Annotated in this window: 60 protein-coding genes and 2 tRNA genes (1 of these 62 cut by a window edge); 19 read left to right on the forward strand and 43 right to left on the reverse strand. The window is 65.8% G+C overall.

Annotation, left to right across the window (positions count from 1 at the left end; translation table 11 throughout):
- A partial coding sequence (locus QMO14_RS09875; RefSeq protein WP_301506804.1) for a helix-turn-helix domain-containing protein occupies window positions 1-117 on the reverse strand: 117 nt, incomplete at its 3' end.
- Window positions 118-508: 391 nt separating this feature from the next.
- Here QMO14_RS09875 and QMO14_RS09880 point away from each other — a divergent pair.
- Window positions 509-892, forward strand: coding sequence for a helix-turn-helix domain-containing protein (locus tag QMO14_RS09880; protein WP_301506557.1), 384 nt, complete (start codon window positions 509-511; stop codon window positions 890-892).
- Between the two features lie 145 nt (window positions 893-1037).
- Window positions 1038-1319, forward strand: a complete 282-nt coding sequence (locus QMO14_RS09885) for a hypothetical protein (protein WP_301506559.1) — start codon at window positions 1038-1040, stop codon at window positions 1317-1319.
- A gap of 25 nt (window positions 1320-1344) precedes the next feature.
- Here the strand turns inward: QMO14_RS09885 and QMO14_RS09890 are convergent, their stop codons facing one another.
- Window positions 1345-2121, reverse strand: a complete 777-nt coding sequence (locus QMO14_RS09890) for a GNAT family N-acetyltransferase (protein ID WP_301506561.1) — start codon at window positions 2119-2121, stop codon at window positions 1345-1347.
- 196 nt (window positions 2122-2317) lie between these two features.
- Between QMO14_RS09890 and QMO14_RS09895 the strand changes: the two genes are divergently transcribed.
- On the forward strand, window positions 2318-2833 hold the full coding sequence (locus QMO14_RS09895; RefSeq protein ID WP_301506562.1) for a hypothetical protein: 516 nt from the start codon (window positions 2318-2320) through the stop codon (window positions 2831-2833).
- A 64-nt stretch (window positions 2834-2897) separates the two neighbouring features.
- Complete coding sequence (locus QMO14_RS09900; protein WP_301506565.1) at window positions 2898-3458, forward strand: hypothetical protein; 561 nt, start codon at window positions 2898-2900, stop codon at window positions 3456-3458.
- A gap of 134 nt (window positions 3459-3592) precedes the next feature.
- Here the strand turns inward: QMO14_RS09900 and QMO14_RS09905 are convergent, their stop codons facing one another.
- Window positions 3593-4039, reverse strand: coding sequence for a hypothetical protein (locus QMO14_RS09905; protein ID WP_301506567.1), 447 nt, complete (start codon window positions 4037-4039; stop codon window positions 3593-3595).
- A gap of 117 nt (window positions 4040-4156) precedes the next feature.
- Between QMO14_RS09905 and QMO14_RS09910 the strand changes: the two genes are divergently transcribed.
- Window positions 4157-5008, forward strand: coding sequence for a hypothetical protein (locus QMO14_RS09910; RefSeq protein ID WP_301506568.1), 852 nt, complete (start codon window positions 4157-4159; stop codon window positions 5006-5008).
- Window positions 5009-5462: 454 nt separating this feature from the next.
- On the opposite strand, the gene QMO14_RS09915 is transcribed toward QMO14_RS09910, so the two are convergent.
- A complete protein-coding gene (locus QMO14_RS09915) occupies window positions 5463-6275 on the reverse strand; it encodes an Arc family DNA-binding protein (protein ID WP_301506570.1) in 813 nt (270 codons plus the stop codon).
- 340 nt (window positions 6276-6615) lie between these two features.
- Here QMO14_RS09915 and QMO14_RS09920 point away from each other — a divergent pair, with 340 nt between their 5' ends.
- The 8 genes from QMO14_RS09920 to QMO14_RS09955 all read left to right on the forward strand — a co-directional run bounded on the left by QMO14_RS09920 (window position 6616) and on the right by QMO14_RS09955 (window position 10869).
- Window positions 6616-7305, forward strand: a complete 690-nt coding sequence (locus tag QMO14_RS09920) for an antA/AntB antirepressor family protein (protein ID WP_301506572.1) — start codon at window positions 6616-6618, stop codon at window positions 7303-7305.
- A 133-nt stretch (window positions 7306-7438) separates the two neighbouring features.
- Entirely contained in the window at window positions 7439-7783 is a 345-nt protein-coding gene (locus QMO14_RS09925; RefSeq protein ID WP_301506574.1) for a hypothetical protein, read from the forward strand.
- Window positions 7780-8679 carry a hypothetical protein gene (locus QMO14_RS09930; protein WP_301506576.1) on the forward strand — a complete coding sequence of 300 codons (900 nt, stop codon included), beginning with the start codon at window positions 7780-7782 and terminating at the stop codon, window positions 8677-8679. Before QMO14_RS09925 ends, QMO14_RS09930 begins: the two co-directional genes overlap by 4 nt.
- A complete protein-coding gene (locus tag QMO14_RS09935; RefSeq protein WP_301506578.1) occupies window positions 8672-9067 on the forward strand; it encodes a hypothetical protein in 396 nt (131 codons plus the stop codon). Before QMO14_RS09930 ends, QMO14_RS09935 begins: the two co-directional genes overlap by 8 nt.
- Window positions 9064-9279 (forward strand): hypothetical protein, encoded by a 216-nt coding sequence (locus QMO14_RS09940; RefSeq protein ID WP_301506580.1) that lies wholly within the window; start codon window positions 9064-9066, stop codon window positions 9277-9279. The genes QMO14_RS09935 and QMO14_RS09940 overlap by 4 nt, the downstream gene beginning before the upstream one ends.
- A complete protein-coding gene (locus QMO14_RS09945; protein WP_301506582.1) occupies window positions 9276-9524 on the forward strand; it encodes a hypothetical protein in 249 nt (82 codons plus the stop codon). Before QMO14_RS09940 ends, QMO14_RS09945 begins: the two co-directional genes overlap by 4 nt.
- Window positions 9521-9736, forward strand: a complete 216-nt coding sequence (locus QMO14_RS09950) for a DUF4224 domain-containing protein (RefSeq protein ID WP_301506584.1) — start codon at window positions 9521-9523, stop codon at window positions 9734-9736. Before QMO14_RS09945 ends, QMO14_RS09950 begins: the two co-directional genes overlap by 4 nt.
- A gap of 2 nt (window positions 9737-9738) precedes the next feature.
- Window positions 9739-10869 carry a tyrosine-type recombinase/integrase gene (locus QMO14_RS09955; RefSeq protein WP_301506586.1) on the forward strand — a complete coding sequence of 377 codons (1131 nt, stop codon included), beginning with the start codon at window positions 9739-9741 and terminating at the stop codon, window positions 10867-10869.
- 269 nt (window positions 10870-11138) lie between these two features.
- Here QMO14_RS09955 and QMO14_RS09960 read toward each other — a convergent pair whose 3' ends face one another.
- A complete protein-coding gene (locus QMO14_RS09960) occupies window positions 11139-11576 on the reverse strand; it encodes a hypothetical protein (RefSeq protein ID WP_301506588.1) in 438 nt (145 codons plus the stop codon).
- 262 nt (window positions 11577-11838) lie between these two features.
- On the opposite strand from QMO14_RS09960, the gene QMO14_RS09965 reads away from it, so the two are divergent.
- Complete coding sequence (locus QMO14_RS09965; RefSeq protein ID WP_301506590.1) at window positions 11839-12015, forward strand: hypothetical protein; 177 nt, start codon at window positions 11839-11841, stop codon at window positions 12013-12015.
- Between the two features lie 91 nt (window positions 12016-12106).
- Here the strand turns inward: QMO14_RS09965 and QMO14_RS09970 are convergent, their stop codons facing one another.
- From QMO14_RS09970 to QMO14_RS09990, 5 genes are all read right to left on the reverse strand, one after another.
- A complete protein-coding gene (locus QMO14_RS09970; protein WP_301506592.1) occupies window positions 12107-12670 on the reverse strand; it encodes an HNH endonuclease in 564 nt (187 codons plus the stop codon).
- Between the two features lie 57 nt (window positions 12671-12727).
- A tRNA-His gene (locus QMO14_RS09975) sits at window positions 12728-12801 on the reverse strand.
- 33 nt (window positions 12802-12834) lie between these two features.
- Window positions 12835-13035, reverse strand: coding sequence for a short-chain dehydrogenase (locus QMO14_RS09980; RefSeq protein WP_301506594.1), 201 nt, complete (start codon window positions 13033-13035; stop codon window positions 12835-12837).
- A gap of 38 nt (window positions 13036-13073) precedes the next feature.
- Window positions 13074-13150, reverse strand: a tRNA-Arg gene (locus QMO14_RS09985).
- 375 nt (window positions 13151-13525) lie between these two features.
- A complete protein-coding gene (locus QMO14_RS09990; RefSeq protein ID WP_301506596.1) occupies window positions 13526-13732 on the reverse strand; it encodes a hypothetical protein in 207 nt (68 codons plus the stop codon).
- Between the two features lie 154 nt (window positions 13733-13886).
- On the opposite strand from QMO14_RS09990, the gene QMO14_RS09995 reads away from it, so the two are divergent.
- A complete protein-coding gene (locus tag QMO14_RS09995; RefSeq protein WP_301506598.1) occupies window positions 13887-14282 on the forward strand; it encodes a hypothetical protein in 396 nt (131 codons plus the stop codon).
- 6 nt (window positions 14283-14288) lie between these two features.
- On the opposite strand, the gene QMO14_RS10000 is transcribed toward QMO14_RS09995, so the two are convergent.
- The 23 genes from QMO14_RS10000 to QMO14_RS10110 form a co-directional block, all read right to left on the reverse strand.
- Window positions 14289-14723, reverse strand: a complete 435-nt coding sequence (locus QMO14_RS10000) for a thioesterase family protein (protein ID WP_301506600.1) — start codon at window positions 14721-14723, stop codon at window positions 14289-14291.
- Window positions 14724-14725: 2 nt separating this feature from the next.
- Window positions 14726-15256, reverse strand: coding sequence for a MarR family winged helix-turn-helix transcriptional regulator (locus QMO14_RS10005; RefSeq protein ID WP_301506602.1), 531 nt, complete (start codon window positions 15254-15256; stop codon window positions 14726-14728).
- Complete coding sequence (locus QMO14_RS10010) at window positions 15253-16029, reverse strand: SDR family NAD(P)-dependent oxidoreductase (RefSeq protein ID WP_301506603.1); 777 nt, start codon at window positions 16027-16029, stop codon at window positions 15253-15255. The genes QMO14_RS10005 and QMO14_RS10010 overlap by 4 nt, the downstream gene beginning before the upstream one ends.
- A 53-nt stretch (window positions 16030-16082) precedes the next feature.
- Window positions 16083-16835 (reverse strand): SDR family NAD(P)-dependent oxidoreductase, encoded by a 753-nt coding sequence (locus QMO14_RS10015; RefSeq protein WP_301506606.1) that lies wholly within the window; start codon window positions 16833-16835, stop codon window positions 16083-16085.
- Between the two features lie 5 nt (window positions 16836-16840).
- On the reverse strand, window positions 16841-18430 hold the full coding sequence (locus tag QMO14_RS10020) for an ATP-dependent acyl-CoA ligase (protein WP_301506608.1): 1590 nt from the start codon (window positions 18428-18430) through the stop codon (window positions 16841-16843).
- Window positions 18420-19151, reverse strand: coding sequence for an ABC transporter ATP-binding protein (locus QMO14_RS10025; protein WP_301506610.1), 732 nt, complete (start codon window positions 19149-19151; stop codon window positions 18420-18422). Before QMO14_RS10025 ends, QMO14_RS10020 begins: the two co-directional genes overlap by 11 nt.
- 82 nt (window positions 19152-19233) lie before the next feature.
- Window positions 19234-21024, reverse strand: a complete 1791-nt coding sequence (locus QMO14_RS10030; RefSeq protein ID WP_301506612.1) for a branched-chain amino acid ABC transporter ATP-binding protein/permease — start codon at window positions 21022-21024, stop codon at window positions 19234-19236.
- The gene (locus tag QMO14_RS10035; protein WP_301506614.1) at window positions 21021-22076 is read right to left on the reverse strand and encodes a branched-chain amino acid ABC transporter permease; all 1056 of its coding nucleotides are present in this window, start codon (window positions 22074-22076) and stop codon (window positions 21021-21023) included. Before QMO14_RS10035 ends, QMO14_RS10030 begins: the two co-directional genes overlap by 4 nt.
- A gap of 34 nt (window positions 22077-22110) precedes the next feature.
- On the reverse strand, window positions 22111-23274 hold the full coding sequence (locus QMO14_RS10040) for an ABC transporter substrate-binding protein (protein WP_301506616.1): 1164 nt from the start codon (window positions 23272-23274) through the stop codon (window positions 22111-22113).
- A gap of 52 nt (window positions 23275-23326) precedes the next feature.
- Window positions 23327-23791, reverse strand: coding sequence for an aromatic-ring-hydroxylating dioxygenase subunit beta (locus QMO14_RS10045; RefSeq protein WP_301506618.1), 465 nt, complete (start codon window positions 23789-23791; stop codon window positions 23327-23329).
- Window positions 23788-25113, reverse strand: a complete 1326-nt coding sequence (locus tag QMO14_RS10050) for an aromatic ring-hydroxylating dioxygenase subunit alpha (protein ID WP_301506620.1) — start codon at window positions 25111-25113, stop codon at window positions 23788-23790. Before QMO14_RS10050 ends, QMO14_RS10045 begins: the two co-directional genes overlap by 4 nt.
- Window positions 25114-25141: 28 nt before the next feature.
- Window positions 25142-26284 carry an ABC transporter substrate-binding protein gene (locus QMO14_RS10055; RefSeq protein WP_301506621.1) on the reverse strand — a complete coding sequence of 381 codons (1143 nt, stop codon included), beginning with the start codon at window positions 26282-26284 and terminating at the stop codon, window positions 25142-25144.
- 43 nt (window positions 26285-26327) lie between these two features.
- A complete protein-coding gene (locus QMO14_RS10060; protein ID WP_301506623.1) occupies window positions 26328-27497 on the reverse strand; it encodes an ABC transporter substrate-binding protein in 1170 nt (389 codons plus the stop codon).
- Between the two features lie 58 nt (window positions 27498-27555).
- On the reverse strand, window positions 27556-28290 hold the full coding sequence (locus tag QMO14_RS10065) for an SDR family NAD(P)-dependent oxidoreductase (RefSeq protein WP_301506625.1): 735 nt from the start codon (window positions 28288-28290) through the stop codon (window positions 27556-27558).
- Entirely contained in the window at window positions 28287-29099 is an 813-nt protein-coding gene (locus tag QMO14_RS10070; protein ID WP_301506627.1) for a cyclase family protein, read from the reverse strand. The genes QMO14_RS10065 and QMO14_RS10070 overlap by 4 nt, the downstream gene beginning before the upstream one ends.
- Before the next feature lie 16 nt (window positions 29100-29115).
- Complete coding sequence (locus tag QMO14_RS10075; RefSeq protein ID WP_301506629.1) at window positions 29116-30369, reverse strand: SDR family NAD(P)-dependent oxidoreductase; 1254 nt, start codon at window positions 30367-30369, stop codon at window positions 29116-29118.
- Window positions 30370-30451: 82 nt separating this feature from the next.
- On the reverse strand, window positions 30452-31627 hold the full coding sequence (locus QMO14_RS10080) for a thiolase family protein (protein ID WP_301506631.1): 1176 nt from the start codon (window positions 31625-31627) through the stop codon (window positions 30452-30454).
- On the reverse strand, window positions 31624-33249 hold the full coding sequence (locus QMO14_RS10085; RefSeq protein WP_301506632.1) for an AMP-binding protein: 1626 nt from the start codon (window positions 33247-33249) through the stop codon (window positions 31624-31626). The genes QMO14_RS10080 and QMO14_RS10085 overlap by 4 nt, the downstream gene beginning before the upstream one ends.
- Before the next feature lie 10 nt (window positions 33250-33259).
- Entirely contained in the window at window positions 33260-33751 is a 492-nt protein-coding gene (locus tag QMO14_RS10090) for an aromatic-ring-hydroxylating dioxygenase subunit beta (protein ID WP_301506634.1), read from the reverse strand.
- Entirely contained in the window at window positions 33751-35064 is a 1314-nt protein-coding gene (locus QMO14_RS10095) for an aromatic ring-hydroxylating dioxygenase subunit alpha (protein WP_301506636.1), read from the reverse strand. Before QMO14_RS10095 ends, QMO14_RS10090 begins: the two co-directional genes overlap by 1 nt.
- Before the next feature lie 20 nt (window positions 35065-35084).
- On the reverse strand, window positions 35085-36077 hold the full coding sequence (locus tag QMO14_RS10100; RefSeq protein ID WP_301506638.1) for a PDR/VanB family oxidoreductase: 993 nt from the start codon (window positions 36075-36077) through the stop codon (window positions 35085-35087).
- Window positions 36078-36093: 16 nt separating this feature from the next.
- On the reverse strand, window positions 36094-37587 hold the full coding sequence (locus tag QMO14_RS10105) for an indolepyruvate oxidoreductase subunit beta family protein (protein ID WP_301506640.1): 1494 nt from the start codon (window positions 37585-37587) through the stop codon (window positions 36094-36096).
- 137 nt (window positions 37588-37724) lie between these two features.
- Entirely contained in the window at window positions 37725-39896 is a 2172-nt protein-coding gene (locus tag QMO14_RS10110) for an indolepyruvate ferredoxin oxidoreductase subunit alpha (protein ID WP_301506642.1), read from the reverse strand.
- A 144-nt stretch (window positions 39897-40040) separates the two neighbouring features.
- On the opposite strand from QMO14_RS10110, the gene QMO14_RS10115 reads away from it, so the two are divergent.
- Entirely contained in the window at window positions 40041-40517 is a 477-nt protein-coding gene (locus tag QMO14_RS10115) for a MarR family winged helix-turn-helix transcriptional regulator (RefSeq protein WP_301506644.1), read from the forward strand.
- Between the two features lie 21 nt (window positions 40518-40538).
- On the opposite strand, the gene QMO14_RS10120 is transcribed toward QMO14_RS10115, so the two are convergent.
- The 6 genes from QMO14_RS10120 to orn form a co-directional block, all read right to left on the reverse strand.
- Window positions 40539-41414 carry a zinc-binding alcohol dehydrogenase family protein gene (locus tag QMO14_RS10120; RefSeq protein WP_301506805.1) on the reverse strand — a complete coding sequence of 292 codons (876 nt, stop codon included), beginning with the start codon at window positions 41412-41414 and terminating at the stop codon, window positions 40539-40541.
- A gap of 5 nt (window positions 41415-41419) precedes the next feature.
- Entirely contained in the window at window positions 41420-42220 is an 801-nt protein-coding gene (locus QMO14_RS10125; protein ID WP_301506646.1) for an alpha/beta fold hydrolase, read from the reverse strand.
- Window positions 42217-43224 carry a 3-hydroxybutyryl-CoA dehydrogenase gene (locus tag QMO14_RS10130; RefSeq protein ID WP_301506648.1) on the reverse strand — a complete coding sequence of 336 codons (1008 nt, stop codon included), beginning with the start codon at window positions 43222-43224 and terminating at the stop codon, window positions 42217-42219. The genes QMO14_RS10125 and QMO14_RS10130 overlap by 4 nt, the downstream gene beginning before the upstream one ends.
- Window positions 43214-44287, reverse strand: a complete 1074-nt coding sequence (locus tag QMO14_RS10135) for an NAD/NADP-dependent octopine/nopaline dehydrogenase family protein (RefSeq protein ID WP_301506649.1) — start codon at window positions 44285-44287, stop codon at window positions 43214-43216. The genes QMO14_RS10130 and QMO14_RS10135 overlap by 11 nt, the downstream gene beginning before the upstream one ends.
- Window positions 44288-44516: 229 nt before the next feature.
- Window positions 44517-46367 (reverse strand): DEAD/DEAH box helicase, encoded by a 1851-nt coding sequence (locus QMO14_RS10140; protein WP_301506651.1) that lies wholly within the window; start codon window positions 46365-46367, stop codon window positions 44517-44519.
- A gap of 255 nt (window positions 46368-46622) precedes the next feature.
- Entirely contained in the window at window positions 46623-47219 is a 597-nt protein-coding gene (orn, locus tag QMO14_RS10145) for an oligoribonuclease (protein WP_301506653.1), read from the reverse strand.
- Window positions 47220-47278: 59 nt separating this feature from the next.
- Between orn and QMO14_RS10150 the strand changes: the two genes are divergently transcribed.
- Genes QMO14_RS10150 through rsgA form a run of 3 tightly spaced genes read left to right on the forward strand, consistent with a single transcriptional unit; the run spans window position 47279 to window position 49896 of the window.
- Window positions 47279-48541, forward strand: coding sequence for a M48 family metallopeptidase (locus QMO14_RS10150; protein WP_301506655.1), 1263 nt, complete (start codon window positions 47279-47281; stop codon window positions 48539-48541).
- 35 nt (window positions 48542-48576) lie between these two features.
- Window positions 48577-48930, forward strand: a complete 354-nt coding sequence (locus QMO14_RS10155) for a 4a-hydroxytetrahydrobiopterin dehydratase (protein WP_301506657.1) — start codon at window positions 48577-48579, stop codon at window positions 48928-48930.
- Between the two features lie 12 nt (window positions 48931-48942).
- A complete protein-coding gene (rsgA, locus tag QMO14_RS10160) occupies window positions 48943-49896 on the forward strand; it encodes a ribosome small subunit-dependent GTPase A (RefSeq protein WP_301506659.1) in 954 nt (317 codons plus the stop codon).
- A 14-nt stretch (window positions 49897-49910) separates the two neighbouring features.
- Here the strand turns inward: rsgA and QMO14_RS10165 are convergent, their stop codons facing one another.
- The 4 genes in view from QMO14_RS10165 to QMO14_RS10180 are tightly spaced (at most 30 nt apart) and all read right to left on the reverse strand, a layout consistent with a single transcriptional unit that may run on beyond the window.
- Complete coding sequence (locus QMO14_RS10165) at window positions 49911-50936, reverse strand: hypothetical protein (RefSeq protein ID WP_301506661.1); 1026 nt, start codon at window positions 50934-50936, stop codon at window positions 49911-49913.
- Window positions 50937-50950: 14 nt separating this feature from the next.
- A complete protein-coding gene (gene hisC / locus QMO14_RS10170; RefSeq protein WP_301506663.1) occupies window positions 50951-52051 on the reverse strand; it encodes a histidinol-phosphate transaminase in 1101 nt (366 codons plus the stop codon).
- Between the two features lie 17 nt (window positions 52052-52068).
- The gene (locus tag QMO14_RS10175) at window positions 52069-53070 is read right to left on the reverse strand and encodes a CobD/CbiB family protein (protein WP_301506665.1); all 1002 of its coding nucleotides are present in this window, start codon (window positions 53068-53070) and stop codon (window positions 52069-52071) included.
- Window positions 53071-53100: 30 nt separating this feature from the next.
- Window positions 53101-53413 carry the 3' end of a CoA pyrophosphatase gene (locus QMO14_RS10180; RefSeq protein ID WP_301506806.1) on the reverse strand. The gene runs 431 nt beyond the window's last position, so 313 of the gene's 744 nt are visible here — the last part of the coding sequence; its start codon lies off the right edge, out of view; it ends in the stop codon at window positions 53101-53103.

The raw sequence follows: 53413 nt of genomic DNA on the forward strand, positions 1-53413 counted from the left end.
CGGCGCGCGCAGCCACTTGGAAACCGTGTTGCGCGACAGTCCCGTCCTGCGCGCTATCTCGCGCTCCGACAGCTTGTCCCTCGCGTGCAGCCGTCGGATCTTGCCAATCATGTCCATGGTGATCACTCCTCGAACCCCGCTGCTTAAATAAACAGCAGGGTAGGTTGAACACCTGGCTCACTTTTACTTCGGCACTACCTGCAAAACTGGCTCAGTTTCCGGTCGGCGCCAACAGATAACGTTTACGTTATACGATTCCATGACGAAAATGGCATGCAGCATCGGATTTACGGGTATCACGACAACAATTATCATGCATTCGTGATATGTTTCGAGGGCTACGAGAAAGACAATGCCTACTATCCCACCGACTACGAAGAACGCGTTCGTAAGTGCCGCGCCGCAATCGAGGGACAGTTTTATGAACGAACTGTCTCCTGCCCTTGGGCGGTCACATGACCTATGGGCGTCCGCGACGTCCCTTTCGAACGCCCTATCTATCCCCACGATGCCTGCAGAATGGGACGATCCTGACTATCGTCAGGCGGCCATGGAGGCTACCAATGAGAACCTCATCGCGTGGGGTGTTCGTATAAACCGCGAATGCCGCGGCCTCACGCAAGCGCAATTGGCAGAGCGCATGGGAACCAAGCAGTCCGCCGTGTCCAAGCTGGAAGACTCTGAAGGAGGAGATGTTCTAGTCTCGACGCTCTCCAAAGCAGCCCATGCGTTGGATATGGCGCTGTTGGTGAAATTTGTCGATTACGCCGAGTTCGCGGCACAAACACGAGATGTCCGCACGGAACGGCTGATTGCTTGCAACTATCAGCAAGCAAAAGCGATGCGCACTCCCCCTCCTGCGGGACGAAAGGATAAGAATGGCGACCGCTAAGAAGAACTCAACTTCGACAGCTTCCATCAAGAAGCACGCAGAGAAAGCCGAGAAACCGCTCTCGGCTCCGTCGGCGGAAAGCAGTTCAGGAGAAGCTACCCCGTCTCATTCCGCAACGAAGCCCAGGATTCCCGCGGGTGTCCCAATGATCTATGCCGATCAAGCCATGGACATCGTGTATGGCCTGCACACATCGAAGGTCGTACTGGGCGAAGAAACTGGTTCGGGCGTAAGAGACATACGTCCAGTTGGTGTCGTTGTGATCCCCACGGCGACACTGCTAGGAATGGCGCTGGGTGTCGTGAGAGATCTATCGTCAGCTGGCATGCTGAAAGAAACGGCCGAGCGATACGCGGGCATTCTCACCTTCATGCGCGACGGTTTGTCGGCTGATTTGTCTCCCCAAACGCAATCTGAATCCGAATAGCGGATTCGCACTCCAGCAACGACCTCTACCACCGCCCATCCAGCACGATCTGAGACACCTTCAGCCGCTGCAGCTCTGATCCAAACTCGAACTGCATCGCCACGTAGTCCGCGCACTTCGAGAGCAACGCCTCTCCGCTCGTGCTGTAGAGGTCGGCACAGACCGTCAGCTGAAGCCGCGTGGTGAGCCCTCGTGGCCAGCGAGTGGTCGCCTGGATGTGATCAACGTGCCGCTTGGTGGCAAAGGCAATCGCGATCACCGCAGTCTCACCCCAGCCTCGCCGACGAAAGGCCGGCGCCATCCACGCCTGGTCCAGCTCAACTTCGAACTCGGCACGGCTTCTCCCCTTCTGCTCGGCGTCGACAACCCACTGCAGGCTGAATGACACAAAGCCGACAGCATCGCCATCAGCGCGATCCGTGACCACCGCCAGAAGATCAGTGGTGACATATGCGCGGATCGCGGATCGGCTGGATCGCAACTCGCGCCCGTTCTCCGAATACAGGTCCATGCTCGTCCCGAGAGCACGCAGGTTCGCCTCCCTGAGTGGCGCGCCGCTGAGCGGGCTGATGCCCTCTTCCGTCTTGTACGTCTCGTCGGCCGCGTGCAGTTTGCGCAACTGACGTGCCCAGGTCCGCATCCGTGTACTGTGCCTCGTGACGATGTAGACCACGCCCTCCGCTTCACTCAACGGCTCGTCGTCGTTCCAGGCAGCGGGAGTCACCGCGGCGGGATAAACCGGATCGATCGGCTTGGTCAGCCGGAGAAACAGAGGGTGACGGCGGCCGCGAGGTTCAGGCATGCGCTTTTCTAGCGCGGATCCTAGGAAAGCTTTAACACAGGCTTTTCGGTCGTGATGTTCCTAGGCGGCTGCTTTCCCACCTCCGCTATGCTTGCTCGCTACCAATAGAGGAGAAAACGTGATGGATCGAAGAGGATGGTTGGTCGGAGTAATCATTGCCGGAGCAAGCGCTGTGTCATCGGCAGGACCGTTTGGCTTGAACGAGGGCGACACGCTCGAGGCAGTCAGCAAGTTCGCAAAACTGAATCCAACGCAGACAGCCGGTATCTACACGACTGAGCGTCTGCCCAACGGACACCCCGACATCCACGACTATCGACTTGTCTTCGGCCCCACTACAGGTCTCTGTCGAATCAATGCAATGGGGCCAACGCGCTCCACCAATTCTTTCGGAGAGCAAGTTCGTATCGAGTTCACCGATTGGCAAGCAGCTTTGGCCTCCAAGTACGGCGCACCTGAGAAGCTCGACTTTCTTGATAACGGCAGCATATGGAACGAGCCCAGGGACTGGACCATGGCCCTGGCAAAGAAGGAGCGAACCCTTGCAGCTGTTTGGAAACTCGACAGAGCCCCAGTTGATGGGTTGTCGGCCATTAGGCTGGAAGCCCACGCGCTGACCTCAGCGAACTACGTCATCAGGCTCGTATATGAGTTCAGCAACTTTGACGCTTGCAAGGCATCGCTGCTGTCCAAGCGCAACGCCAACCTCTAGCCGGCCCTGAGCCTGCCTCCCTGAGGTTCTAGGCCACAAAACAAAACTCTAGAGGAGCGAAGAAATGCGAACCTTCATTGCGGCAGGGCTCTTGGTCATCAGTACGCTCGCCAATGCCCAGTGGGCTCAAGAACCAGCCTCAGTCATGGGGATCGAACTTGGTGGACGGAGGGATGCCATTCCGCGCTGCCCACCGGGCGACGCTGCACGCCAGGCCAGAACACCATGTCTCAAAGCCGACAGCGCAGACCGGTCGATCGGCACACTGTGGGGCCTACCCCTGAACTTCCTTCTTGGGGGCGGACGCGTGAGCTTTATTGATGGGCGCGTACAGCTCATCGCCATCGCGGTTGACCGCGATGACAGCTACCGACGCCTCAAGGCGATTCTCGTAGAACGATATGGGGAACCGCATGAGGTCGAAGTGAAAAGCGTGGTGACGAACGGCGGTGCCGTGCTCGATTCCGAAGAGAGCATGTGGCGAGGTCCGAAAGTCTTGATCTTGCTGTCTGAGCGCGCCGGCTACACCGATCAGTCGAGGGTGGCGTTCTCGTATCGCCCGCTTGGTCAAAAGAAGATTGAAGACGACGCCAAACGCGACCGATCCGATGCCTCCAAGCTCTGAGATCGCCGTGCGCCCTCCTCGCCTTCAATAGGTTTCCGGTAGACCGAGTAAAAAAGCCCGTTCTGAAGCCCGCCCCGAGCGGGCTTTTTCATTCCCGGGGCCGGCATCGAACCGGTCCATCGCCGCTCCCGCCGTCAGCCCATTTCTGATCGCTTGCAATCAAAGACCGCGCTCGACTCAATCGCCTTCAACGCCGGCGTCTTGCCGACGAACGTCACTCCTGCGCTGATGAGGCGCCAGCCATCCAGCGACTTGAATAGCTTGAAGAGGTTGGTGACCTCGACGCCAGCCGCGGGGATTGTGTTGAAGACATAGATCGGCTCGCCAAACTGACTGTCTGTCGCGCTCACCAGCTCGGCTTTCAGTTTGCCCATCGTCTCCGAGTCCTTGGTCCTGAAGCGCACGATGTCCAAGTTGACAGTTCGCGAAGGCTCATCGATGGAGATTCTGCGGACCCAGTGCAGGTATGGCGTGTCCTTGCTCGCAATCGGAACGCATGTGATTGTCTTTGCCGACGCTGAGCCCGCGGCCAAGAGCAGCAGCAGCGCCTGGCAAGCGAGACGCCTAGTTTGAATTTTCATGGTCACCCTCCTCTGTTCTTGAGTGGGCTGACTTTAGCGCCTCACGTCGGTCCCCAGCTTTTGCGCCCCCTTCCCTCGTGTTGATGGCAATATCACGGGTGTGATTGAGGAGACGGCATGGCCGAAAACATCTTGCTGAAAATCGCGGTTGCGCATGACGAAGCAGCCAAGTTAGCAACGGCGGCTGTCTTGGCCATGAGGCTTCCCACCGAAATCGAGCCTCCGTCCAAGTTCGACTTTCTCGGACCGCGCGCAAATCGCCAAGCATCTAAAGTTCGTGAGAGATTGGTAGAAGGACATGGCGCGAATCTTTCGTTTCTCGTCGCACTTGCGCTGCGTGAAATGTGGTTTGCTTGCTGGAACGCCGCCTACTACATGAAGCGGATGGCAGACGCAGGCCAACGAAGCGCGGAGAAACTCTGGACGGCCGAAGGCTACGCCAAAGCCGATGGCTGGACGTACACGCTCTTCAACGAGCTATCAAATATCAAGCCCAGTCCAGGACGCCTACCGCTTCTTGACGGCACTCCATATAAGACGCCACAGAACCAGACAGATCTCCTGTTGGGAATCAGCATGTACTGGTTTCTCAAAGCCGACGAGGCAAACCAGAGAAAGAATTCATTGGAGGCGAGCGACTGCCTGGATGAAGCATACGAAGCGCTCAAGCTCACCAACGGAATCTATATGTGGGACGAGGGATTCAAGTTGGGCAAGGAAGAGGTCATCACGGATGCTACGGACATCGCGCGCTCGAACTTGGCCCGCAGTGCTGCAAATGCGCGACATGCCGAAAACCGAGCGCTCAAGCTCGACGTGTTTGCTTGGTGTGACGAAAACATGGTCAAAGCGCCGAGCATGGATGCTGCTGCCAGCCAAATAGCAGGGACGCTGGTTCCCGTTGCATGGCGGACAGTTCGCGACTGGATGACAGAGTGGAAGAGACTCCGCTCTGCCGGCACACCGTAGGGCTTGCGAGCAAGCCGTCGCCGCTCCCGGCAGCCTGCCCGGTGAGCAAGCACAGCAACTTTTCAAGTGCCCCGTAGCAGCCGAAAGTCCAACTATGGACATCGGTTGGCTTCAGCTTTTTTTCGCGATCCCGCTGGTGAAGCGTTTCACCCTGGCATTGCCGGCGGTCGTCGGCAACCTGCGGGGCATGCACACCTCGATTTCAGCCCTGCCAGACCAATTTCCAGTAACTCAAAAGTCACTGTTCAGTGCGTCGCAACTTTTGGCGAGCGGCCGTAGCCTTGGCCTGATGAAAACGGCAGACGACGAAGAGTGGCGCGGATGGTCAGATCTCAGACCTGCGGCTATGGCCCTCGTAGAGAACGTCGTAGCAAATCCTGGCCAACGCGAGCATGCCGACGACCAGCAGGCTGCCGAGCAGCAGCATGTCGTTTTCACTCATCCCCTGACCCGTCTACGCCTTAGGCTTGGGCGCGCGGCGTTTGGTATCTGGAGTCTTATGCGCCGAAGTGGCACCCGCGGCTATGGCGGCTTCAATTGCCGCCAGCGCCCCCAAAGCGGTCCGGACTTCCTTTTCAGACATGAGCTTTGCGGGGATGCTGGCTTTAACGATCCGAGCCACTTTAGCGGCCGTCTCGACAGCGAACTCGGGATCGAGTTCGGGCGGCGTCATCTGTTCCCAAGCTTCAAAATCCATGGTCCGCGACCTCGGATCCTTACGCATCAGCGCTTCGCGACGAAGTTTCTCTTCCCGAAGGCGCTTCATCCGCTCATCCACATCTGCGAGAAGCGCCAGCGCTTCTGGCGGAAGTGCGGAGAGGTCCTGCTGCTGCTTGATGGCATCGAAGTTTCTGCCACTGTCCTGCAGGCGCTCAAGTTGCGCCACAAGCTGCCCCATCTCGGGATCGGCAAGCGCTGCATCAGCCGATGCAGCAATAAAAAGAAGCTCTCTTTCGATTTCCTCGATCGGAGACTTGGCACCCGCCATCATCAGCAAAAGAATTCGAATGCTAGAGCCGAGAGAGGCCGCGCGGTGGCGCAATCGCGTGGCCGTAACACGCGCATCGGCCAGCTCGTACTGCAATGTGGCGAGCATGAACGCGGTCGCCTCGTCACCTCCCTTTGTCGGGGTAGAAAAGCTCTCCTGCAGTCGTCCAACAATCTCCGCATTCAGGCTCTTCGACGTCGCGTCAGCAACATCATCAAGACGCGTATGCAAATCCTTCGGCAGCCGCAACGTGATGCGCGTGTAGCGATCTTCTTCCATGCGAAGAATTTACACCAAAACAGTGTCACATCACTTGACACTGCCGCAGTGTCACTTCCACAATCCACACACTGACACCATTTATATGTCAAACAAGCAAGTGGACCCCGTTCGTATCCAGCTTCGCATTCCGCCCGACCTCCATATCCGACTGCAGTTGGCATCGGAGATGAACGACCGCAGTCTCAACGGCGAAATCGTCAATCGCCTGCGCTCGACCTTCAAGGGAAATCGCGCGCGGCAACCTAGCGGAGATGCCCCTTCAATTGAGATGATTCCCTCACCCCTCGGGCGGCAACCCGAGGCCCAGCAACCAGGCGATTAACCCAGGAACCCTCACGTGACCATCAACATCGGAATCAACTCTCGCCAGATCGGCGACGAACTCACGCCCACCGTCAACGGCCGCGATCTGCATCGCGAACTCGGCATCGGCAAGGACTACACCAACTGGGCGAAAGCCCAGATCAAGCGCGGCGGCTTCGTCGAAAACAGCGACTATGTGGTTCTCGCCCAAAAGGGCGTAAACCTCACCGGCGGCCGCCCCTCCGCGGAATACCACTTCACCGTCGAGGCCGGCAAGCACATCGGCATGCTCTCGGGTACAACCAAGGGACGCGAGGTGCGCAAGTACTTCCTGGAGTGCGAGCGTCGTGTGAAGTCCGCTGCAGTCCCGGGTGTTCGCGACGCGCGCACCGCCGCCCTGATCGAAGCGCTCGTCCGGCAAGACACGCTCGAGCAGGAGCAGGTTCGGCAAGCCACAGAACTGGCGCGCCTGCAGGAAAACGTGGCGGTTATCGAGGCTCGCACGCAGCCCGAGAATAAGCACTTCACGGTGATGGGCTATGCGAATCTGATCGGCCGTTCGGTCGACATTCGCACGGCGGCCACGCTGGGCCGCAAATGCGCGGCTTTGTCGCGCGAGAAGGGCATCGTCATTGGTGACGTGAGCGACCCGCGCTTCGGTGCGGTGCACAGCTATCACGAGTCCATCCTGCAGGAGGTGCTGCAGGCAACCACCGCGAACTAACTCCACATAAGGCGAAGCCCCGGCGGCGGCAACCGTCGAGGCTTCTGTGACCCGAGAACCCTCACGAGGAACCCAAATCATGGGAAATGTTAGCACGCCCTCACGTAAAACGGCAACTCCTGTTGCCAAAGCGGTGACTGCTGTCACCGAGCCCGCCACATTCGGCAACCAGCCGGCCATCGAGAACGAGGCCCCCACCCCAACCAGTCCCCTGACCGGCTTCAATGCCAGGCAGTTGGAACTCATCCTGGAAACCATCGCTGGCAACACGCGCACCCTCCAGCAGATGCTGATGCTCCTGCAGACCGAGATCGACGACGAATACGCTCAAAGCGTCTGCATCGACGCCGCCAAGGATCTCGCGACGGCAATTGGCGCTATGGCCGATGAGGCGATCGGCGGTGGCGTCATCGGTAACGCCGCGTGCTGGCACTTCGGGCCGAACTTCAACAGCACCGGAAAGGCGGTGCAAGCATGACCGCCGTACTCGACAAGCCCCGCGCCAAGGCCAAGCCGAAGGCCGAGAAGAGCGCGCTGCAGGGACGGCTGGACAAGATCTTCACCAACCTCAAGCTCGGCCAGGAGAAGCTGCAGCTCGCCCACCATTCCGTGGGGCTGACGGATCCGGGCGACGCACCCGAGATACTTCTGCGAGCGGTGATCGAAGACATGCTGCCGCCAGCCATCGCACCGATGTACCGCCAGCCCCTCACCCGGGCTGATCTGGACACAGCCTACACCGGCATGTTCACGTCCCTCGCCGCCATCGACGGCGTGATCGCCCTGTCTCGCGGACAGGTCATCGAGGACACGCTGCGCGATGCGTGGGCGCTGCTCGACGAAGCGAATAGCCTGATGGACTTCACCGACATGAAGGACGCGCTTCCCGAAGCCGAAGCGGAAACCCCTGCAGAAATCCCGCTCACTCCCACCGAAGTGGCACTGCAGGCCGAGCACGAGCAGCCGGCCGCGCTGGACATCGACCAGGTAGACCGACTGACGGCGAAATTCGACCGCGCGAACGCATCGCTCTCGATGCTGATGGTCATCTTTGGCGACGATTCCCCGCTCGAAGTTCGGGATAGTGAAGACCGCGACTATCTGATGGGGCTCGTGCAGCATGCCGACAACCTGCTGAACGAAGCACATCGCGAGATCATGGAGATCGACGGGCGGCTTCCCGAGGATGCACGGTGGAGAACCTTCGAAGCCCACTGCATTGTTGGTGCGCTTGAACGGATCGAATTCGACCGTGGATTCAGCTTCGAGACGTTCCCCGGCCCCTTCTTGGCGAAGTACCTCGAATCGGCAATCGACTGCATCGACCGCGCACACAAGGCACTGACGGCGCACTGGGAGAGCCGCGATGCGTGAGGCCATCGCTGAATTCGCGCCGGGCGTGACGTTCGCGGCCACGGTCTGGGGCGACGAGTACACGGGGAAAGTGGACGCGCTGCTCGAGGCTGGGCTGGTGCAGCCGCATCAGCTCCCAGGTGCACCCGGCAACGGCCGCACCATGGTTTCCTTCTACCCTGACGGCCGCCGTGTCGGGAAGGGCAACAGCACGGCCTGCAAGCAGCAGGGCTACCTCAAGGTCAGCCGTGCCTCGCTGGGCTGCGTGCGAGTACTGAAGGGTGTCGGCACGGCCGAAGAGAAGCGGCGCCGCGACGCCTACAAGGATCGGCTCGCGCAGGAAGAAGCCAAGGCCTTCGCTCTCGCCCACTCGTGGCCCTTTCCTGTCGTGTACGGGAGGCCAGTATGAGCACCACTACACGCAAGCCAGCACTTCGACTGGTATCCAAACCGGCGGCAAAGATCGACGCCGACCTGGTCGCCTTCGCGGTGATGGAGCACATCGACACGACCTTTCCAGGCGTGTGGCAAGCAGTTCCCGTCGGGGCGCGAGCAAGCATACGCAATGCCATCGTGCACGCCGTTGAGGCAGAAGCTGCGCGCACGGGAGTTGCTGCATGAGCGTGCTGATCCTCCTCCTGCAGGCCCAGCGGATGCTGCGCGCCAAAGATCTCAGCGACTGGAGCGATGCTCATGACGTGGTTGTCCTGGCCGCCATCGAGCAGGCCATTCGAGAGTACGAAGCAGCTGACGTGGACCCTGAGGCGGTGCCGGTCAGTGCGACCAGGCGCGACGAGTCGATCGAAATCGCCGGCATCCTGTTTCTCGTCGCGGTTGTGCTCGCGCTGATCTGGGTGTTCTCGTGAGCGCGCCCGAGTTCTTCCTGACGGATCCGGAGCTCGCGAAACTCACCGGTTTCAAGATCAAGTCGAAGCAGATCGAATGGCTGCGTGGCCAGGGCTTGCCGTTTCGCGTGAGCGCTACTGGCCATCCCGTCGTCACCCGCTGCGCTGTCGAAGGCCGAGCAGACGAAACTCCAGACGACGACGGGTGGACGCCCGGATTGATCGGAGCTTGAGCATGGGTCGTAAGCCATCGCGGTGGGCCAACCTGCCGCGGGGGATGCGCGCGCGTCCGCGCGGCAACCTCATCCACTACTACCTCGACACCGGTGGCAAGCCCCGAAAGGAAATCCCGCTGGGGTCCGATTACGCCCTGGCCGTGAAGCGCTGGGGCGAACTGGCGTCCAAGCCGAAGCCTGCCTATGCGCCGCCTGTCACCGAGGGCACGCTCGCGGCCGTGGCCAAGGCCTACCGGCGCGACATCCTGCCGACGAAGGCGCCCAGGACCCGCCGCGACAACGAGAAGGAACTGGAGTGGATCCTGAAGTTCTTCAACACGCCGCCGGCACCGCTCGACAAGATCGAGCCCAAGCACATCAACCAGTATCTGCACTGGCGCGTGAAAGAGGCAGTGAAGATCGCCGAGGCCCAGAATGCCGAGCGGGTGAAGAACGGCCGCAAGATCGTGCCGATCCCCGCGAAGTGGGGCCAGGTGCGCGCCAACCGCGAGAAGGCTCTGATCTCGCACATCTGGAACTACGCCCGGGCCAACGGCTTCACGAAGCTGCCCAACCCATGCGCCGGCATCAAGGGGTTTCGCGAGACGGCGCGAGATGCCTACGTCGATGACGACATGCTGAAGCGTGTGCTCGAGCATGCCTGTGAGCCGCTGCGCTTCGCCGTGCGCCTGGCGCACATCACCGGCCAGCGACCCGCCGACGTGCTCGGCATGAGCGAGGATCACATTCGCGGCGAGTACCTGCGGGTGCGCCAGGGCAAGACCCAGGCGAAGCTGCGGATCGTGGTGGAGAACGCACTGGAAGAACTGATCGAGGAGATCCGCGTGTTCAAGGCAGCCAGGCCGAAGCAGTCGGCTCCACTGCTGGTGAACGAGCGCGGCGCCCCGATGACGGCGGCGATGCTGCGCAAGCGCTTCGACAAGGCCCGCAAGAGCGCGGGAATCGACATCACCACGTTCCAGTTTCGTGACCTGCGCGCGAAGGCGGCCACGGACACCGACGAGTCGGCCGGCATCAAGGATGCGCAGACCCTGCTGGGCCACTCGACCGAGGCGATGACCTCGAAGTACATCCGCCACAAAGTCGGCAAGAAGGTGCGGATCGCGGCGCCAAAGAAGGAGCCAAAATAGGCGCGGGATTTGTTCCGCAATTTCCAAGACACCCGCATGGATGCTGGGTTTCAAGACCCCTCATTTTTCCGGTTGCGGAACAAAATCCGAAGGTAAGTATTTGATTTTTCTCGGGTTTCCCTTGGACTCTTAATCCGTAGGTCGAGTGTTCGAGTCACTCAGGGCCCACCACCAACACCAAAAATAGCGCGTTCTCCGCGCTATTTTTTCGTCAAAGCCTCCTCAACATTTTCTTGAGGAGGCTTTTTCTTTTGGTGGCCCGTGTCCGGTCACGAACCGGAGCCGAAAGCAGCACTTTGCCTCGCTGTCCAGTCATCGACACAACGCTCCAGCAGATCTCGCCGCTCGCTCACCTCGGCGGCCACGTACTGGCGCGCATGCGCCTGCGCCAGCTCGCTCGACAGGAACCACTGCTCGCGCGCAGGGCTTCCTTGCGCTGGCGGCGCCCCCCAGGCGGCGGTGCCCAGAAAGGCTTCGGTGACAGGCAGGCGCCCGTCGGTCTTGCCGATGTCAGACAACGCATCACGCACGCCGCCAAGGACGATGCGCACCTGCACGACCTCTTCGTCCGCCTGGATCAGCGCACCGAGACCTCCTGCCTGATGCACCTGCCAGAGTTGTGCTGCGGAAGCATTGCGAACCCAACTCTCCAGTGCACGCGTCAAACTTTCCAGGATGATTTTCTTGTTCATAAGGGAATATTTCACGATTTACTCCATCAGCTACAAGCCACCCGCTCCAAAGCAGCAGGCGGCGGCCATCCGGCGTGGCATCTTGCACCTGCTGTCACGCAGCGCAACAACAAAGAAAGACACAGGGACACCAACTTCGAAGCCAAAAGGCTCGTTCGGCCCGCTCATGCGGGTATTTTTTTGTCCACTCGCCGCCGCGCCCGACGACGATGCGCAACGGCCACAGAATGCGCCCCGCCTCGGATCTTGCTTTCGGGCGTGAGCTATATTTCCTCCCATGGAAAAGGTGTCCGACATAGGCAAACCCACAGTCCCCATCGACCTGATCGGGCCGGACCACTGGCCCCGCTCGAAGCGCGGCTCGGGTCGCGCAACCAAAGTCATCCTGGCGATCGTGGGCGGCTTGACTGCAGCAGGCGTAATTGCTTACCGCTTCTTCGGCATCGGGCGCTGAGCTGCAATCTCCCGCACGAACAAAAGCCCGCCGTCCGAAAGACAGCGGGCTTTTTGCATGAGCGCGGGACAGGAAGATCACTACCCCACCCCTACTGAAGCCGCGACCCCTTGGGCAGCCGCTTCGCCAGCCATTCGTGGACGTCCGCACGGATGTTGCGGCCTTCCAGCAGGAAGTTCTCGTAGCGGCTCGGCACGTAGGGCAGGTAGACCAGCGGCATGCCCGCTTCCTCCGGGGTGCGCGCGGCCTTGCGGTTGTTGCAGACTGCGCATGCGCTCACGAGGTTGGTCCAGGTCCAGGGGCCTCCGCGCGATTCGGGCAGCACGTGCTCGCATTGCAGGTCGCGCTCGTGGAAGACGCCCGCGCAATAGGCGCAGGTGTAGCGGTCGCGGCGTAGCAGCTTGCTCTTGGTGACGCTCGGAATCACGTCGAAGAGGTTGATCTTCGATGCGCCACGCAGCGCGATGATCGGCGCCACCTCGATGCGCGACTGCACGCCGCGCACCACGTTGAAGCCGCCGCGCAGCGTGGCCAGCGGCAGACCGCCGTCTTCCCAGGCGACCGAGCCGGTCGCGTAGTGCAACACCGCCTGCTCCAGCGAGATCCAGGCCTGCGGCGTGCCCTGAATATCGAGTTGCAGGACGTGAGGGTGCATGAATCGCCTCCTTTCGCGGCGATGGGTGCAGGGTTGATGAACGAAAGAACGAAGCCATGGGGTACACGAACGGAATCGAACCGTCGTCAGCGGGACCACAACCCGCGGCTCTGCCATTGAGCTACGCGCACCATGAAGTAGAAGAGTGAGTAGTGGCCGCCAGGTCACCACTCGCCGACCGCGCGAACGCGTTGGTCGAGATCGAGCCCGTCGGGCTGCGGTTGGCGACCCGGTTCGCACTCATTCGCGCGACGTGCATCGGCGATGAAACCGAAGCGCCGGGCCAGGGCCAGCATCGTGGTGCGCTCGCGCGGCTGTGCCGGGCGCACGGAGATCATCCGGATCGGGGTATTGCGCTTGCGCATGGTGACTCCTCGGTTGTGTGACAGCAGGACAAAGAAACTGGCCCCACGTGCACGACTCGAACGTGCAACCCCTTGCTTCGTAGGCAAGTGCTCTGATCCATTGAGCTAACGCGGGTGATAAACAAAAAGTGTCCGGTTACGAGTTCCGGCGCCGCCCAATCTTTGCGGCCGGTTTCCGCGGGAAGGCCATCTGCATGGCCCTGTCCCGCTCGGGTTCGTTGATGTCGTCGTTCGGGAAAACGGCTGTCCGCCTTCCATTTCGGTTGTGTCCTCACGCGACGGACAGCGCGCTGGGCGCTGTCCCGTACGACGTCGCTGCACAGGAGTGATCAATTCCTGCACATCCCGCCAGACCGTCTACGCGGTGGGCTCTGGCGGTGTGGTGAAGGCACACCCGGAATGGCAAACAGAAAACTGCACGACAAAACAAAAAGGCCCGGAACCTTGCGGTTTCCGGGCCTCTGAACGAGAGAGCTTGGAAGGTGTGCGCCTATGCGCAACCTCCACCCGGTAGCACCTGATCCTCGGTTTTTCCAAAGAAGCGCAGGCTGGCTGCGGCATTCGTGGAATACGCGTGGCTCTGGTGCTGATTCGGTCGGACCGACGACATGCCGTCGAAACCACCGCACGCCCAGACGCGCACGAGCGATCGGCCCGATGCGGGACGATTGCTGGTGAGGATCAGTGCGGTGTTCACGATGGTTCCTGAGTCAAAAATTGCCGCTGTCGGCCGTTAGGGGTTGGAAAAATGGTACGGCTTGGGGCCGCGATTGAGGGCAACTGTAAATAGTGTTTACGACTGCGTCAACAACCGGGACAATCTTTTTTTGTCTTGTTGTTGTTTTTGAACAGTGCCCAATATCACCGTCGCGCGCCGCCGCAATGCGCTTGCGCTGCACCGCCGCTTTCTCGAAGAGGCCGTTGCCGCAGGCTTGCCAGCCAAGGGGCTGGACCAGGCGTTCGCGAAGAAGATCGAGATTTCCCCCAGCATGTGGAGCCAGATCAAGAGCTCCCGCCCCATCGGCGACAACCTGGCGCGGCAGATCGAAAGGCATTGCAACGTCGAGTCCGGCTGGCTCGACAAGGAAGACCGGCCCAGCGAAGTGCCGGACGCGGCGGAGGAGCGCTTCATCGCGGCCGCGCGCGAGGCATGGCGCTCAGCCAACGCCAAGGGAAAGAAGGAACTCACCGGCTGGCTGAAGAAGCGTGCGCAGGACGCCGCGGCCGGCAGCGAGCCCGCGCCCTGAGAGCGTTCAGCCCGGTGCTGGTGCGCCGCGCACGATGGCCGCGCGCATGTCGTCCGGAATGGCTACGGCCCGATGGGTCTCGAGCGAGGTGGTCACCAGCACCTGCTGCATCTGCATGCGCACTTCGCCGCTCACCGGCTCGAAGCAGCGCACCCGCAAGGTCAACGAGCGCGAGCCCAGGCGCTCCACGGCCAGCCCAAGCATCACCTGGTCGCCCATGCGGCTCACCGCCCGGAAGTCGACCTCGAGCTTCACGGTGGGCAGGCCGATGCGCCGCTGCGCCACCAGCCCGTGGTAGCTCAGGCCCAGGCCCTCGTTCACCCAGTCCTCCACAAGACCGTTGAGCATCACGAAGTACTGCGGATAGAAGACGATGCCCGCCGGATCGCAGTCCGAGAAGCGGATCAGCCGCGGCCTGCAGAACTCGATGACCTCGACCATGCTCAGTTCTCCTCGCTCGCCGGCTCGCCGCGCATCACATGCACCCGCAGCAGGCCGAGCTGCGTGTGCAGCTGCTTGACCGTCTTCATGTCGAGCCCCGAGAACATCTCGAGGATCCACTGCTCGTGCTCGCTCGCCATGGTCTCGAAGGTGCGGCGGCCCGTGGGCGTGAGGCTCACGATCCACGCGCGGCGGTCGTCGGGGCTCGGCGCGCGGGCGACCATGCCTTCGCGCTCGAGTTCGTCCGTCAGGCCGGTGACGTTGCCGCCGGTCACCATCAGGTAGCGCGACAGCACGCGCATCTTCAGGCCGTCCTTGTAGCGGTAGAGCTGCGCCATGTAGTCGAAGCGCGCCAGCGAGATGCCGAAGCGGTCGCGCAGCCGGCGGCGGATTTCGGCTTCGATCTGCGTGGTGCTGGCCAGCATGCGCAACCACAGCTTGAGCATCGCGTGGTCCTCGTGGCCCGCGCGGGCCTCGTGGCCCAGTTCTTCAGCATCACTCAGCACCGCGTGCGATGCATCGTTGCGTGTCATGTCACTTCTCCCCCTGAAACCGAAATCGACTGCCCCGTGACCGATGCAGCACCTTCGCCGCACAGCCAGCGCACGGCGTCGGCCACTTCGGCAGGCTGCACGATGCGCTTCTGCGGATTCACGCTGGAGAACTCCGCCAGCGCATCGGCCTCGCTGCGCCCGGTCTTGCCGACCACGTTGGCGACGCTGTTGCGCAGGATGTCGGTGTCGGTATAGCCCGGGCACACCGCGTTCACCGTGATGCCCTTGCGCGCGACTTCCAGCGCCAGCGAGCGCGTGAGCCCGACCACGCCATGCTTGGCCGCGGTGTAGGCCGCCACGTAGGCATAGCCCTTCTGCCCCGCCGTGCTGGCGATATTGACGATGCGCCCCCAGCCGGCATCGAGCATGTCCGGCAACGCGGCTTGAGCGCACAGAAAGCTGCCCGTGAGGTTGACCGACAGCATCCGCTGCCAGAGCTCGAAGGAGGTCTTCAGGAACGGTGCGCTCTCCGCCGCCCCCGCGTTGTTGACGAGCACGGCGACGGGCCCACGCGCGGCACGGGCTTCGGCGAACGCCGCCCGCACGACCTCCGGGTTCGCCACGTCCGCGGCGACGACGCCGTGCCCGCCGCCAGGCAGCGAATCGGCCACTCGCTGCAGCGCCTCGCGGTCACGTCCCAGCAAGGTCAGCGTGGCGCCTTCGGCAGCCAGCGTGCGGGCGATCTCCGCCCCGATGCCGCGCGCCGCGCCCGTGACGAGTGCGTGCCGGCCAGTCAGTGAATTTGATTGCATACCTGAATGATTTAGTTCTGAACCATTTTAACCGGACGGCCCGGCAAGGCTTGTCAGCGCATGAAACGGCCGCCGTTGAGGTCCAGCGTTGCGCCCGTCATGAAGGCCGCAGCAGGAGAGGCCAGATAGACGACGGCCGCAGCCACCTCCTCGACCAGCCCGAAGCGGCCGAGCGGAATGCCCGCCTGCAGCGCCTGCTGCCGCGCAGGCTCCATCGCATCGAGCGCGGGGCTGCGGATCGCCGCAGGAGCCAGCGCATTCACCGTCACGCCATGGGGCGCCAGCTCCTGCGCGAACGACCGCGTCAGCGCCAGCAACCCGGCCTTGCTCGCCGCGTAGTGCAATCCCGTCGCGCTGCTGGGCTGCTGCCCGGCCATCGAGCTCAGGTTGACGATGCGCCCCTCGCCCCGCTCGCGCATGTGGCGCCCGGCAATGCGGCAGCCGAAGAAGCTGCCACGCAGGTTGATCGCCAGCACGTCGTCCCACTCGGCGGGCGTGATATCCCAGAGCGAAGTCGACGGCGTGCGTGCCGCGTTGTTGACCATGATGTCGACGCAGCCGTAATGCGCGACGGTGCTGTCGAAGCTCGCGCGGAACGCAGCCTCGTCGCGCACGTCGAGCCGCAGCCCGAGCCCGCTGATCTCGCCCGCCACAGCCTCGACCGCCGAGCGCTCGATGTCGGCCAGCGCCACCCGCGCCCCGGCCTGCGCCAGCCCTCTCGCGATGGCCGTACCCAGGCCCTGCCCCGCCCCCGTCACGAACGCCACGCGCCCGGAAAGAGGAAGCTGCGGCGCACCGTTCGTCATGCTCGTCAGGCCTTCGCGGGCCGGCCGTCCCATGTCTGCGGCCCCACGCCGCGCTCCCGCAGCTTGAACTTCTGGACCTTGCCGTTCTCGGTGCGCGGCAGGTCGGCCAGCACGTCGATGTAGCGCGGTACGGCGAAGTACGGCAGCCGGCCCTCGCAGAAGCGGGCAAGCTCGGCCGGGTCGAGCGCTGCGCCTTCGCGCGCCACCAGCGCGGCCATCACCTCGTCCTCGGCAAGCTCGGAGCGCACTGGATACACCGCGCACGAAGCCACGGCAGGGTGGCTCAGCAGCACCTGCTCCACCTCGAAGGAGGAAATGTTCTCCCCGCGGCGTCGGATCGCGTCCTTGATGCGGTCGACGAAGCGAAAGGCCCCGTCCGCATCGCGCACCACACGGTCGCCAGTGTGGAACCAGAGATTGCGCCAGGCCTCGACCGTCTTCTCCGGCATGTTGAAGTAGCCGCTGGCGAAGGCGTACGGCTCGTCCGCTCGAAGCAGCAGTTCCCCCGCCTCGCCGGGCGGCAGGGCTACGTCGTCTTCATCGGCCACCCGCGCTTGGAAGCCAGGGCGCAGCCAGCCCATCACGCCGCCGCGCGGCGAATCGGGCGCCGTGGCGATGGCGAAGTTGGTCTCGGTCGATCCGTAGCCCTCCAGGAGCGAAACGCCCGTGCGCGCCTTGAACGCGGCACCGGCGGCGGCCGGTACGCCGGGCCCCAGCCCGATGCGGACGCGATGGTCGCGCTCCCCGGCCCCTTCAGGCTGGGCCAGCAGGATCGGCACCATCGCCCCCAGCAGATAGACCACCGTCGCCCCGCTCGCACGCATCGTCGGCCAGAAGCCCGATGCCGAGAAGCGCGTCTCGAACACCACCTGCGCCCCCGTCAGCGCGGCCTGCGCGAAGGTGTTGAGCGCGTTGACGTGGAAGAGCGGCAGCGTGGTGCACAGCACGTCGTCCGCGCCCACGCCAAGCACTTCCGCGCTGTTCACGCCCCACCAGAAATACTGCGCATGCGGGCAGACCACGCCCTTGGCAGGTCCGGTCGTGCCCGAGGTGTAGAGGATCGCGAGCGCATCGCCAGGCTGCACCGGTGCAGGAGCGACGGGTTCCCCATGCGCGGGATACGCCACGACGCGCACGCCAGCAGGCGCCTGCCACCCATCCGCAGCCATCTCGCCGACAACCCAGATCTCGCGCAGCGCGGTACGCCCCAGGTCAGCCGTCGCGAGCCGCTCCAGGAAGCCCGCCTCGATCACCAGCAGCTTTGCCTCGCTGTTCGCAAGGAAGTATTCGATCTGCGGCCCCATCGACGCCGTATTGACCGGCACCGTCGACGCACCCAGCCATCCCGCGCCCAGGAAGCTCTCGAGAAACTCGACCCGGTTGCCGCACATCACCGCGATGCGGTCGCCACGCACCACGCCGGCCGCCGCCAGTGCCCCGGCCCGCACGGCCGCGGCCTGCGCCGCATCGCGATGCGTCCACTCGCCTCCCGCGATCTTCAGCAGCGCGCGCGAGCCGAACAGCCCGGCCTGCCGCTGCAGCATCGCCGGCAGCGTGCGCTGCGCGGGCGGCACGGCGCGGGGTTCAGTCGTCATCGTGCGTGCCCCCGCCCAGATAGGTGGCCTGCACGCGCGAGTCGCCCGCCAGCTCGGTCGAGGCGCCAGAAAGCGCTATCTCGCCCGTTTCCAGCACATAGCCGTGGTCCGAGCTTTCGAGCGCCGCGCGCGCGTTCTGCTCCACCAGCAGGATCGACACGCCGTCTTCCCGCAGCTTCCGCACGATGGTCAGGATGTCCCGCACGATCAGCGGCGCCAGGCCCAGGCTGGGCTCGTCGAGCATCAGCAGCCGGGGCGCCGACATCAGCGCGCGGCCCACGGCCAGCATCTGCCGCTCGCCGCCCGAGAGCGTGTCGGCGCGCTGCGAGCGGCGTTCCGCCAGGCGCGGAAAGCGGTCGTACACCGACTGCAGCCGCTTCTTCATCGCATCGCCGCGCAATCGCTTTGCATAGGCGCCGAGCTGCAGGTTGTCGAGCACGGTGAGTTCGCCGAACAGTTCGCGCTTCTCGGGCACGAGGCACAGGCCGCGCTCCACGCGCGCTTCCACGTCGAGTCCCTGCAGGTCCTCGCCCTCGAAGCGCAGCGTGCCCTTGCATGGCAGCAGGCCCATGGCGGCCGCCAGCAGCGTGGTCTTGCCCGCGCCGTTCGGGCCGATCACCGAGATGATCTGGCCCGGCTGCAGGTCGAGCGAGACGCCCCGCACCGCCTCGACCTGTCCATACGAGACATGCAGATCGCCAATCTCCAGCATCGCGGTCATACCAACACCCCCAGGCTCGTCACTTCGTGTACTTCGCGCACCCCCTGAAGAGGGCCCGCGCCTTCGGGCGGCCGTGCGGCGCTCATACGACGCTCCCCAGGTAAGCCGCCTGCACACGCTCGTCGGCGCGCACCGCCGACGGTACGCCCTCCACGAGCTTGGAGCCGAAATTCATCACCACCAGCCGATCCACCAGTTTCATCACGAAGTCCATGTCGTGTTCCACGATGAGGATGGTCACGCCCTCCTCGCGCAGCTTGCGCAGCAGGTCGCCGAGCGCCATCTTCTCCTTGCGGCGCAGGCCCGCTGCGGGCTCGTCGAGCACCAGAAGCACCGGGTCGGCGGCCAGCGCGCGGGCGATCTCCAGGATGCGCTGCGTGCCCAGCGGCAGGCTGCCCGCCTGCTCGTGCGCGCGGTCGCCCAGGCCGATGCGGTCGAGCTGGCGCTGCGCCTCCTGCAGGATCTGCTGCTCTTCCGTGCGGTCGAGCCGCAGGCCCGCCTTCAGGATGCCCGAGCGCGTGCGCGAATGCGCGCCCAGCGCCACGTTGTCGAGCAGGCTCATGTGCGGACGCAGCTTCACATGCTGGAAGGTGCGCGCCAGACCCAGCCGCGCCACCTCGCGCTGCGGCATGCCGGCGATGTCGTGGTCGAGAAAACGCACCTGGCCCGCGCTCATCGGCAGCGTGCAGGTCAGCAGGTTGAACATGGTCGACTTGCCCGCGCCGTTCGGCCCGATCAGCCCGACGATCTCGCCGGCTTTCACGTCGAAGCTCACGTCGTTCACCGCCACCAGTCCGCCGAAGCGCTTGACGGCGCCGTTCACCGACAGCACCGGCGAACCACGCGCAGGCAGCGCGCGGTGGGGCAGCGGTTCGACTGCTGGCCCCTCGTGGCGCGAAGGCCCGCGCGCGCCGGCGCGGCGGCGCGTCCAGCGGCGCAGCAGGCCCATCACGCCGCCGCGCGCGAAGTGCAGCAGCAGGATGAAGAGCGCGGCAAAGGCCACGGCCTCCAGCTGACCCGCGCGCTGCGTGAGCATCGGCAGTACGTCCTGCAGGCCGTTCTTCAGCACCAGAACCAGTGCGGCGCCCACCAGCGCGCCACCCAACTGGCCAAGCCCGCCGGCCACCGCCATCAGCAGGTACTCGATGCTGGCGCGCACGTCGAAGGGCGACGGGCTCACGAAGCGGTTCATGTGCGCATAGAGCCAGCCCGCCAGCCCCGCGAGCAGGGCCGCGGTGACGAACAGCGAAAGCCGCACGCGGTATGCATCTGCCCCAACGCTCGCCAGCAGAGTGGCGCCGCCGCGCAGACCGCGAATCGCACGCCCCGGCCGCGACTGCAGCAGGTTGTGGCTGAACAGGCAGGCCAGCCCAACCACCACCCAGATCAGGTAGTACATCGCGCGCGGATCGGCCAGCGACCAGCCCGCGACCTGCAGCGCCGGAATGTTCGACAGCCCCGTGTGTCGGCCCAGCCCATCGACGTTGCCGAACAGCATCGCGATGGAGAGCCCCCAGGCGATGGTGCTCAGCGGCAGGAAATGCCCGCCCAGCCGAAGCGTGAGCATGCCGATGGCCAGCGCCGACAGCCCCGTGAGCAGCAGCGCGAACAGCAGCCCCAGCCAGGGCGACATGCCCTGCGTGGTGGTGAGCCACGCGGTGGCATAGGCCGCGATGCCCACGAAGGCGGCCTGCCCGAACGAGGTGGCGCCGCCCACGCCCGTGAGCAGCACGAGGCCCAGCGCCACGAGCGCGCCGATGCCGATGTCGTTGAGCAGCGAAACGGTGAAGCTGCCCGCCAGCGCCGGCACCAGTGCCAGCACGATGACGATGCCGGCGATCCACGCCATGCGTTTGTTTCGGCCGGCCTTCATTGGTCCACCTCGTCTTCTTCCTCTTCGGCATGCGCGGCCATGAAAGAGCGCAGCATCAGCACCGGGATCAGCAGGCTGAACACGATCACGTCCTTCAGCGCGCCGCTCCAGAACGAGGCGAAGCTCTCCACCACGCCGACCGCAAGCGCGCCCACGGCCGTCATCGGGTAGCTCACGAGCCCGCCGATGATCGCGGCCACGAAAGCCTTCAGGCCGATGATGAAGCCCGAGTCGTAGTACATCGTCGTCACCGGCGCGATCAGCACGCCGATCAGCCCCGCCAGCAGCGAAGCGCAGCCATACGCCAGCAGCGCCGTGCGCACCGGCCGTATGCCGACCAGCCGCGCACCCACGCGGTTCACGGCCGTCGCACGCAGTGCCTTGCCGGCTACCGTGCGCTCGAACACCAGGAAGAACAGCCYGCTCAGCACGATGGCAGCCCCCACCATCAGCACCACCTGCCCGCTGACGGTGAAGCCGTCGCTCAGCGTGAACACGGCGCTGGTCAGCGGCGTGGTGCGCGAGCCCTCGGGCCCGAAGAACAGCAGGCCCAGGCCAGACAACAGGAAGTGCAGTGCGAGCGACACGATCAGCAGCACCAGCACGGAGGCATCGGCGATCGGCTGGAACACCACCCGAGCCAGCAGCGGCGCGATGGGCACCACCAGCAGCACCGCCACTGCTATGTGCACCGCCACCGGCACGCCGGGCCGCGCCGCGAGCCATGCCAGCACGCACGGAATGGCAGGCAGCACGCCCCACATCAGCACCGCCTTGGGAATGCGCGCGGCCTCGCCGCGGCGCAGCAGGCTGCCGACCTCTGTGGCCAAGGCCAATGCGGCCAGCACCGCGACCATGCCGATGGTCGGCGGCACACGGCCGGTTTCGAAGGCCGCGAGCGACAGCGCCGCGAAGGCCGCGATGTCGCCGAACGGCACGAAAACCACCCGCGTGACGGAGAAGATCAGCACCAGCCCGAGCCCGGCCAGCAGGTAGACGGCACCGTTGGCCAGCCCGTCGGTGAGAAGGATGAGCGCCACGTCCCATGTCATCGCGCGGCCCTCCGGTAAAGCAGAGGCGAGCGGTTCAAGGTGCGAGCTTCCATTGGCCGTTGTCGAGCTTGACGATCACGCGGGCGCGTTCGTCCACGCCGTAGAGACTGCCGGGCGTGAAGGTGTACACGCCGTGCGTGCCCACCACTTCCTTCGTGCTGAAGATGGCGTCGCGCAGCGCCACGCGGAACTCGGGCGTGCCCGGTTCGGCCTTCTTCATCGCGCGCGACGCGGCATCGGCGAACACCAGCCAGCCGTCGAAGGAATAGGCCGAGAAGGCGTCGCTGGTCGGCGCGTTGTTGACTTTCTGGAAGACGGCGCGGAAGTCGGTCGCGATCTTCTTGGTCGGGTAGTTGTCGGGCAGCTGCTCGGCCACGATCACCGGGCCGGTGGGCATCAGCGCGTTCTGGCCGGCCGCGCCGACCACGCGCACGAAGTCAGGGTTGATGAGGCCGTGCTGGCCGTACACACCACCCTTGTAGCCACGCTCCTGCAGCGCGAGGAAGGGCAGCGCGCCCGGCGTGCCGGCGCCGCCGGTCATCACCGCATCGGGACGCAGTGCCACGATCTTCAGCACCTGGCCCGTCACCGAGGCGTCGGCACGTGCATAGCGCTCGTTGCTCACCACCTTGATGCCGGCGGCGGGCGCGGCCTTCATCAGCGCCTCGTACACCAGGTCGCCCCAGGCGTCGGAGAAGCCGATGTAGCCCACGGTCTTCACGTTGTTGCGCTTCATGCGCTCGACCACCGCATCGATCATCAGTTGCGTGGGCTGCGCCACGGTCATCACCCAGGGGTTCTCTTTCGGGTCGAGCAGGATGGGCGTAAGGCCGATCATCGGCGTCTTCGCTTCCTTGCCCACCTGCGCCATCGCGATGGCCGCAGGCACGCCCGAGGTGCCCATGAGCACGTCGACCTTTTCTTCCTCGATCAGCTTGCGCGCGTTGCGCCCGGCCGTGGTCGGGTCGGAGCCGTCGTCGAGCACGACGAGCTGGATCTTGCGGCCGTTCACCTCCGGCTTGTAGGCCAGCGCGGCCTGCATGCCCTTGGCGTAGGGCACGCCCAGCGAGGAGTTCGGCCCCGACAGCGACACGCTCAGTCCGACCTTCAGGTCGGCCGCGAATGCGCTGGCAACGCCACAGGCGGTCAGCGCGGCGGCGAGGGCGCCGCGCGTCAATGTCTGCATCAGGCTCTTCATGTCGTAGCTCCGGTGAGGATGGTTGGAATGGACAACGGGTAACTCGGATGGATCAGATGAACAACTGGATCGCCGGCAACGCGCGCGTGGCGTTGAGCAGGTCGATGCGCTTCTCGCGGATGCGCCAGCCCTCAGGCGTGCGCAAGAGGTGGTGGCGGGCGGTGCCGCTCAGCAATATCTGGCCCTCGCCGCGCGCCTCGACGTAGAGGAAGGGCGTGCGCAGCCATGCGCCATCGCCCTCCTCGCGCTCGAGCCGGGATGGCTGCAGCACATGCTGGCTGTGGCTGGCCGGATGCTGCGAATGCGCGCGCGGGTTCTTCAGGCGCTCCACCCGCAGCTGCAGCAGCAGCCGGTCTTCGTAGGCCAGCGAGTTGTGCGAGAACGGATCGGCCTGCGCCGCGCCGAGCAGTGGCACCCAGTAGTGGCCGTCCTCCGCGAAGAGGGCCAGCCAGTCGTCGAAACGCCGTTCGTCGAGCAGCGCCGCCTCGTGGGCGACGAAATCGCGCGGGTCCGTCATGCCGCGGCCTCCATGCCTGCCGCCATGGCCTTCGCCCATGCGCGGAACTGGTTGCGCATCAGAAGTTCGTTGGTCCCGTTGGTGGTGACCGTGGGCTGCTGCCTCTCGGCAGGATCGAAGTTGCGGTGCAGGCTCACCCATTCGTTGCCGCCCGCGCGCAGGCCCTGCTGGATGCTCTCGAACAGGTGCACGTCGTCGTGCGCGACCACCGACATCGGCGAGAACACCAGCCGGTTGTAGCTCATGGCCCGCTCGAAGAGCAGCACGGGCGCGCCTGCCGCGCGGAAGCTCCAGGCCTCGATCAGCGTGCGGTTGGCCGCCAGCGGGCGAATCACGCGAATGGCCTGCGGCGAGCCCTTGACCGACAGGCTCGGATAGAAGACCGAGTTCTGCGGCGAGCGCTGCAATATCTCTGCGGCACGCTCCTCGCCGTGCGCGGCGCGCATTGCGGCCTCGTACTCGGGCAGCTGCGCGTAGTTGGAGTGGATGCTGAAGTTCACCCCCAGTACGCTGTGCCCGTTGGCGAACACGCGCCCGCCCATCCTGTCGAAGAACTCGTAGCCCGAGCCGAAGGGCAATATCTGCTCCATCGCCATCGGCTTGGGATCCGTGGGCGCATGGCCCTCCCACAGCGCCTCGGCCGCCTTGGTGGCCGACTCGTGCGTGGACATCGGGTGCACCGTGTCGTTGATGTTCTCCAGGTACATCTTCCAGTTGCAGTGGACGATGTTGCGCAGCACGCCGCCGCCAACCGTGAGCTTTCCTTCGGGCGAGCGGTCGACCATGTTGTCGATGGCGCCCAGCACCTCGCCGAAATAGTCCTCGAACGAAGGCCCGGCGTCAGACAACCGCACGAACACGAAGTCGCGATACACCTTCACGTGCTTCACCGCTGAGAGCCCCTGCCCCGATTCACAGGCCTTGAGCTGCGTGCCTTCGTAGCCGTTCTTCAGCGGCAGCCCGAGCGGCGCGCCGTCGAGCTTGTAGGTCCATGCGTGGTACGGGCAGCGGAAGAAGCGGCCGGCGTTGCCGCACTCGTCTGTCACCAGCTGCGTGCCCTTGTGGGCACAGCGGTTGTAGAGCACCTGCACATCGCCATCGGGCTGGCGCACCATGAGCAGCGGCCGCCCCGCAATCTCCTGCGTCACGAAGTCGCCGGCCTCGGGCACCTGGCTCGCGTGGCCGAGGAAGACCCAGGTGCCGGCGAACAGGTGCTCCTGCTCCAGCGCGAAAAGCTCCTCGCTGAGGTACAGGTCGCGGTGCACCCGGTCGTCCTGCACCAGCGCCGCGACGAGATCGGGGCGGTTGCGGTAGGTTGTCATGGCAATGTGCTCGGTGGCGTGGCCGGGTCTACGGCACAAGCTTCCACTGGCCTTTTGTCATCTGCACGATGACCACGCCGCGCTGGTCGGAACCGTAGCGGTCGTCAGGCTTGAAGTTGTAGATGCCATGCGTGCCCACCAGCTCCTTGGTGTTCACGATGGCGTCGCGCAGCGCCGTGCGGTAGGCCGGCGTGCCCGGTTCGCCCTTGGTACGCGAGGCCGCGTCGGCCAGCAGCAGGTAGGCGTCGTAGGTGTACGACGAGAAGGCATCGGTCGGCACCGCGCCGTTGAGCTTCTGGTAGGCGTTGCGAAAGCCCATCGACACCTTCTTGATCGGGTTCGTGTCCGGCAGCTGGTCGGCCACCAGCACCGGGCCGCTGGGCACCTGCAGCCCCTCGATGGAAGCGCCGCCCACGCGCACGAAGTCGGCGTTGATGAGGCCGTGCGTACCGTAGATCCTGCCCTTGTAGCCGCGCTCGGCCAGCGCGATGTAGGGCAGCGCGCCGGGCGTGCCCGAGTTGCCCGCGAACACCGCGTCGGGCCGCGCCGCGACGATCTTCAGCACCTGCCCGGCCACCGACGAATCGCTGCGCGCATAGCGCTCGTTCGCCACCACCTTGATGCCGGCGGCATCGGCGCTCTTCATCAGCGAGTCGTACGCCAGGTCGCCCAGCGCGTCCGAAAAACCGATGAAGGCCACCGTCTTCACGCCCGACTTCTTCATGCGGTCGACCACGCCCGCCACCATGAGCGGGAAGGGCTGCGACACCGTCACCGTCCACGCACCCTCGGGGCCGGGAATGGTCACGGGCGTGGGCGAGATCAGCGGCGTGTTGAGCTCGCGCGCCACCGAGGCGATGGCCATCGCGCCCGGCACGCCCGAGGTGCCGATGAGCACATCGACTTTGTCCTCGGTCACCAGCTTGCGCGCGTTGCGCCCTGCCGTGGTGGGGTCGGAGGCATCGTCGAGCACGATGAGCTGCACCTTGCGCCCGGCGATCTCGGGGCGCTCTGCGATGGCGGCGCGGATGCCCTTCTCGTAGGGCACGCCCAGCGCGGCCACCGGGCCCGAGAGCGAGCTGATGAAACCGATCTTCAGGTCGGCGGCCATGGCCTGCGCGGCGGCCACGGCGACCGCCGTCGCGGCGAGGATGCGGCTGATCTTTTTCATGGGGGCTTTCACTTCAACGGTCATGACGGTGATGTCGAAAATCTCAGGGAACCAGCTTCCACTGGCCCTTCTCCAGCTTCACGACCACGCGCGAGCGGTCGTCCGAGCCGTAGCGGTCGGTCGGCTTGAAGTTGTAGACGCTGTGCGTACCCACCAGCTCCTTGGTGCTCACGATGGCATCGCGCAGCGCGAGGCGGAACTGAGGCGTGCCGGGTTCGGCCTTGCTCGCCAGCGCGCGCTGGGCCGCATCGAGGTAGATCAGCCAGGCATCGAAGCTGTAGGCCGAGAAGGTGTCGGTGGGCGGCACGCCGTTGGCCTTCTGGTAGGCAGCGCGGAAGTCCATCGCGATCTTCTTCATCGGATTGCTGTCAGGCAACTGCTCGGCCACCACCACAGGACCGGTGGGCGCCAGCAGGCCTTCGACCGAAGCGCCGCCGACGCGGATGAAGTCGGGGTTGATCAGCGAGTGCATGCCGTAGATCTTTCCCTTGTAGCCGCGCTCGGCCAGCGCCAGGTAGGGCAGCGCGCCGGGCGTGCCCGATGCGCCGGTGATCACCGCGTCGGGCCGCAGCGCCACGATCTTCAGCACCTGGCCGGCCACCGACGAATCGCTGCGCGCGTAGCGCTCGTTGCTCACCACCTTGATGCCGGCGGCGGGCGCCGACTTCATCAGCGCGTCGTACACCAGGTCGCCCCAGGCGTCGGAGTAGCCGATGTAGGCCACCGTCTTCACGCCGGCCTGCTTCATCTTCTCGACCATCGCGCCCATCATCAGCGGTGCGGGCTGCGGCAGCGTCACCATCCATGCACCCTCCTCGCCGGCCAGGTCGGCATTGGCGATGGAGATCAGCGGCGTCTTCGTCTCGCGCGCCACGCCGGCGATGGCCAGCGAACCCGGCGCACCGGCTGTGCCGATGATGACGTCGACCTTGTCCTCCTCGATCAGCTTGCGCGCGTTGCGCGCCGCCGTGGATGGGTCGGACGCGTCGTCCAGCGCGATCACCTGCACCTTGCGGCCGCCCACCTCCGACTTGTACGCCTGCGCCGCCTTCATGCCCTTGTCGTAGGGAATGCCCAGCGAGGACACCGGCCCCGACAGCGAAGTGATGAAGCCGACCTTGAGATCGGCGGCCCACGCGCCCGCGGCGCCAGTGAGCGCGCCGAGGCCGGCGGCGATGGCCGCGAATGTGCGAATTCGGTTCAATACTTTCATGGCGGTGCTCCAGAGGTGGTTTTTTGAGGGACGAGAAAGCAGGAAGAAAAGAAGAGGTTCAGAGGGCCAGGCTGCCGACGCTGGTGCCGCCGCACACGTACAGCACCTGGCCGGTGACGAAGCTGTTGTCCGCATCGGCGAAGAAACGCACGGCGCGTGCCACGTCGGCCGATTCGCCCAGCCGCTTCACGGGCACCGAGGCGGCGAGCGCGCGTTCCTTGTCGCTGCCGGCTTCGACCACGTCGTAGAACATGTCGGTGCGGATGGGGCCCGGCGCCACCACGTTCACCGTGATGCCGTCGGCCGCCAGCTCCAGCGCCCAGGTCCGTGCCATGCCCAGCATGCCGGCCTTGGTCGCCGAATAGCTGGTGCGCGTGGCCAGGCCCAGCGCGGCGCGCGACGAAAGCAGCACCACGCGACCGAAGCGCTGCGCACGCATCGCGGGCAATGCACCTTGCACGAGCTGGATCGCACAGCCCAGGTGCAGGTCGACCAGCGCGTCGAGGTCGTCGAGCTTCACCTCGGGCAGCAGTGCGGCGCGGATCACGCCCGCGTTGTGGACGATGGTGGTCGGCGAGAAGCGCCCGACCAGTTCGCGCACCGCCTCGCCCGTGGCGGCGCGGTCGCTCAGGTCGACCTCAATGCTGTGCAGCTTCGGATGGTCGATCTCCGCCTTGCGGCGCGCGAGCGACACCACCTCGTAGCCCTGCGCGAGCAGGTCTTCGCAGATGGCCTTGCCGATGCCGGCGCTGCCGCCTGTGACGGCCGCGACCTTGGGTGCGGTGCCGCTCATGCTGCTGCTCCCACCAGCGCCAGCACGCGCAGCGGACTGCCGCTGCCCTTCTCGATCTTCAGCGGCGGGCAGATCAGCACCGCGCCCGAAGGTGGCAGCAGGTCGAGGTTGCCGAGGCACTGCAGGCCGTAGCGGCCCGCGCCGTGCATGTAGTAGTGGCAGGGGTACGGCGGGCGCAGGTGGTAGCCCTGCCCGGCATCGGTGCCGATGGCCTCCGAACCGAAGCCCAGCACGTCGCGCTGCTCCACCAGGAAGCGCACGGCCGCGGTGCTCGGGCCGGGCGTGTGCTGGCCGGTCTCGTCGAAGTTCTGGTAGGCCTCCGGGTCGGTGCGCTTGGACCAGTCAGTGCGCATCAGCACCCAGGCGCCCTTCGGGATGCGGCCGTGCGCAGCCTCGTAGGCTTCGATGTCTTCGAGCGTCAGCAGGTAGTCGGGGTCGTCCTTCACCTGCGGCGAGCAGTCGATCACGCAGGCCGGCGCCACGAAGTGCTGCACGGGGATGGTGTCCACCGAGTTGTTCGGCAGGTCGCGGCCCGAGATCCAATGGATCGGTGCGTCGAAGTGGGTGCCCGTGTGCTCGCCGCAGGAAAAGTTGTTCCAGTACCAGCCCGGGCCGCGCTCGTCGTACTTCGACACTTCCTCGATACGGAAGGGCCAGCACTGGCCCATCTCGGGCGGCAGCGCGATCTGCGGGAACTCGGGCGTCAGCGTCTGCGTGAGGTCGATCACGCGGATGCGGCCGCTGGCCATCGCGGTCACCAGGCCGCCGAGGATTTCGGCGGTGGACATCAGTTCGGTTGTCGTGGTCATTCGTGTGGCTCCTGTCTCAGCCGCCGGCCGCGAGTTCGCGCTCGAGCACCTTCGGGTTGTCGCGCCAGCGCTCCAGCCATTCCTGCGCCACGTCGCCGGGGTACACGTCTTCCACGCCATCGCGCAGCGCCTTCACGATGGCGTTGGCCAGCGCCGAGGGCGCGAGCTTGGGCGGCGGCGTGTGCTGGTTCCATTCGTCATCGATGGGGCCGGGGAACACGTTGATCACGCGGATGCCCGCCGGCCGCATCTCCGCGCGCAGGCATTGCGCGAGCGAATGCGCCGCCGCCTTCGAGGCGCTGAAGGTGCCGTGCGGCGGGAAGTTGCTCAGCGCGTAGATCGACAGCAGGTTGACCCAGGCGGTCGCGCCCGTCACGCCGTCGGCCGAGCGGCCCTTGAGCGCCGGGCCGAACTCCTGCGCAAGGCGCAGCAGGCCGAAGTAGTTGATGTCCATCTCGGCCTTGGCCACGTCGGTGCCGCGCCGCGCACCGATGCCGAAGGTGCGGTGCACCTCGGCGTTGTTGATGACGATGTCGACCTTGCCGCCGATGGAGCCCGCGAGCTCCGTCACCTGCCGGCCGTTGGTCAGGTCCAGCGGCACCAGCGTGACCTGCGGCAGCGCGGAGATGTCGTCGAGGCCGTCGCCCATCTTCTTCCAGGGCTCGGCGTGGCCGACCCAGACGATGTCGGCGCCGGCCTTGACCAGCGCGCGCACGATGGCCTGGCCGGTCTCGGTCTTGCCGTCGGTCACCAGCACCTTGCGGAACTTGGGGTCGCTGGTCATCTCGCGCAGCATCTTGTCGTCGGCCATGTGGGGACTCCCTTCATTCGGAAAACCAATGAGAACGGCCTGTCCCGCGCGGTCGAGCCGGGCACCCACGCGCACGCGTTGCGGCGCGTCGCCGACCTCGCCGTGCAGGTGGACCATGAGCGTGGGGCCGGCATCCAGGTGCACAAGGCCCAGCCGCCAGGGCAGCCGCTCGCGGAAGAACAGGTCGTTGCTGTGGTGCAGCGTGGTGCTGCCGAGCAGCTCGCCCTCGCCGCTTTGCTGCCGCCAGCGAAGCGCGGCCGACAGGCACTTGTGGCAGACCTCGCGCGGCGGGTACTGCACCGTGCCGCAGTCGTCGCAGGTCTGGAGTTCGAAGCGGCCTTCGGCTGCTGCGGCCGTGAGGCCCAGCGCCACGCGGCCGCGTGCGCCGGGCGGCAGGTTCATCTGCCGGGTGCGAAGTACCGGGTTCTTGCGCGGGGGGCGCATCAAGGGCATCGTCATAGCGCCTCCGCCGGGCCGCCCCAAGGCAGGCGCGCGGCCCCCTCGGGGGGAAGTGCAGCCGCGAAGCGGCAAACGTGGGGGCTCATTGTTCCGGTCTCCCCAGGATCACCGCGCCTGTGCACAGGCAGCGGTCGTAGGTCACCATGCCGAAGCCGGCGACAAGGCCCAGCTGTGCATCGGGCACGGTGCGTGGACCTGCTTGATCGGTCAGTTGGCGGATCGTCTCGACCATGCCGAGGAATCCACCCGCCGCGCCGGCCTGCCCTGCCGAGAGCTGCCCGCCGCTGGTGTTGTTCGGAAAGCTGCCGTCGAAGGTCATGGTGTTGGCCTGCACGAAGGCCGGGCCCTCGCCCTTCTCGCAGAAGCCCAAGTCCTCGAACTGCATCATCACGATGACGGGGTAGTCGTCGTAGGTCTGCACGAAGTCGAGTTCAGCAGGCTGGATGCCGGCCTGCGCATAGAGGTCGTCGCGGTCCTTGCGCCAGCCGCCCTGCACCATCACCGGGTCTTCGGCATAGGCGTTGTGGCGCTCGATGGCGCCGCGGATCACCACGTGCGCCAGGCCCAGGTCGCGCGCGCGCTCCTCGCTCATCACCAGGAAGGCATCGGCGCCCGCGCAGGGCATCACGCAGTCGAACAGGTGGATCGGGTCTGAAATGGGCCGCGCGGCCATGTACTCGTCGAGCGTGAGCACCTTCTTGAACATCGCGTTCGGGTTGCCCAGCGCATTGGTGCGCTGGTCGACGCAGATGCGACCGAAGTCCTCGCGCTTCGCGCCGTAGGTGCGCATGTAGTTGGCGGTGATGAAGGCGAAGATCGAATTCGGCCCGCCCGAGCCGTAGGGGTAGCTCGCGTCGCGCGCGAAATTGCTGAAGCTGCCCAGCGTCTGGCGGAAGGAATCGACGTGGTTGGTGTCCGCCCCCACGCAGGCCACGATGTCGGCGTCACCCGCCTGCACCGCGCGCGCAGCACGGCGCAGGCACATCACGCCCGATGCGCCGCCGGTGGGCACGTGGTCGAGCCAGCGCGGAGACAGGCCCAGGTGCTGGGTGACACCCACTGCCGTGTCGGGCGCGAGCGAGAAGCTGCTGAGGCACAGGCCGTCGATCTGCTCCTTGGGCACGCCGCTGGCCTTCACCAGCGCCTCGACCGCCTGGCCGATGAACCAGTGCGCGGTGCGCGTGGAGTAGCGCACGTAGGGCACGGTGACGGGCACCGCCACAGCCACGCCTTCGTAGGAAAGCCGTTTGCCCGTCATGCCTGCCTCTTCTTCATCGAACGGGTGTCGATGCAGTGGCCCTGGCCGGGCAGCGACTGCGCCATCTCGCGCAGCTGCCCGCGCTGGATCTTCTGCGAGGGCGTGAGCGGCAGCGCGTCGACGAAGGCCACGTAGCCGGGTGCTTTGTAATAGGCGAGCTGTGCCAGCGCGTGCTGGACGATGCTGGCCGCAGTCTGTTCGGGCTGCGACGCATCGGCGCCTTCGCGCATCACGATGCAGGCCAGCACCTCGTCGCCGCGCACTTCGTCGGGCGTGGCCGCCACGGCCGAGGCCTTCACCGCCGGATGCTGGTTGAGCACGCTCTCGACCTCGACCGCCGAGATGTTCTCGCCGCTGCGGCGAATCACGTTCTTCTTGCGGTCGACGAAGAAGAAGTTGCCCTCGGCGTCGCGGCGCACCAGGTCGCCGGTGTGGAACCAGCCATCGGCCCAGGCCTCGCGCGTGGCCTCCTCGTCCTTCAGGTAGCCGGAGAAGAAATGGCGCCTCGGGTCGGGGCCGGCCGAGCGCACCAGCAGTTCGCCCGGCGCGTCGACACCGACTTCGCCGCCGTCGTCGCCCACGAGGCGGATCTCGACGAAGCTCTCCTGCCGGCCGAAGCAGTTGGTACCGACCAGGCGCGGCTCGCGGTTGGCCATGATGCAGGCGGCCGCGCCAGTCTCGGTCATGGCCCATGCCTCGACCAACGGAAAGCCGAAGCGCTCCTCGAAGGGCGCGTGGTTCTTGCGGTCCACGCCGGCGCCGAAGCCCCAGCGGATGGCATGGTCGCGGTCGGCCGCCGACGCAGGCGCCGACAGCAGCATCGCGGGCATCACGCCCAGATAGTGGGCGATGGTCGCGCCGCTCTCCTTCGCGCTCGCCAGCCATGTCTTCGGATGGAAGCGGTCGAGCTGCACCAGGCAGCCGCCCGCGACCAGCACCACCATGGTGGAGAAGGCCATCGCGTTCATGTGGTTGAGCGGCAGCGGCGTGATGACGCGCTCCTTGTCGGGCCGGATGCCGCACACGCCGTCGAGCGCCGCATACCACTCGCCCGCGCGCAGGAAGTAGGCATTGCTCAGGATGCAGCCCTTGGGGCGCCCCGTGGTGCCCGAGGTGTAGAGCAGGCCGCATTCGGTATCGGTGCCCACGGGCTCGTTGGCGCGCGGCGCGGCTGTCTTCGCGGGCGGCACCGCGTCGCCGGGGCCCATGGTCTCGAAGGCGATGCCTGCCTGCGCGGCCGCCGCGCGCAGATCGGCCGCGCGTTCGGGCAGCGTGACCGCGAGGCCGATCTCGCTGTGGCCGATCAGGTAGACCAGCTCGGCCGAGCGCATCTCCGAGTTGATAGGCACCACGCTCACACCCAGTGCGTTCAGCGCGAGCCAATGGAAGATGAAAGCCGGCCGGTTCTCCAGCAGCAGGCCAACGCGATGGCCGTGGCCGTAGCCGGCTCGTGCATAGGCTGCGTGCAGCCGCTCGATGCGCTCAGCGGCATCGCCCCAGCGGATGGCACCCGCTTCGATGCCGTAGGCAGCGGCGGTCACCGATTCGGTGAAAAGGAATTCGGCCTGCGGCGTGCGGGCCGCGGTGGCTGCGAAGACGTCGTGGACGGTGGCGTGCGGCATCTCGTCCCTGTCAGATGAAGAGCTGCACGGCCGGCAGGGCCGCGTCGCAGTTGAGAAGGTTGACGCGCTTGAGCGTCATGCGCAGCGCGCCGTCCTGCACCGTGAGGTGGTGGAAGAAGGTGCCCACGTAGAACTGGATCTCGTCGCCCTGCGACTCGGTGTAGTGGAACGAGGTGCGCACCACGTAGCGGTTGGCTTCCGCGTCGAACTGCTCGACCACCGGCACCTGCAGCAGGTGGTGGCAACGGCTCGGCGGCTGCTGCGAGAAGGCGCGCGGGCTCTTCAGGCGCTCGATGCGCAGCTCGCGCAGCAGCTTGTCCTCGTAGAGATGCGAGGTGTGGTTGAGGCCGTCTTCCTGGTCGGGGATCAGCGGAATCCAGTAGAAGGCGTCGTCGGTGAAGAGCGCGTTCCACTCCTCATAGCGGCGGGTGTCGAGCAGGTGAGCTTCGTTCACGACGAAGTCGATCAGGTCCTGGCGGGTGATTTCTGCGGTGCCGACCATCACATCGTCTCCGTCATGCGTTGCACCCAGCTGCGGTATTGATTGCGCATCGGCAGTTCGTTGGTGCCGCCGGTGGTGATCTCCCCGCCTTTCAGCTCCGCGGGGTCATAGTCGCGGTGAAGGCTCACCCACTCATTGCCGCTCGCATGCAGGCCGGCCTGCATGCCGCGATAGGCCTGCAGGTCGTCATGGCCCACCACCGAGAAGGGCGAGTTGATGAGGCGGTTGTACATGGCGGTGCGCTGCAGCAGCTCGGGCGGCGCACCCTTCAGGCGGAAGGTCCAGCTCTCGATGAGGGTCCTGTCGGCCGAGATCGGCTTGACCACACGGATCGCCTGGATCGCGCCCTTGATCGTGAGGTTCGGGTAGTACACCGTGTTGTGCCGCGCCATGCCGAGGATCTGCGCAGTCTTTTCCTCGCCGTAGCGCGCCTTCATGGCGTTGTCGTACTCGGGAATCGCCTTGTACTTGCTGTGGATGCTGAAGTGCACGCCCGTGAAACTGTGGCCGTTGTCGTAGGTGCGGATGCCCATGTCCTCGAAGAACTTGTAGTCGGACATGAAGGGCACGAACTGCTCTACCGCCATTGGCTTGGGCGCGTCCTCTGGCTTGTCGGCCCACATGCGCTTGGCGGTGCCGGCGGAAGACTCGTGCGCCACCATCGGGTGCATGGTGTCGTTGAGGTTCTCCACGAACATCTTCCAGTTGCACTGGTGCATGAAACGAAGGCAGCCGCCTGCTATTTCAAGCTCGCCTTCGGGAGAACGATCGGCCATGTTGTCGATGGAGCTCAGCGAGTCGCCGAAGTATTCGTCGAAGTCGGGGCCGGCGTCGTTGATCTTCACGAAGATGAAGCCGCGATGGCTGCGCACGTGCTTCACGGTGGTGAGGCCTTTGCCCGATTCGCACTCGTGCAGCTGGGTGTTCTCGTAGCCGGTCTTCAGCGGGATCGCCAGCGGCGCGCCGTCGGTCTTGAATGTCCAGGCGTGGTAGGGGCAGCGGAAGAACTTGCCGGTGTTGCCGCAGGGGCCATTGACGAGGCGCGAGCCCTTGTGGGCGCAGCGGTTCATCATCACGCGCACGCTGCCGTCGGAGTGGCGCACCACGATCAGCGGGCGGCCGGCGATCTCGTTGCTGATCCAGTCGCCGGGCTTGGGCAGCTGGCTCTCGTGGCCGACGTAGTTCCAGGTGTTGGCGAAGAAGTGCTCCTGCTCCAGCTCGAAGAGTTCCTGGCTGGTGTACAGGTCGCGGTGCACCCGGTCGTTCTGCACCAGCGCGCGGATGGCGTCGGGGTTGTCTCTGTACGAGGTCATGGCTTTCATGTCTCCTTGCTTCAGATGTCCAGCACCAGGCGCGCGCCCTTGGCGCGGGAGATGCAGATCTGCATGACGTTTCCTTCCGCCTTCTCGCGGGCGGTGAGCACGTAATCGCGATGGTCGATCTCGCCTTCGAGCACCGGCACGGCGCACACACCGCATTCGCCGCGCTTGCAGTCGAACATCGGGTCGCAGCCGTGCTCGACGAGGCAGTCGAGGATGCTCTGGTCCGCCGGCACGGTGAAGCGCTGCCCGGACTGGGCCAGCTCCACCTCGAAGGGCTGGTCGCCCTCTTCCGCGACAGGCTCGGTGAAGAGCTCGAAGTGCACGCGGTCGTGCTCCCAACCACGCGCCTGCGTGCGTTCGAGCACCGCGTCGAGCATGATCTTGGGGCCGCAGACATAGAGCCGGTCACCGGCGGGAATGCCGTCGAGCAGCGCATCAATGGCAAACGGTGCGCCGGCCTCGGCATCGGCGTGCACGCGCAGGTCGTCGCCCAGCAGCGCCTGCAGCTCGGGCAGGAAGGCCATCAGCTCGCGGCTGCGGCCGGCGTAGTGCATGCGCACGGCTACGCCCTCGGCACGGCGGCGCGCGGCCATGGTGGCCAGCGGCGTGACGCCGATGCCGCCGGCCACAAGCACCGTGCCGCCGGGGCCGGTGTGCAGGGGAAAGTCGTTCTTCGGCGGCTCGATGGCGATGGTGTCGCCCTCTTTCAGACCTTCGTGCATGAAGCGCGAACCGCCCCGGCCTTCGGCTTCCTTGCGCACGGCGATCACGTATTCGGCCGGTGCGTTGGTGGCGTTGCGCGCCGTGTCGAAGTTGATGAGCGAGTAGTGGCGCCAGTCGGTCTTGCCGTCGGGCAGGGACACCTGCACACGGATGTGGGCGCCCGCCGAGAAGCCGGGCAGCGCGCGGCCGTCGTCGGCGCGCAAGCGCAGCATGCGGATCAGCGGATTCAGTTCGCGCGCCTCTGTGACGCGCAGCGAGAGGGTGGCTGAGGGAGTGCTCATCGTCGTTCTCGTCTCTTCAGGCCAGCGCGTGCTGCGCGAGCGCGGCCTGCAGCTTGTGGCCATGCTCGTCGGCCAGCGCCGCGTCGCGCAGTTCGCGCAGCGTGGCCGGTGCCAGCGCTGTGCCGGCGCGCTCTACGGCGCGCATCACGGTGTCGTAGTTGCGGATGCCGCGTTCGTGCGTGTCGCTGTATCCCTTGACCAGGCGCTGGCACTGAGCCAGCTCGACGGCCAGTTCGGGGTTGCGTTGCGCAGTCGCCGCGATGCGTTGCAGCCATTCCTCGATGCGGCGGTTTTCCTCGGCGTAACGCATGGTGGACAGGCGCCAGCGCTTGCATGCCGCCACCATGCGCAACATGAGGTAGCCGCGCAGGGAGCTGGTCTGGATCACGCGGCCGTGCTGCGTGAAGCGCTCGACGATCTTCTTCGGCAGCGTGGAGTTCATCAGCCAGCGGCCGATGCCGCCGGGCAGGGTCTCGCAGATTTCCTGCAGGCGCGGGTGCATGTATTCATTGATGGCGAGCACCTGGCCGGGCTGCACGCGGGCTTCGCCGCGCACGCGCTCGAAGCGGGTGGCGCGGGTCTTCAGCGCCGCGACGCGGGCGGTGTCTTCGTAGGACATCCAGAGTGCGAGGTGACGTGCGGTCTCGCGCAGCAGGCGGTGGTCGCCCGCCGGCAAGGCCGCGATGGATGCCATGCGGTCGAGGTAGAGGCTGGCGTAGGCCGGATCCTGGTAGTCGATGAGGCGGCGAACGCCTTCGAGCAGCAGGTCTTGTGCCGTGGCCGGGAAGTCGCGCTGCACGCGCTCTACGAGTGCGCGCACGGCAGGGTGACGCGGCTGTGGTGCGGGTGCGGCGATCGGCGCTTCCTTCGCAGGCTCGCCATCGTCGCCGCCTTGCGCGCGTTCGAACGCCGCACCGAAGGCCTTGAGGCTGGGCTTCACGCCCACGCCGCCGCGTTCGATGGTCGCCTCGAACTGCGCCCGGCTGAACGGCAGCACGCCCGAGCCCGCCAGCGCGCCGAAGAGCACCGCGCTGATCACGCTGCCCGAAGCCTCGGCGGCCTGGGCCATGTCGAAGCGGATGAAGCGCTTGGCTGCATTCGCGGTGTGTGCGAGAAGCTGGTCGCTGTCGACGCGGCCATCGCCCATCGCGCTTTTTTCAGCGATGGAGAACACGCGGTGCGTGGAGGCGATCAGCGTGGTGCGCTCGCGCGTGACGAGGCCGCGCTGCACGGCCCGGCCGGCCTCCATCAGTTCCGAAGCGAGCACCACGTCGACGTCGCCCGGCAGCGGCATCAGCGCGAGAACAGGCATGCCGCCGTCGGCATCGGCCTGCGCCACGGGGTACAGCTCCACGTAGTAGATGGTCGCGCCGGTGCGCTGGGCCACGCCGGGCACGGAGGTGGTCTGGGCGATGTAGCCGTTGGCTTCGCCCATGTCGACGATCCAGTCGGCAAGCACGCCACCACCCTCGCCGCCCATGGCGAGGATCGCGATCTTGATCGGGCTCATGACTCGCCCCCAGTCTTGCTTACTTCGTGTAGCCGCCACCCCCCTACCGAGGGCGATACCTGCGGCCCGGCAAAGCCGGTTCCGCGGTATCCCTGGCGATTCGACACAGTGTTTTCGCTTTGCATGAAGGGACTCATTCAGAAGGCATAGGCTTCACGGCGGCGGGCCTCGCCGCGCTGCAGCCAACCGATGACGGCGGCACGCACGCGCTCGCGCAGCTGGTCCCAGCGGCTGGGGTTGCTCACGATCTGGGCCTTGTAGAAGGAGGGGCACAGCACGGCGGCGTGCGAGACCTCGCCGCACACGCCGCAGCCCACGCAGCTGTCGAGCACGGTTGCAACCGGGTCGGTGCGCAGCGGATCGGGATTGGGCTTGATCGACAGCGACGGGCAGCCCGAGAGGCGGATGCAGGAGTGGTCGCCGGTGCAGGTGTCGGAGTCGACGCCGAATTTCTCGCGCACCATGCGCTTGCCGTCGGCGATGGCCTTGCGCACCAGCGGCTTCTCGCGGCGCTGCTTGTTGAGCATGCACTCCGACTGCGCGATGAGCACCTTGGGGCCCTTCTCCCTGGTGGTCAGCGCCTCCTTGAGCGCATCGCGCATGCCGGCGATGTCGTAGGTGCGGCGCATCGTCTTCACCCACTTGACGCCCACGCCGCGCACGGCGCTTTCGATCTCGTGGCCGGTGCTGCGCGTCTTGTTGACTGCGTGCGAGGAGAGGATGTCCTGCCCGCCGGTGGCCGAGGTGTAGTTGTTGTCGACGACGATGGTGAGGTTGTCGCTCTTGTTGAAGACCGCGTTGGCCACGCCGCTGGTCAGGCCGTTGTGCCAGAAGCCGCCGTCGCCCATCATCGAGATCGCGCGCTTGCCCGCCGGTGCGTTGAGCGCCGCGGCGCCCGCGCCGCCCAGGCCGTAGCCCATGGTGGTGTTGCCGATGTTGAAGGGCGGCAGGATGGAGAACAGGTGGCAGCCGATGTCGGCGCTCACGTGGTGCGCACCGAGTTCACGCTCGACCAGCTTCATCGCGCTGAAGATGGGGCGCTCCGGGCAGCCGGTGCAGAAGCCCGGCGGGCGGGCGTGGACCACCTCGGCGAGCGATGTGGAAGGCTGTGCGGGCTCGGGGGTGGCTTCGACCAGCGGGATCACCTTGCGCACGGGTGCGGGCATCGGCAAGGATGCGAGGCGTTCGTAGCGTTCGCAGAAGCTGCGTGCCCCCTTGAGCAGCTCGGAGGCTGTGTATTCGCCGGCCACGGGGAGCATGTCCTTGCCGTGCAGCATGGTCGGCGAACCGGCCTGGCGCAGGATGGTCGCGAGGTTCTGCTCGACGAAATTGGGCTGGCCCTCTTCCACGACGAGCACCGCGCGCTTGCCTTCGCAGAAGCGGATCACTTCGCTCTCGATGACGGGGTAGGCCACGTTCATCACGTACAGCGGCACCTTCGTGTTGCCGTACACGTCGGCGAGGCCGAGGCGCTCGAGGGCGCGCAGCAGGGTGTTGTAGCTGCCGCCCTGGACGATGATGCCGATGTCGTCAGCGTCTTCGGAGAAGAACTCGTTGAGCTTGCGCTCCTCGATGAAGCGCACGGCGGCGGGCCAGCGGTCCTTGATCTTCTCCTGCTCGTGCACGAAGCTCGCGGGCGGCAGCACGATGCGGCCCACGTCGCGCTGCGGGTTCTCGAGCGCGTCCTTCAGCGTGAACTTGGCGCGCTTGTTGTCGCCCGCGACGAAGTGGCCGTGTACGTGGCAGGCGCGGATGCGCAGCTGCAGCATCACCGGCGTATTGCTGGCTTCGGAGAGATCGAAGCCCTGCTTCACAGCGTCGACGATGCTGGGCAGGTTGGGTCGCGGATCGAGCAGCCAGATCTGCGACTTCATCGCGAAGGCGTGGCTGCGCTCCTGCATGATGGAGGAGCCCTCGCCGTAGTCCTCGCCCACGATGATGAGCGCGCCGCCGGTCACGCCGCCGGAGGCCAGGTTGGCCAAGGCATCGGAAGCCACATTGGTGCCGACGGTGGCCTTGAAGGTGACGGCGCCGCGCAGCGGGTAGTTGACGGAGGCAGCCAGCGTGGCAGCCGCGGTGGCTTCGCTTGCGCTGTTCTCGAAGCGGATGCCCTGCTCGGCGAGGATGTCCTGGGCGTCGGCCAGCACGTCCATCAGGTGCGAGATGGGTGCGCCCTGGTAGCCGGCCACGTAGGAAACTCCCGACTCCAGAAGGGCCTTGGTGACCGCGAGAATGCCTTCGCCACGAAAGACTTCCCCACCAGAAAGCCGCAGTTTCTTGACTTCTTCAACGAATGAACGCTCGGCCATCTCTGTCCTTGTTGTCTGTCGTGGGACGATGCACTTCGGGAGCTGCATCGCGGTTCATATAATGTTGACAAATGAATGTATCCACAATCATGAATTACCCTAGACATGCAAGCAGCGTGCCCGTGGCGACTGTGAGGGGCCTTCATGGCTGATCAACCTGTCGAGTCGCATCGCTTCGTCGATGACTACCTGCCGGCGCTGCTGGCGCAAGCCAGCCAGCTGATCTCTTCGGAGTTCCACGAGGTGGCGCGACAGCAGGGCTTCTCCATCTCGGAGTGGCGCGTGATGGCCTCGCTCGCGGGCAGCGAGCCGATCAGCATCGGCCAGCTCGCGCAGGTCACCGTGACCAAGCAGCCCACGGTGACACGGCTGCTGGACCGCATGGAAGCACGCGGACAGGTCGAGCGCCTGCCCCACGAGAGTGATCGCCGCATCACGCTGGTGCGCATCACGCGCAAGGGGCTCAAGGCAGTCGAGCATCTGATGGAGCTGGCGCGCGAGCATGAACGGCGCGTGCTCGAACCCTTCGGACTGCGGCGCGCGGAAGAGCTCAAGCAGACGCTGCGGCAGATGATCGACCTGCACGTGCGCATTCCGATCGAGGAGCCGGAGGAGGACTGAGCGGCTTCGTCGCTCCGCCGCTCAGAGGCGGGGCACGAGCACGGCGCGGCCGCGATGGCCACGCTGCGCGATCCAGTCGAGTGCCGCAGCAGCATCCGCAAGCGCGAAAGGTCGCACTTCAAGATGCAGGCGGCCGTCCGCCAGCCTCGCGAGCAATTCAGGGGCCGCGGCACGGCCTTGCGCTTCGCGCCGGAACATGTTGAGGGGCAGCAGCGCCACGTCGCGCTGGAGAAAGTGCGCGATGTCGAGCGGCAGCGTCGGCCCCGCGGTGTAGCCGACCAGCACGGCCCGCCCACCCTGGCGCACCGCAGGCAGCGTTCGCGCGAGCACATCGCCGCCGACGGTATCTATCAGCAGATCGGCACTGGCAACTGCCGGCGGTTCCGCATCCGCAGCGACGGCGAACGCCGCACAACCGGCATCGCGCGCAAGCTGCATCACGAGGGAGCCGACAGCGCCGCTCGCTCCGGTCACCAGAACCTGCTCGCCCGCCTGCAGCATCGCGACTTCATGCAACGCCACCCACGCGGAGGTCGTCGGAGAGAAGAATGCCGCGCCCAGAGGCATCGGCACATCATCGGGCAAATGGCCCAGTGCCTCGTCGGGCGCGTCGATCTGCTCGCACCAGGTGCCATCGAAGAGCGTGCCCAGGCCGCTGCCACGCAACCAGACGCGCTGCCCCGCTTGGTAGCGCTCACTCGAGACGACAACGCCCGCGGCCTCGACGCCCGGCGTATAGGGCAAGGGCGGATGCCGCAGGAAGCGGCCGCGCCACACGGTGCGATCGATGTGCCCGACCGTCGCAGCCTCCATGCGCACGATGGTGCGGCCGGGCCGCGCCACGGGGTCGGCGACATCTTCCAGCACGGGCAGAGCATCGAATCCGTGAATGCGCACAGCTTTCAAGACAAGCTCTCCAGAAACTCAAGCACCGTGTGCGCAAAGGCAGCGGGCATCTGATCGGGCAGCGGCACCATGCCTCCTGCGATGTCGATGATGCGTGCCCGCGGCAGGTGATGCCGCAGCTCCGCCGCGTGGGGTGCGGCAAAGGGATCTTCGGTAGCGCGCACGATCAGCAAGGGCTGCTCTATCAAGCCGATGCGCTCCTCCATGCGGTAGGACGCAACGGCGCGATGCCCCTCTTCCACGCGATGCCCGACCTTCAATGCATCGAGCACGAAAGCTTCGAGCAGATCGGGGCGGCCAGCCGGATAGAAGCCCTGGCGCTTCTGCCACAGTGCGGCTAGATGCGTGCCGTCTTCACTCGGCGCAACTTCATCGATGGGTGGACGCTCCGCGCGCGCCTTGCGAAAGGATTCATCGGTGTACGGCGTGGATGACAGCACCAGACTGCGTACGCGCAGCGGAAACGCCGCGGCAAGCTCGACCGCGATAACGCCGCCGGTGTGATGCCCCACCACGTCGACCTTCTCGATGCCCAATGCATCGAGCAACTCGCAAGCCACACGCGCCCACTGCTCGATGCTCGCAGGCACACCTCCGTCGGCGGAGTCACCGAAGCCCGCCGTATCCATTGCGATGGCCCTGCGGCGCTCGCCGATCAACGGCAGCACCGCGCGGTACTCCGCCCAACTGCGCGGAGACTGATGCAGCAGCAACACAGCCGGTGCAGCAGGGTCGCCGCAAGCCGCGTAGTGCACCTGCCCCACCGAAAGATCGGCAAATGCGCGGCGGATGTTCATGACAGGGTCCGGTCGGCAGGTGCGCGCCAGAGGCCCGCGTGGCGCAGTTCGCCGAGCGTGCGCGAGAGCACATCGCGCCGGTAGGCCGCGACGTCGCGCCCCTCGTACTCGTAGAAGCCGCTGCCGCTCTTGAGACCGAGTCGGCCCTGCTCGACCATCTGCCCGACGATGGCCGGCGCGGTGTAGCGGCCGGCATCGAGCGAAGCCGACATCTCGCGGCTCGCGTGATGCAGGATGTCGCAACCGCCGAAGTCGATGAACTCCACAACGCCCAGTGCAGCGAAACGCAGGCCCAGGCCGTAGCGCGTGGCCTTGTCGATTTCTTCCGCGGTGGCGGCGCCCTCCTCGATCATCCGCGCGGCCTCGTTCATCACCAGCGCCTGCAGTCGAGGCACGATGTAGCCGGGCGAGGCGCCGCAGACAACTGGCAGCTTGCCGATCTCTTCCATCAGCGCCTTCGTGCGCGCGAGCACCGCGGCATCGGTGCCCGGATGGCAGCTGAGCTCGACCACGGGGATCACGTAGGCCGGGTTGAGCCAGTGCATGTTGAGAAAGCGGCCGGGCAGCCGCACCAGCGATGCGAGCTGCGTCACCAGAATGCTGCTGGTGGTCGAGGTGAGGATCGCGTCGTCACGGCAATGGCGGTTGAGCTGCTCGAAGGCTTCGCGCTTGGCCTCCATGGTTTCGGGCACGCCCTCGAATACCAGCTCGGCTGCGGCCAATGCCTGCGGGGCGGCAGCGGCATCGACGAAGTCGACGCGTGCCGAGATGGCAGCGATCTTCGACTCGTCGATCACGCCGAGCTGCGCGAGACCCGAGAGGCTGGTGTCGATCTCGGCCTTCGCTTCGTCGCGCAGCCGTTGCCACGCTTCGTCGGTGCGCTGGCGCAGGTCGATCAGCGAGATGCGGTGGCCCGCATAGGCGAACGCGATGGCGATGCCGCGCCCCATGCGGCCCGCGCCCACGGCCGCGAAGCGAGGCAGCGAAGCGGCTTCATTCGCCATCGTGGAGCCTCTGCTTGAGCTGCGCCGTGCTCAGGCCGGCGAAGCCCAGGCTCTCGAAGGTGCGGGGGCCGCGCCGCAGGTCGCGCCCGAGAAAACCGCCGACGATGGCCAGCAGGCCATGCGCGATGGGCGCATCCACGCCCGCATGGCGCGCGGCGGACGCGAGGAAGGCAAGGCCGAGTTCGGTGTCCTCGGTGATGTAGCGGTGCGTGTGCAGGTCGATGTTCTCGCGCCAGTCGCCCGACTTGACGAGTTGCTTGTGCGCATCGCCGTACATCCACCGGTCGTTGTCGTAGTGGTCGGCCAGCGGATAGTGCGGCGAGCCCTGCCCGAAGGCTTCGCGCACCGCGACGCGCTCCTGATCAAGCCGGTCGGTCACGTCGCGCACGGCGCGCTGCGTGCCTTCGTTGTGGATGTCCCAGCGCTCGAAGTGCTGCAGCGGCGCGGCGTTCATCACCATCAGCGGCGGGTGGATGACGGGGCCTGCGTTCATCAGCGCGCCCGAGAGGGCGTCGCCGCAGCCATGTACAGCTGGATAGGCCCTGCGGATCACCTCGATGGCCTGCGCCTCCTTGCGGGCCGGATAGACGCCGGTCGGCAGGCGGATGGCGCGAATGGTGACGTTGACTTCGCGCTCGCCGTGCTTGCGCGCCAGATAGGGCAAGGTGCCGGTTTCGGCCCAGGCTACGTCGGCGCGGCTGCCGGCGTCCTTCACGGTGCGCGCCATCACGTAGCTGCCGAAGGTGCCCGGCGGCAGGAAGACGACCTGGCCATCGACAAGATGCGGCGCCATCGCGAGCGCGATGTCGTGCTGGGCGATGGCGGGAGTCGGGATGACGATCAGCTCGGCGCCCTGCATGGCGGCGCCGATGTCGGCGGTGGCGAGCGCGATGGGCACCTCGCGCGAGCCGCCGGCGTCCTTCAGCGTGATCGCGCCGGCACGCAGCAACGGCTGCAGCGCTTGGGCATCGCGGCGCCACAGGCGCACTTCATGACCGGTTTCAGACAGGTCCGCGGCAGCCGCGTAGGCGCCATGACCACCCCCAAGAATCGCAATTTTCATGTCGAAAGTCGAAAAGCAGGTGTCGATGAACCGGCAGCCGCGAGACGGCTCCGGGGAAGTGATGCGCCATTACATTACTTTTCATCGATTCATATGTCAATCAAACTCGGCGACATTGGCGTGCTCGGAAACCCGGAACGCACCCGAAATGAAAAAGCCCGCGCTCGTGAGAACGCGGGCTTTCGCAAGAATGGGATGGTGCAGCCCTCAGGCTGCGTTCCCCAAAGGATCAGCGGCCGGGCTTGAAGGCGCGCTTCTGCGCATCGCGGGGCACGAACACCTTGCCCGGGCCGCCATGGCCGGCGCCATTGCCGCGGGGCGCGAAGCCGCCGTCGCCGCGGCCGCCGCCGTGACCGTGGCCGCCGCGTGGGGCGCTGTCGCCCCAGCCCGGCTTGCGGCCATAGCCGCCGCCGTTGCCGCCTTCGTCACGGCCGCCACCGAAACCGGCGTTCTGGCCCTGGAAGCCACGCGGGCCAGGTGCCGCACCCGGGCCGCGCGAGTTGCGGTCGTTGAAGCCGCTGGCGCCGACGTAACCGCCGCCGTTGCCGCCACGATAGCCACCGCCGCCGCCGAACTTGCGGTCGCGCGAATGGCCTTCACGGCCGCGGCCGCCGAAGTCGGGGCGCGATTGCGGCATGCGCTGCTGCGGCTCCATGCCGGGAATCACCTCGGCCTTGAACTGCTGGCGGCTGTAGTGCTCGATGTCCATGATCCTGCGGCGATCGCGGAACTCGGCGAAGGTGATGGCGAGGCCATCGCGGCCGGCGCGGCCGGTACGGCCGATACGGTGGGTGTAGTCCTCGGCCTTCATCGGCAGACCGAAGTTGAAGACGTGGGTGATGGTCGGCACGTCGATGCCGCGCGCAGCGACGTCGGTGGCCACCAGGATCTGGACCTGGCCCTGGCGCAGCGCCATCAGGCGGCGGTTGCGCAGGCCCTGGCTCAGGGCGCCGTGCAGCGCCACGGCACTGAAACCGTCCTGCTGCAGGTCATTGGCGAGGCCATCGCACTCGACCTGGGTGCTTGCGAACACGATGGCCTGGTTGATGCTGGTGTCGCGCAGCCAGTGATCGAGCAGCTTGCGCTTGTGCTGGGCGTTGTCGGCCCAGAACAGAACCTGCTTGATGTTGGCGTGCTTTTCCTGCGGGCTGTCGATGGTCACGCGTTGCGGCTCGCGCATCACGCGGGTGGCCAACTGCTGGATGCGCGGCGCGAAGGTGGCGCTGAACATCATGGTCTGTTGGCGCTCGATGGTGAGCTGGTTGACTTCGGCCAGGTCGTCGGCAAAGCCAAGGTCCAGCATGCGGTCGGCCTCGTCGACCACCAGGAACTTGACCTGGTCGAGCTTGATCTGCATCGAGCGCTGCAGGTCGAGCAGGCGGCCCGGCGTGGCGACCACGAGGTCGGCGTTCTGCAGGCGGGCGATCTGGAGCTGGTAGGGCATGCCACCCACCACGTTGGCGATGCGCAGGCCACGGCAGTGACGCACCAGTTCGATGGCGTCGTGCGCGACTTGCTGCGCGAGTTCGCGCGTGGGGCAGAGCACGAGGGCGCCGGGGGTGGCGGCCTTGAAGTGGCGGGCGTTTGTGGGGTCTTTGCGCTTCGGCTTCTTGGGCGGAGCTTCGCCGCGAGCAGCGGCTTCGGCGGCCAGGCGCTGGAACTCGGCCTTCTCGGCGGCCTCGGCTTCCGCCTGGCGCTTGATGAGGGTGTGCAGCACGGGCAACAGGAAGGCGGCGGTCTTGCCCGAACCGGTCTGGCTGGAGACCATCAGGTCGACGAAGCGCGAAGGAGCCGAGCCGCTTTGCTCGCCCATGGCGATGGGAACGACCTTTTCCTGCACGGCGGTGGGCTGAGTGAAGCCCATGTCCGCCACGGCGGCGATCAACTCAGGCGCGAGGCCCAGCCTGATGAAGCCATTGGGGGCGCTGGGCTCTTCGGCGACAGCCGCATCGGGAGCGGCACCGTCCAGAGCCTCGAGGATGGGAGCCTCGGACACGTTGTCCGGGGCAGCGGCGAATTCGTTGTGGGTAGCGGATTGCACAGGCGCGAACTCGCCCTGCGCTTCAAAAGCGTCGGTCATGAATTTCAATCTCAAACGCGAGCGCCGCCGTGGACGGCGCCCCGTTGGGTGGTTAAAAACATCAACCATCCAACGACATTCAACTTCAGGCGGATGCCCGAGGCTGCGGCCCTTTTTGATCGGCAAAAGCGATCGGGCGCGGTGTGCAAGATAGGGAGATGCGAGAAACGCTCACCGGGCTAAAAATGCCTGCCCGGCCAGCGAAGCCCGCAATTATGGCACGAATCCGGGTTTTTACCTAATCCCAGGTTTTACTCAATCTGCAAGGCGCAGGAATGTCTCCCGGTAGTGCGCCAATTCCTCGATGGACTCGTGCACATCCGCCAGCGCCGTATGCGCCTGCTGTTTCTTGAAGCTGTTGTACGCGGCCGGCTTCCAGCGCTTGGCCAGTTCCTTCAACGTGCTCACGTCGAGATTGCGGTAGTGGAAGTACGCCTCCAGCTTGGGCATGTACTTGACCAGGAAGCGCCGGTCCTGCCCGATGGTGTTGCCGCACATGGGCGAACCGCTGCGCGGAATGTACTTGGCGATGAATTCCAGCAGCTGCTGCTCGGCCGCGGCTTCGTCGAGCGTGGACGCCTTGACCTTGTCGATCAGGCCGCTGCGGCCGTGAGTGCCCTTATTCCAGGCGTCCATGCCGTCGAGCACGGCGTCGCTCTGGTGGATGACGAGCACGGGGCCGTCGATGCGGGGCGTGAGGTCGGGGCCGGTCACGACCACGGCGATTTCGAGCAGGCGCTCTTTCTCGGGGTCGAGACCGCTCATTTCGCAGTCCAGCCAGACCAGGTTCTGGTCGCTTTTCTTCAGGGTTGGCGTGGCTGCGGGAGGCGTCGGGTCAAGGGATTCGGGCATCGCAGGATTGTCGTCGAAGGGCTGCGGCCCCGGATAGCGAGGGCTAAACTCGCTGGTCCATGTCCTATTCGCTCATCTTCACCATCGCCTTCGCGGCTGCGATCGTCGCGGGCCTGCTCGTGAAGTTCTGGCTGGCCACGCGGCAGGTCCGTCATGTGGCGCAGCACCGCGGCACCGTACCGGCCGCTTTCGCGCAGACCATCACCCTCGCCGCGCACCAGAAGGCCGCCGACTACACCATTGCCAAGGCACGATTCGGCCTGGTCGAGATGGCATGGAGCGCGGCGCTGCTGCTCGGCTGGACCCTGCTCGGCGGCCTCGACCTTCTCAACAAGCTCCTGCTGGGCTGGATCGGCGGCGGCATGGTGCAGCAACTGGTGCTGCTGGCAGCCTTCGCCGCCATCGGCGGCCTGCTCGAACTGCCCTTCACGCTCTGGCAGACCTTCAGGCTCGAAGAGCGCTTCGGCTTCAACAAGATGACCTGGAAGCTCTGGCTGGCCGACACGCTCAAGTCCACGCTTCTGGGCGCCGTGATCGGGCTGCCGATCGCCGCGCTGATCCTCTGGCTCATGGGCGCGGCCGGCCAGCTGTGGTGGCTGTGGGCCTGGGGCGCGTGGATGGGCTTCAACCTGCTGCTGATGCTGATCTTCCCGACCTTCATCGCCCCGCTGTTCAACAAGTTCCAGCCGCTCGACGACCCCACGCTCAAGGAGCGCGTCACGGCCCTCATGAAGCGCTGCGGCTTCGCGGCCAAGGGCCTGTTCGTGATGGACGGCAGCACGCGCAGCGCGCATGCGAACGCCTACTTCACCGGCTTCGGCGCCAGCAAGCGCGTGGTGTTCTACGACACGCTGCTGCGCCAGCTCAATGCGGGCGAGGTCGAAGCCGTGCTCGCGCACGAACTCGGCCACTTCAAGCACCGCCACATCGTGAAGCGGCTGATTGCGATGTTCGCGCTGAGCCTGGCCGGCTTCGCCCTGCTGGGCTGGGTGTCGACACAGGTCTGGTTCTATGCGGGCCTGGGCGTGCAGCCCAACATGTCGGCGCCCAACAGCGCACTGGCGCTGCTGCTGTTCCTGCTCGCCGTGCCGGTGTTCGGTTTCTTCGTCGCTCCACTTTCCGCCCGGCTGTCACGCAAGCACGAGTTCGAGGCCGACGCCTATGCGGTGGCCCAGACCAGCGGCACCGACCTGTCGGCCGCCCTGCTCAAGCTGTACCAGGACAATGCATCGACGCTCACGCCCGACCCCGTGTTCGTCAGGTTCTACTACTCGCATCCCCCGGCCTCCGAACGTCTAGCGCGCATGACAGCGGCAGCCTGATCCGACTGACTCCCCCTCACCCGAAGAAGCCCATCATGAGCAGCATGTTCAAGCCCAAGGACTGGAAGAACCTCCCTCCTCGCAAGGCGCTGAGCGCCACCGAGATCGTGTCCGGTCTGGCACGCCTCGACGGCTGGAAACTCACCGGCGACGGCGCCAATGTCGCCATCGAAAAAACCTTCAGCTTCGCCAACTACTTCGAAACCATCGCCTTCGTGAACGCCCTCGCCTTCGTGGCGCACACGCAGGACCACCACCCCGACCTGTCGGTGCATTACAACCGCTGCGTGGTGCGCTTCAACACGCACGACGTCAACGGCCTGTCGGTCACCGACTTCGACTGCGCCCGCCAGGCCGACGCGCTGGTCGGTGCCACTCCCGCCGCCTGATGGAATGCGCCCTTGGCTAAGCCCGGCCGCGCCGCGCCCGCAGCAACAGCCGCTGCGAAGGCACTCCACGAAGGACTCGTCGTCGCCAGCCATGGGCGCCACTGCCTGGTCGAAACACCCGCTGGCGAACGGCTGATCTGCCATCCGCGAGGCAAGAAAAGCCAGGCCGTGGTCGGCGACCGCGTGCACTGGCAGGCCAGCGAGGACGAAGGCACCATCGAGCAGGTGCTGCCGCGGCGCAATCTGTTCTACCGGCAGGACGAGATCCGCACCAAGTCCTTCGCGGCCAATCTCGACCACGTGCTGATCCTGATCGCGGCCGAGCCAGAGTTTTCCGAACACCAGTTGGCCCGGGCGCTGATCGCGGCCGAAGCCGAGCGCATCGCTCCGATCATCGCGCTCAACAAGAGCGACCTCGTTGAACCCTTCGAACGCGCCTGGGCCAGGCTCGCACCCTATCGCCGCATGCACCACGGCGTGCTGCCGCTGTCGCTGAAGGCATCGGCGGAGGCGGACTACGCCTCACTGATGAAGCTGCTCGCCGGCAAGTCCACGCTCGTGCTGGGCCCATCCGGATCAGGCAAGAGCACCCTGACCAACTTGCTGGTACCGGGCGCGACGGTGCTGACGCAGGAAATCTCTCAGGCGCTCAACTCCGGCAAGCACACGACCACCAGCACCACCTGGTACTGGATCGACGAAGCCCGCACCACCGGTCTGATCGACTCCCCGGGCTTCCAGGAATTCGGCCTGAACCACATCGCGCCGATGCAGCTTGCCGGCTTCATGCCCGACATTGCCGAGCATGCCAACGACTGCAAGTTCTACAACTGCACGCACCTGCACGAGCCGGGCTGCGGCGTGATCGCGAACGTGGAGACCTCCGATGCGCCGGGCGCGATCAGCGCGAGCCGCTACCGGATCTATGGCGAGCTGTTCGAAGAGCTCAGCCAGAAGCGCTACTAAGAACCGCTGCAGCCTCAGCCGAGCCAGACCCGGTAAGACTGCCAGGTCGGGTCGAACTCCAGTTCCATCGTCGCCCCCAGATCCATGTCGTCCTGCAGCGATTGCGCCTGCGTGATCGCGCTGTCCGGGTCGGCCACCTGGAAGTGGATGGTGCGCACACCCTCCTCCAGCACCACGTGCGTACAGCAGCCGGCCTCGTGCATCCGTAGCCCCGCCGTCAGCCGGTCTTCGTAGCCGCGGGCATCTTCAAGCTCCTCACCCGATTCGACCGGAATCGCCACGGACAGGCGATGGCACAGGTCGGCGCGGCCTACCAGGGCAATGGCGCTGTCGTTGCGCATCACGACCATCCCGATCTCGCGGCCATCCTCGGCCGTGCGCGCTGCGCTCAGGCCGGACCAGGCATGCTCGCCAAAGGCGAACACGCCCGTATGGCCGAGTTCGTCTCGCCAGCAGGCGTCGAACAGGGGCACGAAATCGTCGAGCGGCACGCCCTTGAAATCGGCCTGTGCGCCCGGCTCCACGTAGTCGACCGCGCCGACCTTCACCGCGAAGTCGTACTCGCCCAGGATGTGGTCGAGCATGATGAGGCTCATATGGCGGGCGTGGTCCTGCATGTCCATCGGGATCGGCTTGGCGAAGCCGATTTCCAGCGCCACCCGCCCACGGTAGGGTTCGTGCCTGACCAGTACCTCGGAGCTCGCCAGCTCGAAGTTGTTCATGCGCATGCCGAAGCCGTCGCTCGCGCGCTGGCGGAAGGCTTCCACCTCGACCCGCGGCAGCCTGGGGCTCGCTTGCACCAGCATCATCAGGTCCTCGAAGTCATCCACCGATCCATGCGCGGTCAGCACGAGCTTGAAGACGGGCGGATCACCCGCCACCTCGGCCGCAAGCCGCGGAAAGTGGGGGCTCAGCAACTCGTTCAGCCGCTCCATCAGCTCACGGGCGGGCAAGGCCCGCAGGCTTTCGAGACGGTTGCTCACGGAATTCCAGAAGCCAGCACAAGCCTCGGCGCGCGGGTCGGAGTCCAGGATCGGCATTGGCTGGGCGTCCTTCACGGAGTTGAGTCGAAGATGTCCTGCAACCGCTGCACGAGCAGACTGCATTGCTCCCGCGTGCCGATGCTGATACGCAGGAACTGCGCGATGCGCGGCGGCCTGAAGTGCCGCACCAGCACTGCGCGCTCGCGCAGCAGGGCGGCCAGCTCGGCAGCGTCGCGCTTCGGGTGACGCGCGAAGACGAAGTTTGTCTGCGACGGCAGCACCTCGAAGCCCAGGTCCTCGAGCTGAAGAGTCAGGCCCTCGCGGGTGTCGATGATCCTGGCGCAGGCGTCACGGAACCAATCCTCGTCTTCAAGCGCCGCGACGGCACCTGCAGAGGCAAGGCGGTCGAGAGGATAGGAATTGAAGCTGTCCTTGACGCGAATCAGCGCGTCGATAAGGTGCGCCTGGCCGCAGGCAAAGCCCACTCGCAAACCGGCCAGTGCACGAGACTTGGAAAGGGTCTGAACCACGAGCAGGTTCGGATACCTGCGGATCAGCGGCAGCGCGCTCTCGCCGCCGAAATCGACGTAGGCCTCGTCGACCAGCACCACGCGATCGGGACAGGCATCGAGCAGCTGCTCGATGCGCGACAGGGGCAGCCCGATGCCGGTCGGCGCGTTCGGATTCGCGATGACGATGCCCGCGCAACCCTGGCGCGCGCGGGCCGCGAGGGCATCGACGTCGATGCGCAGGCCCTCGTCCACGGGCTGCTGCTCGCAGGCGATGCCGTAGAGCTGCGCGTAGACCTTGTAGAAGCTGTAGCTCACGTCCGGCATCAGCAGCGGCTCTGCCTGCTGGAAGAATGCGAAGAATGCGTGCGCGAGCACCTCGTCGGAGCCGTTGCCGGCGAAAACCTCGTCGGGCTGCAGGTTGTGCCGGCGGGCCACTGCCTCGCGCAACGCGAGCGAAGTGGGGTCGGGATAGCGCTCCAGGCCTTCTTCGGCAGCGCGGCGGATGGCCTCCACCGCAATCGGCGACGGCGGATACGGGTTCTCGTTGGTGTTGAGCTTGACGAGGTTCGCGATGCGCGGCTGCTCGCCTGGCACATAGGGCTCGAGCGCGGCGATCCGCGGGCTCCAGAAGGCCGGCACCGGCTGCCGTTGCTGGGTCATGGCTTCATGCATCCCGCTCAGCCGAGCAGGCGAGCCAGGGTCAGCAAGGCCAGCAGCACCATCCACATCACGACCGAACGCCAGACCAGGCCGACGACGCTGCGCAGATGGCCCGGCTCGGGCTCGCGGCCGGGAGTGCTGCCGCTGTCGGTGCGGCGGCCGTCGGCCAGTGATTCACCGGCCTGGGCACGCGGCAACGGGTCGGCGACCGGGATCGGGCGCAGCGAGCCGCCGCCCAAACGCACATTTACCGCGCCCGAGGTGGCCGCGAGGATCACGCCGTCGTTCTCGTTGGAAAAGCGCTGCGCGTCATTGCGCCAGCAGTCGATCGCCTCCTCGAAGCTGCCGACCACCGCAAAGCCCAGCGCGGTGATGCGCGCGGGCAGCCAGTCGATGGCGTGCCAGGCGCGGTCCGCGGCCTCTTGTACCGAAACACTGGAAGGCTGAACCGCTGCGCCGTTCTTGTGCGCCCAGTAGCGCGAGACGAACTCGCTCATGCGATAGAACACCGCGCCAGCCGGACCGAGGCCGATGGCCGCGATGATCGAGAACCACGCGAGCACGCCGAACACATGGCGGTGCGCTGCAATCACCGAATGCTCGATGACGTGGCGCACGATCTCGCTGCGCGGCAGGTCGGCCGCGTCGACGCCCTGCCAGTGCGCGAGCAGCGAGCGCGCCATAGGTTCGTCGCCTTCGTCGAGCGCGTCGCGGATGTCGGTGAAGTGGTGGCTGAACTGCCTGAAGCCCAGCGTGACGTAAAGCACGGCAATGCTCCAGAGCACCGCGAAAGGCAGGCCGAGCGTGAGCACCAGAAGCCAGTGAACGCCCAGTGCGCCGAGCGTGGGGATGAACACGGCGAGCCCCCAGGCGATCCATCCGTGATGCGGCTTGCCCGCGTCGAAGTTGCGGCTGGTCCAGCGTGTCCACGCAAGCACCGCGCCGTACACGGGATTGTGCGGGCCCAGCGGCCGCACCTGCTCGATCAGCAGCGCGCACAGGATGGCAAAAAAGCTCATCCTTCGATGATAGCGAGAGCGCCTGAAGGTTCAGGCTGCCAGGAAGCGATAGAGATTGCGCAGCATGCCCGCAGTCGCACCCCACACGAAGCGCTCGTCCGCACCATCCTGATAGGGCATGGAGTACCACTGGCGCCGGGTGCCGTCAGGTGCGGGAACGGTGTGGTGGCGGTGATTGGCCGGATCCATCAGCCAGGCGAGCGGCACCTCGAAGGCTTCGGCGACCTCGTAGGGATTGATGGTGAGTTCGAAGTCGGGTTCGACCAGGGCGACCACTGGAGTCACGATGAACGAGGTCACCGTGGTGTAAGTCGGAAGGCTGCCGAGCACCTCGATGTATTGC

This window comes from Variovorax sp. CAN15 (assembly GCF_030462475.1).
In the GTDB taxonomy this organism is placed as follows: Bacteria; Pseudomonadota; Gammaproteobacteria; order Burkholderiales; family Burkholderiaceae_C; genus Variovorax.

What these genes read in the sequence shown, in the direction of transcription:
- QMO14_RS09880 (WP_301506557.1), top strand. Translation starts at nt 509, where the DNA reads ATGCCTGCAGAATGGGACGATCCTGACTATCGTCAGGCGGCCATGGAG.
- QMO14_RS09885 (WP_301506559.1), top strand. Translation starts at nt 1,038, where the DNA reads ATGATCTATGCCGATCAAGCCATGGACATCGTGTATGGCCTGCACACA.
- QMO14_RS09890 (WP_301506561.1), bottom strand. Translation starts at nt 2,121, where the DNA reads ATGCCTGAACCTCGCGGCCGCCGTCACCCTCTGTTTCTCCGGCTGACC.
- QMO14_RS09900 (WP_301506565.1), top strand. Translation starts at nt 2,898, where the DNA reads ATGCGAACCTTCATTGCGGCAGGGCTCTTGGTCATCAGTACGCTCGCC.
- QMO14_RS09905 (WP_301506567.1), bottom strand. Translation starts at nt 4,039, where the DNA reads ATGAAAATTCAAACTAGGCGTCTCGCTTGCCAGGCGCTGCTGCTGCTC.
- QMO14_RS09910 (WP_301506568.1), top strand. Translation starts at nt 4,157, where the DNA reads ATGGCCGAAAACATCTTGCTGAAAATCGCGGTTGCGCATGACGAAGCA.
- QMO14_RS09915 (WP_301506570.1), bottom strand. Translation starts at nt 6,275, where the DNA reads ATGGAAGAAGATCGCTACACGCGCATCACGTTGCGGCTGCCGAAGGAT.
- QMO14_RS09930 (WP_301506576.1), top strand. Translation starts at nt 7,780, where the DNA reads ATGACCGCCGTACTCGACAAGCCCCGCGCCAAGGCCAAGCCGAAGGCC.
- QMO14_RS09935 (WP_301506578.1), top strand. Translation starts at nt 8,672, where the DNA reads ATGCGTGAGGCCATCGCTGAATTCGCGCCGGGCGTGACGTTCGCGGCC.
- QMO14_RS09940 (WP_301506580.1), top strand. Translation starts at nt 9,064, where the DNA reads ATGAGCACCACTACACGCAAGCCAGCACTTCGACTGGTATCCAAACCG.
- QMO14_RS09945 (WP_301506582.1), top strand. Translation starts at nt 9,276, where the DNA reads ATGAGCGTGCTGATCCTCCTCCTGCAGGCCCAGCGGATGCTGCGCGCC.
- QMO14_RS09955 (WP_301506586.1), top strand. Translation starts at nt 9,739, where the DNA reads ATGGGTCGTAAGCCATCGCGGTGGGCCAACCTGCCGCGGGGGATGCGC.
- QMO14_RS09965 (WP_301506590.1), top strand. Translation starts at nt 11,839, where the DNA reads ATGGAAAAGGTGTCCGACATAGGCAAACCCACAGTCCCCATCGACCTG.
- QMO14_RS09970 (WP_301506592.1), bottom strand. Translation starts at nt 12,670, where the DNA reads ATGCACCCTCACGTCCTGCAACTCGATATTCAGGGCACGCCGCAGGCC.
- QMO14_RS09980 (WP_301506594.1), bottom strand. Translation starts at nt 13,035, where the DNA reads ATGCGCAAGCGCAATACCCCGATCCGGATGATCTCCGTGCGCCCGGCA.
- QMO14_RS10000 (WP_301506600.1), bottom strand. Translation starts at nt 14,723, where the DNA reads ATGGTCGAGGTCATCGAGTTCTGCAGGCCGCGGCTGATCCGCTTCTCG.
- QMO14_RS10005 (WP_301506602.1), bottom strand. Translation starts at nt 15,256, where the DNA reads ATGACACGCAACGATGCATCGCACGCGGTGCTGAGTGATGCTGAAGAA.
- QMO14_RS10010 (WP_301506603.1), bottom strand. Translation starts at nt 16,029, where the DNA reads ATGCAATCAAATTCACTGACTGGCCGGCACGCACTCGTCACGGGCGCG.
- QMO14_RS10015 (WP_301506606.1), bottom strand. Translation starts at nt 16,835, where the DNA reads ATGACGAACGGTGCGCCGCAGCTTCCTCTTTCCGGGCGCGTGGCGTTC.
- QMO14_RS10020 (WP_301506608.1), bottom strand. Translation starts at nt 18,430, where the DNA reads ATGACGACTGAACCCCGCGCCGTGCCGCCCGCGCAGCGCACGCTGCCG.
- QMO14_RS10025 (WP_301506610.1), bottom strand. Translation starts at nt 19,151, where the DNA reads ATGACCGCGATGCTGGAGATTGGCGATCTGCATGTCTCGTATGGACAG.
- QMO14_RS10030 (WP_301506612.1), bottom strand. Translation starts at nt 21,024, where the DNA reads ATGAAGGCCGGCCGAAACAAACGCATGGCGTGGATCGCCGGCATCGTC.
- QMO14_RS10040 (WP_301506616.1), bottom strand. Translation starts at nt 23,274, where the DNA reads ATGAAGAGCCTGATGCAGACATTGACGCGCGGCGCCCTCGCCGCCGCG.
- QMO14_RS10045 (WP_301506618.1), bottom strand. Translation starts at nt 23,791, where the DNA reads ATGACGGACCCGCGCGATTTCGTCGCCCACGAGGCGGCGCTGCTCGAC.
- QMO14_RS10050 (WP_301506620.1), bottom strand. Translation starts at nt 25,113, where the DNA reads ATGACAACCTACCGCAACCGCCCCGATCTCGTCGCGGCGCTGGTGCAG.
- QMO14_RS10055 (WP_301506621.1), bottom strand. Translation starts at nt 26,284, where the DNA reads ATGAAAAAGATCAGCCGCATCCTCGCCGCGACGGCGGTCGCCGTGGCC.
- QMO14_RS10060 (WP_301506623.1), bottom strand. Translation starts at nt 27,497, where the DNA reads ATGAAAGTATTGAACCGAATTCGCACATTCGCGGCCATCGCCGCCGGC.
- QMO14_RS10065 (WP_301506625.1), bottom strand. Translation starts at nt 28,290, where the DNA reads ATGAGCGGCACCGCACCCAAGGTCGCGGCCGTCACAGGCGGCAGCGCC.
- QMO14_RS10070 (WP_301506627.1), bottom strand. Translation starts at nt 29,099, where the DNA reads ATGACCACGACAACCGAACTGATGTCCACCGCCGAAATCCTCGGCGGC.
- QMO14_RS10075 (WP_301506629.1), bottom strand. Translation starts at nt 30,369, where the DNA reads ATGACGATGCCCTTGATGCGCCCCCCGCGCAAGAACCCGGTACTTCGC.
- QMO14_RS10080 (WP_301506631.1), bottom strand. Translation starts at nt 31,627, where the DNA reads ATGACGGGCAAACGGCTTTCCTACGAAGGCGTGGCTGTGGCGGTGCCC.
- QMO14_RS10085 (WP_301506632.1), bottom strand. Translation starts at nt 33,249, where the DNA reads ATGCCGCACGCCACCGTCCACGACGTCTTCGCAGCCACCGCGGCCCGC.
- QMO14_RS10090 (WP_301506634.1), bottom strand. Translation starts at nt 33,751, where the DNA reads ATGGTCGGCACCGCAGAAATCACCCGCCAGGACCTGATCGACTTCGTC.
- QMO14_RS10095 (WP_301506636.1), bottom strand. Translation starts at nt 35,064, where the DNA reads ATGACCTCGTACAGAGACAACCCCGACGCCATCCGCGCGCTGGTGCAG.
- QMO14_RS10100 (WP_301506638.1), bottom strand. Translation starts at nt 36,077, where the DNA reads ATGAGCACTCCCTCAGCCACCCTCTCGCTGCGCGTCACAGAGGCGCGC.
- QMO14_RS10105 (WP_301506640.1), bottom strand. Translation starts at nt 37,587, where the DNA reads ATGAGCCCGATCAAGATCGCGATCCTCGCCATGGGCGGCGAGGGTGGT.
- QMO14_RS10110 (WP_301506642.1), bottom strand. Translation starts at nt 39,896, where the DNA reads ATGGCCGAGCGTTCATTCGTTGAAGAAGTCAAGAAACTGCGGCTTTCT.
- QMO14_RS10115 (WP_301506644.1), top strand. Translation starts at nt 40,041, where the DNA reads ATGGCTGATCAACCTGTCGAGTCGCATCGCTTCGTCGATGACTACCTG.
- QMO14_RS10125 (WP_301506646.1), bottom strand. Translation starts at nt 42,220, where the DNA reads ATGAACATCCGCCGCGCATTTGCCGATCTTTCGGTGGGGCAGGTGCAC.
- QMO14_RS10130 (WP_301506648.1), bottom strand. Translation starts at nt 43,224, where the DNA reads ATGGCGAATGAAGCCGCTTCGCTGCCTCGCTTCGCGGCCGTGGGCGCG.
- QMO14_RS10135 (WP_301506649.1), bottom strand. Translation starts at nt 44,287, where the DNA reads ATGAAAATTGCGATTCTTGGGGGTGGTCATGGCGCCTACGCGGCTGCC.
- QMO14_RS10140 (WP_301506651.1), bottom strand. Translation starts at nt 46,367, where the DNA reads ATGACCGACGCTTTTGAAGCGCAGGGCGAGTTCGCGCCTGTGCAATCC.
- orn (WP_301506653.1), bottom strand. Translation starts at nt 47,219, where the DNA reads ATGCCCGAATCCCTTGACCCGACGCCTCCCGCAGCCACGCCAACCCTG.
- QMO14_RS10150 (WP_301506655.1), top strand. Translation starts at nt 47,279, where the DNA reads ATGTCCTATTCGCTCATCTTCACCATCGCCTTCGCGGCTGCGATCGTC.
- QMO14_RS10155 (WP_301506657.1), top strand. Translation starts at nt 48,577, where the DNA reads ATGAGCAGCATGTTCAAGCCCAAGGACTGGAAGAACCTCCCTCCTCGC.
- QMO14_RS10165 (WP_301506661.1), bottom strand. Translation starts at nt 50,936, where the DNA reads ATGCCGATCCTGGACTCCGACCCGCGCGCCGAGGCTTGTGCTGGCTTC.
- hisC (WP_301506663.1), bottom strand. Translation starts at nt 52,051, where the DNA reads ATGACCCAGCAACGGCAGCCGGTGCCGGCCTTCTGGAGCCCGCGGATC.
- QMO14_RS10175 (WP_301506665.1), bottom strand. Translation starts at nt 53,070, where the DNA reads ATGAGCTTTTTTGCCATCCTGTGCGCGCTGCTGATCGAGCAGGTGCGG.